49 protein-coding genes and 3 pseudogenes (1 of these 52 running past the window's edge) are annotated in these 57671 nt (G+C 60.3%); 31 read left to right on the plus strand and 21 right to left on the minus strand.

The genetic code is table 11. From position 1 onward, the window contains the following. A partial coding sequence (gene tnpC, locus BF12_RS0112060; protein WP_024952495.1) for an IS66 family transposase occupies positions 1–672 on the plus strand: 672 nt, incomplete at its 5' end. Positions 673–1086: 414 nt separating this feature from the next. Continuing rightward, entirely contained in the window at positions 1087–3558 is a 2472-nt protein-coding gene (locus tag BF12_RS0112065) for a bifunctional diguanylate cyclase/phosphodiesterase (RefSeq protein WP_024952496.1), read from the plus strand. Positions 3559–3974: 416 nt separating this feature from the next. Here the strand turns inward: BF12_RS0112065 and BF12_RS22445 are convergent, their stop codons facing one another. The 9 genes from BF12_RS22445 to BF12_RS0112110 form a co-directional block, all read right to left on the minus strand. After that, positions 3975–5078 (minus strand): GMC family oxidoreductase, encoded by a 1104-nt coding sequence (locus BF12_RS22445; RefSeq protein ID WP_211242446.1) that lies wholly within the window; start codon positions 5076–5078, stop codon positions 3975–3977. Positions 5079–5759: 681 nt separating this feature from the next. Then, on the minus strand, positions 5760–7220 hold the full coding sequence (locus BF12_RS0112075; RefSeq protein WP_024952497.1) for a cytochrome c: 1461 nt from the start codon (positions 7218–7220) through the stop codon (positions 5760–5762). Between the two features lie 61 nt (positions 7221–7281). Beyond that, positions 7282–8007 (minus strand): gluconate 2-dehydrogenase subunit 3 family protein, encoded by a 726-nt coding sequence (locus tag BF12_RS0112080; protein ID WP_024952498.1) that lies wholly within the window; start codon positions 8005–8007, stop codon positions 7282–7284. A gap of 722 nt (positions 8008–8729) precedes the next feature. Then, positions 8730–9194: an RES family NAD+ phosphorylase gene (locus BF12_RS0112085; protein ID WP_084488098.1), complete on the minus strand. Its 465-nt coding sequence runs from the start codon at positions 9192–9194 to the stop codon at positions 8730–8732. Next, entirely contained in the window at positions 9191–9643 is a 453-nt protein-coding gene (locus BF12_RS0112090) for an Xre family toxin-antitoxin system antitoxin (protein WP_024952500.1), read from the minus strand. Before BF12_RS0112090 ends, BF12_RS0112085 begins: the two co-directional genes overlap by 4 nt. 32 nt (positions 9644–9675) lie before the next feature. Further along, a complete protein-coding gene (locus BF12_RS0112095; protein WP_024952501.1) occupies positions 9676–9864 on the minus strand; it encodes a hypothetical protein in 189 nt (62 codons plus the stop codon). Beyond that, complete coding sequence (locus tag BF12_RS0112100) at positions 9864–10922, minus strand: methylenetetrahydrofolate reductase (RefSeq protein ID WP_024952502.1); 1059 nt, start codon at positions 10920–10922, stop codon at positions 9864–9866. Before BF12_RS0112100 ends, BF12_RS0112095 begins: the two co-directional genes overlap by 1 nt. After that, a complete protein-coding gene (locus BF12_RS0112105) occupies positions 10919–11383 on the minus strand; it encodes a methylenetetrahydrofolate reductase C-terminal domain-containing protein (protein ID WP_024952503.1) in 465 nt (154 codons plus the stop codon). Before BF12_RS0112105 ends, BF12_RS0112100 begins: the two co-directional genes overlap by 4 nt. A 152-nt stretch (positions 11384–11535) precedes the next feature. Then, positions 11536–12417, minus strand: a complete 882-nt coding sequence (locus tag BF12_RS0112110) for a LysR family transcriptional regulator (RefSeq protein ID WP_024952504.1) — start codon at positions 12415–12417, stop codon at positions 11536–11538. A gap of 114 nt (positions 12418–12531) precedes the next feature. On the opposite strand from BF12_RS0112110, the pseudogene BF12_RS19900 reads away from it, so the two are divergent. From BF12_RS19900 to BF12_RS0112140, 7 genes and pseudogenes are all read left to right on the plus strand, one after another. After that, positions 12532–14002, plus strand: a pseudogene (locus BF12_RS19900) (aldehyde dehydrogenase family protein). A gap of 9 nt (positions 14003–14011) precedes the next feature. After that, a complete protein-coding gene (locus BF12_RS0112120) occupies positions 14012–15022 on the plus strand; it encodes a dipeptidase (RefSeq protein WP_024952505.1) in 1011 nt (336 codons plus the stop codon). A gap of 110 nt (positions 15023–15132) precedes the next feature. Further along, positions 15133–16749 carry a BCCT family transporter gene (locus BF12_RS0112125; RefSeq protein ID WP_024952506.1) on the plus strand — a complete coding sequence of 539 codons (1617 nt, stop codon included), beginning with the start codon at positions 15133–15135 and terminating at the stop codon, positions 16747–16749. 75 nt (positions 16750–16824) lie between these two features. Continuing rightward, a complete protein-coding gene (locus BF12_RS22450) occupies positions 16825–17103 on the plus strand; it encodes a hypothetical protein (protein ID WP_211242447.1) in 279 nt (92 codons plus the stop codon). Further along, positions 17096–18550 carry a hypothetical protein gene (locus BF12_RS19905; RefSeq protein ID WP_211242448.1) on the plus strand — a complete coding sequence of 485 codons (1455 nt, stop codon included), beginning with the start codon at positions 17096–17098 and terminating at the stop codon, positions 18548–18550. Before BF12_RS22450 ends, BF12_RS19905 begins: the two co-directional genes overlap by 8 nt. Then, complete coding sequence (locus tag BF12_RS0112135) at positions 18547–19335, plus strand: DUF3726 domain-containing protein (RefSeq protein ID WP_024952507.1); 789 nt, start codon at positions 18547–18549, stop codon at positions 19333–19335. Before BF12_RS19905 ends, BF12_RS0112135 begins: the two co-directional genes overlap by 4 nt. Positions 19336–19433: 98 nt before the next feature. Then, a complete protein-coding gene (locus tag BF12_RS0112140; RefSeq protein WP_024952508.1) occupies positions 19434–19817 on the plus strand; it encodes a RidA family protein in 384 nt (127 codons plus the stop codon). Between the two features lie 167 nt (positions 19818–19984). On the opposite strand, the gene BF12_RS0112145 is transcribed toward BF12_RS0112140, so the two are convergent. The 4 genes from BF12_RS0112145 to BF12_RS0112160 all read right to left on the minus strand — a co-directional run bounded on the left by BF12_RS0112145 (position 19985) and on the right by BF12_RS0112160 (position 24618). After that, positions 19985–20197, minus strand: coding sequence for a DUF2474 domain-containing protein (locus tag BF12_RS0112145; protein ID WP_024952509.1), 213 nt, complete (start codon positions 20195–20197; stop codon positions 19985–19987). An 11-nt stretch (positions 20198–20208) separates the two neighbouring features. Then, on the minus strand, positions 20209–21216 hold the full coding sequence (gene cydB / locus BF12_RS0112150) for a cytochrome d ubiquinol oxidase subunit II (RefSeq protein WP_024952510.1): 1008 nt from the start codon (positions 21214–21216) through the stop codon (positions 20209–20211). 17 nt (positions 21217–21233) lie between these two features. Next, entirely contained in the window at positions 21234–22649 is a 1416-nt protein-coding gene (locus tag BF12_RS19910; RefSeq protein WP_035160064.1) for a cytochrome ubiquinol oxidase subunit I, read from the minus strand. A 547-nt stretch (positions 22650–23196) separates the two neighbouring features. Next, positions 23197–24618, minus strand: coding sequence for an aminotransferase-like domain-containing protein (locus BF12_RS0112160; protein ID WP_024952511.1), 1422 nt, complete (start codon positions 24616–24618; stop codon positions 23197–23199). Positions 24619–24888: 270 nt separating this feature from the next. Between BF12_RS0112160 and BF12_RS19915 the strand changes: the two genes are divergently transcribed. Together BF12_RS19915 and BF12_RS19920 are read left to right on the plus strand one after the other, a co-directional pair. Then, positions 24889–26256, plus strand: coding sequence for an SWIM zinc finger family protein (locus BF12_RS19915; RefSeq protein WP_035160065.1), 1368 nt, complete (start codon positions 24889–24891; stop codon positions 26254–26256). Further along, entirely contained in the window at positions 26253–28394 is a 2142-nt protein-coding gene (locus BF12_RS19920) for a DEAD/DEAH box helicase (RefSeq protein ID WP_051510961.1), read from the plus strand. The genes BF12_RS19915 and BF12_RS19920 overlap by 4 nt, the downstream gene beginning before the upstream one ends. A gap of 80 nt (positions 28395–28474) precedes the next feature. Here the strand turns inward: BF12_RS19920 and BF12_RS0112170 are convergent, their stop codons facing one another. The 4 genes from BF12_RS0112170 to BF12_RS0112185 all read right to left on the minus strand — a co-directional run bounded on the left by BF12_RS0112170 (position 28475) and on the right by BF12_RS0112185 (position 35534). Further along, on the minus strand, positions 28475–31063 hold the full coding sequence (locus tag BF12_RS0112170) for a site-specific integrase (RefSeq protein ID WP_024952512.1): 2589 nt from the start codon (positions 31061–31063) through the stop codon (positions 28475–28477). 107 nt (positions 31064–31170) lie between these two features. Further along, positions 31171–33621 carry a hypothetical protein gene (locus tag BF12_RS0112175; RefSeq protein WP_024952513.1) on the minus strand — a complete coding sequence of 817 codons (2451 nt, stop codon included), beginning with the start codon at positions 33619–33621 and terminating at the stop codon, positions 31171–31173. After that, positions 33611–34426 (minus strand): hypothetical protein, encoded by an 816-nt coding sequence (locus BF12_RS0112180; RefSeq protein WP_024952514.1) that lies wholly within the window; start codon positions 34424–34426, stop codon positions 33611–33613. Before BF12_RS0112180 ends, BF12_RS0112175 begins: the two co-directional genes overlap by 11 nt. Before the next feature lie 115 nt (positions 34427–34541). After that, positions 34542–35534, minus strand: coding sequence for a site-specific integrase (locus tag BF12_RS0112185; RefSeq protein ID WP_024952515.1), 993 nt, complete (start codon positions 35532–35534; stop codon positions 34542–34544). Positions 35535–36185: 651 nt separating this feature from the next. Here BF12_RS0112185 and urtA point away from each other — a divergent pair. The 14 genes and pseudogenes from urtA to zigA all read left to right on the plus strand — a co-directional run bounded on the left by urtA (position 36186) and on the right by zigA (position 49886). Further along, positions 36186–37460, plus strand: a complete 1275-nt coding sequence (gene urtA / locus BF12_RS0112190) for an urea ABC transporter substrate-binding protein (protein ID WP_035160076.1) — start codon at positions 36186–36188, stop codon at positions 37458–37460. A 134-nt stretch (positions 37461–37594) separates the two neighbouring features. Then, positions 37595–39247, plus strand: a complete 1653-nt coding sequence (urtB, locus tag BF12_RS0112195) for an urea ABC transporter permease subunit UrtB (RefSeq protein ID WP_248623695.1) — start codon at positions 37595–37597, stop codon at positions 39245–39247. A 3-nt stretch (positions 39248–39250) separates the two neighbouring features. Beyond that, the gene (gene urtC, locus BF12_RS0112200) at positions 39251–40420 is read left to right on the plus strand and encodes an urea ABC transporter permease subunit UrtC (RefSeq protein ID WP_024952518.1); all 1170 of its coding nucleotides are present in this window, start codon (positions 39251–39253) and stop codon (positions 40418–40420) included. Continuing rightward, positions 40417–41244, plus strand: coding sequence for an urea ABC transporter ATP-binding protein UrtD (gene urtD / locus BF12_RS0112205; protein WP_024952519.1), 828 nt, complete (start codon positions 40417–40419; stop codon positions 41242–41244). The genes urtC and urtD overlap by 4 nt, the downstream gene beginning before the upstream one ends. A gap of 47 nt (positions 41245–41291) precedes the next feature. Beyond that, complete coding sequence (gene urtE, locus BF12_RS0112210; protein ID WP_024952520.1) at positions 41292–42035, plus strand: urea ABC transporter ATP-binding subunit UrtE; 744 nt, start codon at positions 41292–41294, stop codon at positions 42033–42035. A 32-nt stretch (positions 42036–42067) separates the two neighbouring features. Next, positions 42068–42969 (plus strand): annotated as a pseudogene (locus tag BF12_RS19925) (urease accessory protein UreD). A 42-nt stretch (positions 42970–43011) separates the two neighbouring features. Beyond that, positions 43012–43314: an urease subunit gamma gene (gene ureA, locus BF12_RS0112220; RefSeq protein WP_024952521.1), complete on the plus strand. Its 303-nt coding sequence runs from the start codon at positions 43012–43014 to the stop codon at positions 43312–43314. A gap of 11 nt (positions 43315–43325) precedes the next feature. After that, positions 43326–43654 (plus strand): annotated as a pseudogene (locus BF12_RS19930) (urease subunit beta). 158 nt (positions 43655–43812) lie between these two features. Then, entirely contained in the window at positions 43813–45516 is a 1704-nt protein-coding gene (ureC, locus tag BF12_RS0112230) for an urease subunit alpha (RefSeq protein WP_024952522.1), read from the plus strand. A 48-nt stretch (positions 45517–45564) separates the two neighbouring features. After that, positions 45565–46212 (plus strand): urease accessory protein UreE, encoded by a 648-nt coding sequence (locus tag BF12_RS0112235; RefSeq protein WP_024952523.1) that lies wholly within the window; start codon positions 45565–45567, stop codon positions 46210–46212. Beyond that, the gene (locus tag BF12_RS0112240; RefSeq protein WP_024952524.1) at positions 46202–46903 is read left to right on the plus strand and encodes an urease accessory protein UreF; all 702 of its coding nucleotides are present in this window, start codon (positions 46202–46204) and stop codon (positions 46901–46903) included. The genes BF12_RS0112235 and BF12_RS0112240 overlap by 11 nt, the downstream gene beginning before the upstream one ends. Positions 46904–46984: 81 nt before the next feature. Further along, the gene (gene ureG, locus BF12_RS0112245) at positions 46985–47623 is read left to right on the plus strand and encodes an urease accessory protein UreG (protein WP_024952525.1); all 639 of its coding nucleotides are present in this window, start codon (positions 46985–46987) and stop codon (positions 47621–47623) included. Between the two features lie 102 nt (positions 47624–47725). After that, positions 47726–48310 (plus strand): HupE/UreJ family protein, encoded by a 585-nt coding sequence (locus BF12_RS0112250; protein ID WP_024952526.1) that lies wholly within the window; start codon positions 47726–47728, stop codon positions 48308–48310. A 319-nt stretch (positions 48311–48629) separates the two neighbouring features. Next, complete coding sequence (gene zigA / locus BF12_RS0112255; RefSeq protein ID WP_051510963.1) at positions 48630–49886, plus strand: zinc metallochaperone GTPase ZigA; 1257 nt, start codon at positions 48630–48632, stop codon at positions 49884–49886. A 151-nt stretch (positions 49887–50037) separates the two neighbouring features. Here the strand turns inward: zigA and BF12_RS0112260 are convergent, their stop codons facing one another. Beyond that, positions 50038–50937, minus strand: coding sequence for an EamA family transporter (locus tag BF12_RS0112260; protein WP_024952528.1), 900 nt, complete (start codon positions 50935–50937; stop codon positions 50038–50040). A gap of 103 nt (positions 50938–51040) precedes the next feature. Between BF12_RS0112260 and BF12_RS0112265 the strand changes: the two genes are divergently transcribed. After that, positions 51041–51526 carry a MarR family winged helix-turn-helix transcriptional regulator gene (locus BF12_RS0112265; protein ID WP_024952529.1) on the plus strand — a complete coding sequence of 162 codons (486 nt, stop codon included), beginning with the start codon at positions 51041–51043 and terminating at the stop codon, positions 51524–51526. A 45-nt stretch (positions 51527–51571) separates the two neighbouring features. Here BF12_RS0112265 and BF12_RS0112270 read toward each other — a convergent pair whose 3' ends face one another. Then, on the minus strand, positions 51572–51844 hold the full coding sequence (locus tag BF12_RS0112270; protein WP_345917410.1) for a metal ABC transporter permease: 273 nt from the start codon (positions 51842–51844) through the stop codon (positions 51572–51574). A 552-nt stretch (positions 51845–52396) separates the two neighbouring features. Between BF12_RS0112270 and BF12_RS0112275 the strand changes: the two genes are divergently transcribed. Genes BF12_RS0112275 through BF12_RS0112285 form a run of 4 tightly spaced genes read left to right on the plus strand, consistent with a single transcriptional unit; the run spans position 52397 to position 55283 of the window. Next, a complete protein-coding gene (locus BF12_RS0112275) occupies positions 52397–53371 on the plus strand; it encodes a TRAP transporter substrate-binding protein (RefSeq protein WP_024952531.1) in 975 nt (324 codons plus the stop codon). A 3-nt stretch (positions 53372–53374) separates the two neighbouring features. After that, entirely contained in the window at positions 53375–53650 is a 276-nt protein-coding gene (locus BF12_RS22910) for a hypothetical protein (RefSeq protein WP_051510964.1), read from the plus strand. After that, the gene (locus tag BF12_RS21735) at positions 53608–54003 is read left to right on the plus strand and encodes a TRAP transporter small permease (RefSeq protein ID WP_248623696.1); all 396 of its coding nucleotides are present in this window, start codon (positions 53608–53610) and stop codon (positions 54001–54003) included. Before BF12_RS22910 ends, BF12_RS21735 begins: the two co-directional genes overlap by 43 nt. Then, positions 54000–55283: a TRAP transporter large permease gene (locus tag BF12_RS0112285; protein WP_024952532.1), complete on the plus strand. Its 1284-nt coding sequence runs from the start codon at positions 54000–54002 to the stop codon at positions 55281–55283. The genes BF12_RS21735 and BF12_RS0112285 overlap by 4 nt, the downstream gene beginning before the upstream one ends. 160 nt (positions 55284–55443) lie before the next feature. Here BF12_RS0112285 and BF12_RS0112290 read toward each other — a convergent pair whose 3' ends face one another. After that, on the minus strand, positions 55444–56412 hold the full coding sequence (locus BF12_RS0112290; protein WP_024952533.1) for a DMT family transporter: 969 nt from the start codon (positions 56410–56412) through the stop codon (positions 55444–55446). 137 nt (positions 56413–56549) lie between these two features. Here BF12_RS0112290 and BF12_RS0112295 point away from each other — a divergent pair, with 137 nt between their 5' ends. Then, on the plus strand, positions 56550–57509 hold the full coding sequence (locus tag BF12_RS0112295) for a LysR substrate-binding domain-containing protein (protein ID WP_051510967.1): 960 nt from the start codon (positions 56550–56552) through the stop codon (positions 57507–57509). A 128-nt stretch (positions 57510–57637) separates the two neighbouring features. Here the strand turns inward: BF12_RS0112295 and BF12_RS0112300 are convergent, their stop codons facing one another. After that, positions 57638–57671, minus strand: partial view of an aldehyde dehydrogenase (NADP(+)) gene (locus BF12_RS0112300; RefSeq protein WP_024952535.1) — the end only. The gene runs 1547 nt beyond the window's last position; 34 of the gene's 1581 nt are visible here — the last part of the coding sequence; its start codon lies off the right edge, out of view; the stop codon is at positions 57638–57640.

Genomic DNA, 57671 nt, shown 5'->3' on the forward strand with positions numbered 1-57671 from the left:
TTCAGCGAGGGACGTGGCGGTCAACATGCCCGCGACTTCCTCGGGAAGTGGCGGGGCAAGCTGGTCTGTGACGACTACAGCGGCTACAAGCAGAGCTTCGCCAACGGTGTTACCGGGATCGGTTGCATGGCCCATGCCCGCCGTAAATTTGTCGATCTGCACGTCGCTGGCAAGAGCCAGATCGCCGGGCAGGCTATCGAACTGATCGGTCAGCTATACCAGGTGGAGCGTGAGGTACAGTCACTCAGTACGGAAGAGCGTCAACGGCTGCGGGAGACGAAAGCAAAGCCCATCGCCGATGCGCTACATCGCTGGATGCTGGCGCATCGCGAGAAGGTCCCGAATGGTTCGGCGACGGCGAAAGCATTGGATTACAGCCTGAAGCGCTGGGCGGCGTTGACGCGCTACCTGGATGACGGCGCGTTGCCGATCGATAACAACCGGGTGGAGAATCTGATTCGCCCCTGGGCGCTGGGGCGTTCAAACTGGCTGTTCGCCGGATCTCTGCGCAGTGGCCAGCGTGCTGCCACCATCATGAGCCTCATTCAGTGTGCCAAGCTGAACGGCCATGAGCCCTATACCTACCTGAAGAATGTGTTGGAAAGGCTGCCGACCCAAAAGGCTAGCCAAGTGCACGAACTTCTGCCCCATCATTGGCAGCATACTGCGTGATCACTCGCAAGCGGTGATGCCCGAACGCTTACGTCTTAAACGGCAAGTTTCGTTATCATCGAGATCGCGTTCTGGTAGGTGGGTCGTCTTCCCCCCCTGGACCAGCATAACGTGAATGGATCTTGTTCCATGCCTTTACACCAGAGAGTCTCGAGTCAGCCTGTTCTTTGATTGCTCTCGGACACTGTATGACATAGGGATAGAGAGAGGCGGCTGTCACCATGCCGCGTTAAAGGATGCCCCACTTAACCACTGTATCAGTCTTCGTGTCAGTGTCTGCCGTGATCGAGCATCGTATGCGACTTTCAACAGCTTTTAACTCGCCGGATGACCATGACTCAATATCCTGAGCCTTCCCCAGTTGAGAAAAGTTCTCAGTACACTGACGTCACCCGCCTGGCGTCACGACTCCTCATGTACATTATCGTCGCCCTATTTCTTATGTCGGGTGGCGGCCTGATATACCTCAGTCTGGCGGTCGACGAAGACCAGCTGGCGCATAACAAGTCTGATGTTTCATTGGCGTTGAATAGCCGATTGGAACAGATTGCCATCGCCCTGGACGACTATGCCTTCTGGATCGATTCCTATGACTATACCTATGGTGAAGTCGATCATGAGTGGGCGTATGAACGAGATAATATTGGGGCTTCTCTATATCCCACCTATGGACTGAATGGCGTATTTATTGTGGGGCCAGCAGGCGCTACACGTTACGCTCTCATCAACGGTGAATTGACTGATGTCAAGGTAGAGGAGTGGATCCAGAGTGATCTGCCACGCTTACTGGAAAAAGCCAGAGAGGGGTCACTGGAGGATGAGGTCGCGACTGAATATACGGCAGTCAATGGCGTACCCGCTGTCGTCTCGGCTGCCGTTATTCGGCCGGATAGTTCTTACGTACAGTTCGAGACGCTTTCCTATCTTTTGTATGTTGACATCCTGGATGCGACAAAACTGGCCGCACTGGCCGAAAGCTATGACCTGAAAGGCTTGCGTGCTGGCATTGGAGCAGGGGAAGACCTCGAGGAACCCTACGTGATTCTCGCCAGCGAGGAGGTTGGGGATATTGTGTTGCAATGGCAGAAAACCGCTTATGGCCAAAACATCCTCATCAAGGTGCTGCCTACCTGGGTATTGGTAGGGGGGCTGGTACTGTTCCTGTTGATATGGCTTCGCAAGCGTATCAATCATGCCAGCAAGGTAGTGGATGAAGTGCAGGGCGCCTTGAAAGTCAGCGAGCAGCGTTTCAAGAATCTGTCAGAAATTTCGTCCGACTGGATCTGGCAATCCGATACAGACCAGGTCTTGGTCTATCTGTCTGAGCGCTTCGAGCCGCTGACAGGGTTGTCGACTTCGGAGTGGGTCGGAAGACCGTTGTCAGAGCTTTTGCATTACAACGCGTCGACTTTGGTGGCCATTGCCACACGTGGGGCGGCGGCCGGGCGTCAGCCTATCGAGTGTGAGCTGCGGGATGGCGAGGGGCGTGTGAGATATTGTCAGATTTTTGCCTGTGAATTTCGTGTCGGGGGAGAGCTAAAGGGCTATCAGGGAACCGTGTGTGACATTACGCGTGAAATGGAAGCCAAGGCGCAGATCGAGCACCTCAGTCAACATGACCCACTGACCGGGCTTGCCAATCGCCATCGCCTCGATCGGTTTCTTGGCGAGAAGTTGAGTACCGAGGTGAGTGGTGATCATCCATTATTCGTACTGGCGCTTGATCTTGATCGGTTCAAGCCAGTCAATGATACCTACGGGCACGCGATTGGGGATCAGGTGCTCCGTGAAATTGCGAAAGCGATCCAGGAGTGCACAGAGGGTCGCGATATGGTCGCAAGACTCGGGGGAGATGAATTCATTGTGGTCGCCACGCAGTGCAAGACGCCTCAGGACGCAACACGACTGGGCCAGTGTCTGATCGACAAGATCAATCAACCGATCCAGATCGAGAATCACGTGATTCACGTCGGGACCAGCATTGGTATCATCGCCGCGCCATATCATGCATTGACTCATGATGCGCTGTTGCGGGGTGCGGATATTGCGCTTTATGAAGCCAAGTCCCAGGGCAGAAATGTGGCATGCATTTACGACCCTTCCATGAGCGAGCGCATCTTGGAGCGACGTCAGCTGGAAATGGATTTGTGCCAGGCTGTCGCACGCAAGGAGTTGCGGCTTGAGTTTCAGCCGCGTTTCGATGCAATGACTCAGGACATCATCGGCGCAGAGGCGTTGGTACGCTGGCATCACCCTATTCGGGATGTGTTAGGTCCGGCTTGCTTCATTCCTGTGGCAGAAGAAAATGGCGTGATTTTCGAGATCAGCGATTGGGTCTTGCGAGAAGCCTGCTGGAACGCCATGAGTTGGGATAACAATCTTTGGGTGTCAGTCAATCTATCTCCCGTCGAGTTTCAGCGTCATGATCTGGTGCAGCGCATCCAACGGGTACTCGAGGAGACTGGCTTGTCTGCTGAACGTCTGGAGCTGGAAATCACCGAGAACATCATGCGGGAGGATTCCGAGGCGATCCTGACGACGATGAGTGATCTCAAAGCGCTAGGAGTTCGCTTGTCGATGGATAATTTCGGGACGGATTACTCCTCGCTGGGGTACCTGCAGAGCTATCCATTCGATGGCATCAAGATTGATCGCAGCTTTCTCATGTACCTCGACCATTCTGAGCGTCATGAGGCAGTGGTGGATGCGATCATCAGAATGGGGCACGCCCTGTCTCTCAATGTGACTGTCGGCGGTGTGGAAACGACTGAGCAGCTCGAGAGGGTCTCCAGTCTCTCCTGTGATCAGGTGCAAGGGTTTTATCTTGGCCCCCCAGTCTCACCGGCCTCTTTCAAGGAGTTGTTGTGTGACGACGTGTCCCGATAACCCGCGCGATGCTAGGCCGTCAGGAGATTAGGACGAGGTGTTCTCGATCTTCAGCGGGCACGGATCGGGCGTGTCGAGCCTGTCAGGTCGAACCTCACGGCACACTGTCTGCTGTTCATTGTCTGCTCAGAGGGAATGCTGGCTCACGGGAAGCCTCGGGTATCCCAAGGCAGGGTGCCCTGTCAGACGCTCCGATATCGTCTCACCATAGTGTCGTCTGCTTAGTGAAAAGGAAGAGGGCCGTCCCACACGACTGTCAGCTAGCAGGAGAAGGGAGCGTGGTGGTTGACCGCGCCCGGACTTCCCGTGTCAGAAAGGCTCCGGGCGCGCTGGCAGGAAAGATCATGTTGCGAGGATGGAATGGATTCGCCTCAGCAGTGACAGACTGGGTCCCATTGAGGCGAGTCGAGAGGAGCTTAGCTGCGCGACATCAAAGGCCCGGGATTGTCCAGGTAGCGTTCACGAATATGTTGTGCTGACCAGTAGGTCAGCGCCGCGACGGTCCCTGTCGGATTGTGTTGCATGTTCTGTGGGAACGCACTGGCTCCCATGACGAAGAGGTTATGTGCATCCCAGTGCTGCAGATATCGATTGAGGACAGACGTTTTGGGGTCCGTTCCCATGATAGCGCCACCGGTCAGATGCGTTGATTGATAGCTTGAGGGATCAAAGTGGTCGCCGCGCTGTTTGACGCTCTCGGTATGATAGTCCGGTTGCAACTGGGCGACGATTTCACGCATCCGCGCCGCCATGAATTCCGTCATTCGCAGGTCGTTGTCTTTCCAGTCATAGGTCATGCGCAATAATGGATCACCATGGGGGTCCTTGTACGTGGGGTCCAGATCCAGGTAGACGTCTCGGTAGGACATGTTCGTACCTGTCGTACCCAGCATCATATGGTGGCCGTAGTGCTCGCGGACCTGCTTTTTCCATTCACTACCCCACTGCGGCGTTCCCGGAGGCGTGCGTAGTGCACCGATCGCGCCTCCCGGGCCTTGGGTGGTATAGATGTAGGAGCCCCCAATGAAACCGTGTTGCTCGGTATCGAAGGTATCGGGGCTGAAGTCATCAATGACCTGTCCACTGCCACCAGCCGAGATGAAGGGGTTGAATTGATGATCCTTGAAGTAAAGATCCATGGAGCCCGTGATCTGGTAGGAGAAGTTGCGTCCCACCACCCCGGTGTTGCTTTCCGGGTCATAGGGTTCTCCAATCTCGGACAACAGCAACAAGCGGACATTGGATAAGGGAAATGAGGCAAGAATGACCATGCCCGCAGGCTGAAAGACCTCATTGCCATCAGCATCGCGATAGATGACCCCTTTGACCGTCTCATCTTCCTCGTGCTTCACGATCCGTGTGACTTCACAGCCCGTCCGATACGCGAAGTTCTCGCGTTGCTTGAGTGCATCAAGCGTGCAGGTCTGTGGGGATGCCTTAGAATAGTTGAGGCATCCGTAGTTGCTGCAAAAGCCGCAGAAGTTGCAGGGACCAATTGCATGCCATAGGGGTTGGTCCAAGCGCCCGATACATTGGCAGAGGGGTAGGGATATGGATGCCAGCCCAGTGCCTGGGTCGCCTTGGTGAACAAGGTGTCCGTCAGGGTTCTCGGCAAGGGAGGGAGTGGGAATGGATTCTTGCGCGGACCTTCGAAGGGATTTCCTCCTTCGATCATTTCCCCCTGGATATTGCCAGCCTGACCGGATAAGCCTGCGACCTTTTCGAAGAAGTCATAGTGAGGTTCCAGCTCTTCATAGCTGACGCCATAGTCCTGGATGGTCATGTCCTCAGGCAAAAAGCCTGGAGAAAAGGTGCGATCGGCAAAGCTCTTGAGTGCCAGTTCGTTTGGTGTGGCGCGATACAGCACACCTGTCCAATGCGAACCGGCACCGCCCACGCCATCACCGGGATGGAAGGTAGTCCAATGACGTTGGGGAATGGCCTGTTCCTGGCGATTGCGTCGTATTGTGACGGTGCTTTGACGTGGGCGTTGCATCATCTTGAGGCGTACCCCGTACTTGAGCTCATCCGCAGGCTTGGGATACAGGAAGTCTTCTTTGCTCCGATCTGCTCCGCGCTCAAGCGCAAGCACGTTCAATCCGGCGCTCGTCATTTCCAGGCCCATGATCGAGCCGGTCCAGCCAAGACCGATGATGACGACATCGACGTCTGGTTGTGTGATGGACATGTCGTGATTCCTTTCAGTTCGACGGGGGTGTGGAGGCAGCGTCTTCGCGAGCATGATCCAGGGAGTCTGGACGCCCTTGTTGCGCCGGCTTGCCAGGCCCGTGCGCCTGTCTCACCTCAGCCACCTGCTCAGGAGTCACCCGGGAGGCGTCATTGCTCCAGCTCTGGCGGACGAAACTTGCCAGGCTGGCGGCTTCCTCGTTGCTCAAGCGCCAGTCAAAGCCTGGCATTTGCAAGCGTTCCGGGCGTTTTGGCGTCGACGGCAACTGTGCGCCATACAGGATGGTGCTGATCAGGGCTGTCGGGTTGTCAGCGTTGACCTGGGTGTTGCCGGAAAGCGGGGGGAAGACGCTATCTGCGCCTCTACCATTGGCGAAATGACAAGCATTGCAGTTATCCAGATACAGACGTGCCCCCTCGTCGAGGGAAGTCGCGCTCGTCAGTTGCCGTGTCGTGGCATCCGGTGCTGTGTGGGAAGGTGGCGTCGAGACGGGGGCGGGCGAGACGCGTTGCTTGTCCGTGGCACCCAGCGTCGTCAGGTAGGCAGCGATGGAAGACAAGTCCGCATCAGTGAGGTGGGACGTACTGTGCTGAATGACAGAGGTCATTTCGCCGCCAGTCGCGGCGTGGCGATTGCGTCCAGTGGCCAGATAATCGATGACATCGTCTTCCGACCAATCGCGTAATCCCGTCGAGTCGCCGCCACGCAGTGAAGGAACCTGCCACTCGTTCAGCTCAGTTCCAGCCAGGTAGTTGTCGCCGTCCTGGTCATTGAGCGCTTTTTCCTGCATGAACAGGCCGCGAGGGGTATGACAACTGCCGCAATGCCCCGCGCCTTGTACCAGGTAGCGTCCACGCGCCAGCTGTTGCTGTCGATCACCAGAGAGATCACTGGAATGATTGGCGGAAGAGGTATTCGATACATCATCGACGAACAGCCAGTTCCAGAACCGAATCGCCCAGCGCTGATTGAATGGGAAGCTGAGAGAGGTCTCCGGTGCGGGCTCGGTGACAGGGGGTACTCCCTCCATGAAATAGGCATACAGTGCCTTGATATCGTCGTCACTCAGGCTGGCATAAGACGGGTACGGCATTGCCGGGTACAGATAACTGCCATCTGCACGTATCCCTTGTCGCAGAGCAGCGGCGAAATCCTGCTCACGATATTCCCCGATCCCTGCCTTGGGCGCTGGCGTGATATTGGTGGCGTAGATGGTACCGAAGGGACTCTCGATGGGGCGTCCCCCTGCGTACTCTTTACTCGCGCCCTCACGGGTGTGGCACGCCATGCAATCTGCTGCTCGGGCCAGGTAGGCGCCGCGCTTGATCAGTTGGGGATTGGCCGCACTATCCGTACTGATAGAGGACTGACTATGTGTAGGGCTGTCACCGAGAACGGCCATTGCCGCACCTGCGGCACTCACGGCAGCCGCCAGGAGTACGAGGCGTACTGGCCAATTTCTGTATTGGGGCATCCGTTGCTCCTGTTACCCGTCGTCCAGTGGGAGATTGGCTGAATAATTTGAGCGGTGCTGATCAGCCGCGCTTTCCGGCAAGGCTGACTGGACCGAGCGGATAGGGCACATCATGTTGTGTGACCCACTCGCGGAAGCTGGCGCGAGCGCCAGTGAAGCCAAGCATCTTCCAGCCCACCATGTTCCGGTTTCCGCCATACATGGGATCGGAGAGATACCCTTCGCGTGTGTTCTGCAAGAGAAAAGCAAAGAAGGTGGCGGAAGGGAGATCGGGTATCCCTGCGGCTTTGAAATCAGCTCGTCCATTTTCCAGGTCGGTTAGCAGCGCATCTTTCTGCTCTGATGAAAGGTCAGTGAATTCCTGTCCCGTTTGTTGCTTGGCATGGTGACGGGCGCCTTGAATCCCCAAGCGATAGAGTGCTGCAGGTGTGTGGGGGAGCTGATACCCAAAGACGGGATCGGCGTTCGGGTGAAAGGGGCCTTGCATGTACCAGTCGCTCGCCTGCCCGTAGTCTCCACTCAACTCCTTGTCGATGAAAACTGGGACGTTGGCCGTCAAGGCCCCGGCACCATGTTCATCTTCAGGTATCAGGCGATCGGTGGCGGAGAGAATGAATTCCCATTCTTCCTCGTTGAAAAACGCAGGAACGTACTGATGAAGAGGTGGGGTCGCCGCATCCGACGACTGGCTGAACAGCAGGCTTGGAGCCAAGGTGACGGCAGGGATGACGGTCAGTGAGTTCCGCATGAACTCACGGCGTTTCTGACCTTCGGAATCGAGCGACATATTGCCTCCTTGAGCGCGGTGTGTCGGTGACTCGCTCAACTTTCCAGCGAGTGTTCAACGCGATATCTGGCTGACTCCTTCGGGAGAGGGGCACACCATATGACGACTCTTGCCGCCTCTCTTCGACGTCACTCCTGTCATGGGGTGGTGATGCCTAGAGAATGCAGAGGGGGTGTCAGAAGACTGTGCTGAAATATTAGAATAACATCATGATTGGTTGCATTTGAGAGGAGAGGGCAAAGAGTTGGTGTGACGCAGCGTTGCGTTTACCAGTCTGCTAGGCGTGAGAGGCTCCTCGGCAGGTAATGGTCTGTGAAGTGTGAAGTGGACCCCCGACAGCAACGCCGCTGGCCATGCCATTGGCCCAACATGTTGTCGCCCTTGGCTCGACAGAAGTCGCTGGCGCTGGGGTGAGGGATCAGGTGTTCGGTGGGGCCCAAGACGTGATCAAGCGCCGCATCCGCGTGGATGGAAACCCAGCCCGACCTCCCCAGCCATCAACGGCAGGGTATAGCAAGAATCGCTAGCCGACTGCCCCAGCATTTCGACTCCGCAAGGGGTGGCGTCATCATGTTGGAAGGGCAACGTCTCCCTCTCGACTTCTGTGCAGGCATACAGTGTCAGAGGGGCAAAGGAGCGAGGCAATAGCGCTCCTGACAGAAAGAAAGAGCAACACACGGCTCTTCCGGTCAAAGGGGAGCGCTGATACTGAGGGGCGGGCGCTACAGTCGACGATCTGGAGTGAAATCGACCTCTTCGGCGCCCTGGGCCAGCGCCAGAAAAGCGGGGTGCTCTGGATTAACGAGGTAGTTCGTTTCTCGGGGCGCGACCACACTCGGAACCGCCAGAGCTAGGCTCGACTGTCCCTCAAGCCAGTCGTCACCGATCTCGGCTGTGGAGGGTGGCGCCGGCTCAGCTCGCCAATCTGCTGGCAGAACGTCCTCCGGGAGCTGCATTAGCACCTCCTCCCGGAATGTCACCTCCAGGAGCGCATACTCCTTCAGCAGTTGATTGTCTTCCAGGTGAACCATCACCTCGAGCATGGCCAATGACTCTGTGCTCGCGAGGTACACACAGGCCTTGCCTTTGCTGTTCCAGCGCCCGCCGTACAGCCGAGCCCCTTCCCCATCAAAGGCTGTCTTTAGCCACTTCCGCTTAACGAGCCGATAACCGCGCACCACCGTCATGCAAAGACGCCATGCTCAAGTCGGCCGATCAGATCTAGAACGGCTTCGGCGCCAGCAGTGGTAGCCACCATCTCGACCGGTCGACGGCCCCCCAGCCCACGCACGGGGCTGAGCAACCATTCTTTCGCCTTCGCCTTGTCGCCTTCGAACAGGTCCACCGCGCTCTTGTACACCTCAGCGAAGCGGTAAAGCCGATCGCCCTCGGCAGGTTTGAAGTAGCCAGTATCGGCACGACGCTTCAGGGTTGCCGGAGGAATGACCACATACCGTGCCAACTCCTTGCTCTCAAGCCCGGAGGCCTCGGTGAGCTTGGTATAGACTTTGTACGAGATGCCGGCACTCAGCGCTTCATGCAGCTTGGCTCCACGCGAGGGAAGACCCAGAGCCCTCCAGAAGTCGTCCTTCCGAGCGGCTGGTTTTGGGCGATACTCTTTGATAGCGGCTTGCATAGCTCTCTCCCGTCACTTCATCTGATACCTCTTCAGGGTATCAGATGATTCATTTGACAGCATCTCGTATCGTTTGTCGGCTTCCTGAGGTAGTACTGGCCGGAGGCCAAAACCTGAACCGGCATCAGACAGAAGAACACGAACGCCGCCACCAGCCTCGCCAACGCCCACGCGATATCGACAAGGGTGCCCGAGCCGATATCAATCTCGTTGTTGGTCATCACTCTGTCGTTGCTTCCTGAAATGTGACGCTATCACTCACAGGCTGGCGGTTTACGGAGAAGGGGGGGGGGCGAGGTTCGGGTGTCCATGGCATACGCGCCCCCAGAATGCCCGCGCGCTGGATGATCTCGGGCACGAAGGCCTCCTGGCGATGCGCCATGATATGTACGCCGCTGACGCCCTCGATCTCACGTAATTGCTGGATCATCTCGATGCAGATATCCCGGCCCTCCGCCTTCTGATCCCTGGCCCCTTTCAAGCGCTTGAGTACGTCATCCGGGATATGCACGCCAGGAACATGGCGGCGGATCCACTCGGCGGTGCGTGCCGAGGCCAGCGGGCCGACGCCGGGCAGGATGAAGCATTTCTCCAACAGACCCAGATCACGGGCACGATGCATGAAGTCCTGAAAGCGCGGCAGATCGAAGCAGTACTGTGTCTGGATGAACTGGGCGCCGGCAGCAATCTTCTTGGCCAGACGATGAGGGCGAAACGCGAAGGGCGGGGCGAAGGGGTTGGCGGCGGCGCCGAGAAATACCTGGGGCGCTGAGGTCAGTGTCCGGCCGCTTGCGAAGGCGTGCTTGTCACGCAGCCCGGCGACGATGTCCAGCAGCGACAGGGAGTCGAGATCGAACACCGGCTTGGCCTCGGGGTGATCCCCGACCTGCACGCCATCCCCGGTCAGACACAGCAGGTTACGGATGCCTAGCGCCGCGGCCCCCAGCACATCGCCCTGGATGGCGATGCGGTTTCTGTCACGACACGAGATCTGCATCACCGTCTCATGGCCTTCGCGGGCCAGCAGGGCACACATCGCCACGCTCGACATATGGCAGTTGGCGCCCGAGCCATCGGTGGCGTTCATGGCATCCACATGGCCGGCAAACAGTTGCGCGCGTGCATGCACCTCCTGCGGGTCGGCCGAGTCAGGCGGCGCCAGTTCGGCAGTGACGGCAAACTGACCGCTGCGAAGTACTCGCTCGAGGCGACCGACGTTGCCAGCGTCCTCGGCAGGTGGCAGTTGGGAGCTGTTCGGGATAGTGAGTCTGGAGGTCATTTCAGGCTCTCTCGGCGTTCAGCGGCTTGCCGGGCCACGCGTAGCCAGGATGAGGTGCCCTGCAGGCGATGGTCCACCGGCAACTGCACGATCTGGATCGCATCGCTGTCCTTCATCCGCTGGCTGCCTTCCCAGGCTTCCACCCAGACGCAGCGCGTGTCCGGCTCGACTTCACAGTTGCCATTCTGCATGACACCGCCGCAGGGGCCGTTGCGCAGGTGCTTGGGGCAGTTCATTGAGCAGGACATGCCGGTCGAACTCAGAATGCACTGGCCACACATCTGACAGTCAAACAGCAAGCCCTTGCAGGCTTGCTCCAATCTGGCGACGGGCTTCTCGGCGCGTGCGTAACCGACGGACTTCCACAGCGGCTGCAGTTTGATGATCACCGGCTCGACGGCCTGATAGGTGAGCTCCAGCAGTCGCGCGTGACGTGCGGCCCACAGACGAATCGAATACACGCATGCCTCCTGTCAAAACCTGGCGGGGGTAACGCCCTGGGCGTTTCGGAGCGCTATCTTCGCATGGCCGCCACCCGGGCCGACATCCCGTGGGCGACAGCGTCACTATCGAAAGGCGCAGGCCAAGGCGCAGGCGACGGGCCATGAAGGACTCATTGTTCGGCGGCGAGGCTTTCAATGATGAAGCTCTCCATGGCCTGCGCCGCCGGCGACAAGCTGGCGCCCTTGCGGCGAATCAGGCCCACTTCGCGACTGACCCGCGGTTCAGCGAGCTCAATGAACCGCAGGCGCTCATATTCCTGCGGAAACGCCAGGCGGGGCAGCGTGGTGACCCCCATCCCGGCGACCAGCGTGGCTGTCAACGAAATCATGTTGGAGATATACAAGGCATGCATCTCGAGCAGTGATTCGGCCGCCGTGCCCTGCAATAGCCGCGAGGTGCCATTGCCGATCAGAGATTCTGTCTCCAGTGCTTGCCATGTCAGAGTCTGGCGCTCGGCAAAGGGGTGATCATCACGGCAGACCACGCCGACTTCGTCATGAAACAACGGATGAAAGAGCAATTCTTCCTCCAATCCCCACAGGCTGGTGATGCCGATGTCGACCTGACCGCTGATGACCTGCTCGCGGACAAAATCGGCGTTGCCATCGTGGAGGCCGACCTTTATCCCCGGATAGCGACTGACGAACTCGGAGAGCAGTTTCGGCATCAGTCGGCTAGCCACTGACGGCACCACTGCCATGTCCAGTTGGCCTGCCTCCTTGGCGGCGCGCGCCTGTAGTTCCCGGCTCAGACGATCATGCTGATTGATCAGCTCCCGAAAGCGCGGCACGCAGTAGCTGCCATAGGGTGTCAGAGTCGCCTTGGCACCCTTCTCGAACAGTGCCTCCCCCAGGCGGTTTTCCAGCTCGCGGATGGCCATCGACAGGGCAGGCTGCGTGCGATGCAGATAACGAGAGGCAGCGTGAAAACCACCGTGATCCACCACTGCCAGGACATAGCGCAGCGGCGTGATCTTCAGCTCTGCGACCATCGCGTCGATCCTCTTCAAAGTGGTAAGGGAAATTTATCATAGGGTATTTATTATTGATTATCTTTATCCCTCTGGGCCTCCTAGTCTGTTGTCACCGCGTTCAAGGAGGTTCACATGTCACACCACACCACTACCGCCACTCACGCCGCTGTTCACGATCTCTACATCGATGGTCAGTGGGTCGCAGGTCAGGGCAGCATCGCCAATCTCAATCCGTCCGATACCCGTGATGTCATCGGCCATTATGCGCAGGCCAGTGTCGATCAGGTCGCCGATGCCATCCAGGCGGCCAAGCGTGGCCAGGCACAATGGGCACAGTCAGGCCTCGAGCAGCGTTATTCCGTGTTGATGGCCATCGGCGATGAGCTGATCGCCCGCAAGACGGAGCTGGGTGAGTTGCTGGCGCGTGAAGAGGGCAAGACTCTGGCGGAGGGAGTGGGTGAGTGAGGTACATCGCTCCGGGCAGTTCTTCCATTACTACGGCGCTGAAGTGCTGCGCCAGATTGATGAGCGCGCCGACTCGGTGCGTCCTGGCGTTGAGGTCGAGGTCCGTCGGGAGCCTGTCGGTGTCGTCGGTGTGATCAGCCCCTGGAATTTCCCGATGGCGACAGCGGTCTGGAAGATTGCGCCTGCGCTGGCCTTCGGCAACTCGGTCGTCTTCAAACCGGCCAATCTGGTCCCTGCGAGCGCATGGGCGCTGACCGAAATCATTCATCGCCAGTCACTCCCGGCAGGCACTTTCAATCTGGTGATGGGCCCGGGCAGCAGCATCGGGGATGAACTGATCTCCAGCCCTGACATTCATGCCCTGTCCTTTACCGGCTCTCTGGAAGTGGGGCGCCGAGTGGCGGCGGCCACTGCTGCCAATCTGGTCAAGTGCCAGCTGGAAATGGGCTCCAAGAACGCCCTGATCATCGCCGATGATGCCGACATGGAGCTGGCCGTCGAGGCAGCCTTCAATGGTGCCTACTCGGGCACTGGCCAGAAATGCACAGCATCTTCGCGGCTGATCGTGATGGAATCAGTCCATGACGAATTCGTGGAAAAGCTGACTCAGCGACTGTCTCAGGTACGCGTCGGCCACGCATTGGAAGAGGGCGTGCACATGGGGCCTGCAGTCGATGCCAGACAGCTCGAGTCCAACCTGTCCTGGGTGCAGCGCGCCCAGCAAGAGGGGGCAACGTTGGTCTGCGGCGGCGAGCGTGTGGAGTGCGCCACCGACGGCTACTTCATGAGCCCAGCGCTGCTGGTAAATACCAGCAACGACATGGCCATCAATCGCGAGGAGATCTTCGGTCCCACCGCCTGTGTCATCAAGGTGAGCGACGCAGAAGAAGCCATCAATGTGCTCAATGACACGCACTTCGGGCTCACGGCGGGCATCATCACCAACTCCCTGAAACTGGCCAGCAGCTTCAAGGCGCGTGCCGAAACCGGCTGCGTGATGGTCAATCTGCCGACTGCGGGGACCGATTACCACGTGCCCTTCGGCGGACGTAAGGCTTCAAGCTTCGGGCCTCGTGAGCAGGGGCGATACGCGCGCGAGTTCTACACCATCGTGAAGACCTGCTACATCAAGGCGTGAGGAGGCCCCATGTCAAAGACAATGCTGACGATCGATGGCCTGCAGTATTCCAACTGGTCACGCGAGATATTTGAACAGATGCGTGAAGGCGGGCTGGACGCCGTACATGCCACCCTCGTGTACCACGAGACGACGCGAGAGACCTTGTCGCGTCTTGGCGAGTGGAATCGCCGTTTCGAGGCCTGGCCTGATCTGATCATGCCCGTGCATGTGCCGCAGGACATAGCGGTTGCGCAGGCCAGCGGGCGTGTCGGCATCATCCTGGGGGCGCAGAACTGCTCCCCCATCGAGGATGATATCGACATGGTCGAGGTGATGCGTGACCTCGGGTTGATGATCATGCAGCTGACCTACAACAACCAGAGTCTGCTGGCCTGCGGGTGTTATGAGGCGGAAGACAGCGGGATCACACGCTTCGGACGCCAGGTGATTCGTGAGATGAATCGCGTCGGCATGGTCATCGACATGTCGCACAGCGCAGAGCGCTCCACGCTCGAGGCGATCGAGATATCCGAGCGCCCCGTGATCATTTCCCACGCCAACCCGGAAAGCTTCCATCCGGCAAAGCGCAACAAGTCCGACAAGGTGCTCAAGGCCATCGCGGAGAGTGATGGGCTGTTGGGGTTCTCGGCGTATCCCTTCCATCTGCGCAATGGCTCCGACTGTACCCTGACCGAATACTGCGAAATGATCGCCAGAACCGCAGACCTGATGGGCATCGAGCACCTGGGGATCGGCACCGACCTGTGCCAGAACCAGCCGGTGTCCATTCTGGAGTGGATGCGCAATGGTCGCTGGTCCAAGGACATGGATTACGGTGAAGGCAGTGCCAGCAACGCTGACTGGCCGCGTCCGCTGTCCTGGCTGCGAGACAGTCGTGACTTCCCCAACCTGATTGTCGGTTTGCGCAAGGTCGGCATGTCCGAGGACGAAGTGGCCGGCATCATGGGCAAGAACTGGGTCGCGCTCCTCGAGCGCGCCGCGACCCGTCAGGAGACCGCTCCTGCCAGATCGCCGTAACGCTATGCCATGGCACCTGTGCCGAGCCAGGAATCCTCAGGGTATCGCTCGGCAACCAACAACCATAATAAATGCCTGCCAATGACGAGAGCTCGTCAGAGGAATGCCACATGACTTCATCTCGCAAGACCACGACGTCCGCCACGTCGGATGCGTTACCGGAAGGTCAGTACCGCTTTGGTGACCCTGTCGTTCTGACCTGCAGCATCGGCTTCATACTGCTGTTCGTCGGCCTGTCCCTGTTTGATCTTGAAGGGGTCGCGCAAGCCATCAGTGCCGGCTTTGCCTGGACCGCCAGAACACTGGGCAGCTACTTCCAGATTCTGTTGCTGCTCACCTTCTTCATTGCCCTGGGGCTGACCGCAACGCCTGCGGCCAGTGCCCGTATCGGTGGCACGCGAACGCCTGAGCTATCCACCTTCAAGTGGGTGTCGATCATCATGTGCACCTTGCTGGCGGGAGGCGGGGTCTTCTTCGCTGCCGGTGAACCGGTGTACCACTTCCTGGTGACGCCGCCTGCCTTTGATACCGAGCCGGGCACTGCGAACGCCATCGCGCCTGCACTGGCGCAATCTTTCATGCACTGGGGCTTTCTTGCCTGGGCCATTCTGGGCAGCCTGACCGCCATCGTGCTGGCGCATGCCCATTACGACAAGGGCCAGCCCCTGCAGCCGAGAACGCTACTGTATCCCGTGTTCGGCGAGAAGATCATGAAGGGCAAGCTGGGCGGGGTGGTGGATGCCATGTGCGTCATCGCCGTGGTGGCAGGAACGGTGGGCCCCATCGGTTTTCTGGCCACCCAGGTCAGTTTCGGCCTGCATGAGCTCTTTGGCGTGACCAATGACTATTCGACGCAGCTGAGCGTGCTGGTAGTGCTCGGGGTGATCTATGTGACCTCGGCCGTGACCGGCATCGACAAGGGCATCCAGATCATGTCGCGCTTCAACGTCTTCCTGGCGCTGGGTGTGGCGGCGGTGATCTTCGTCTTCGGGCCGACCCTGTTCATGGTCAATGCCTTCACCCAGGGCTTTGGCGAGTATCTGAGCTCGTTCTTCACCATGTCGACCATGACGGCACAGAGCGCTCCTGACTGGTGGATGCAGTGGTGGACCGTCTTCTTCTTTGCCTGGTTCCTCGGCTATGGCCCGCTGATGGCGATCTTCGTGGCGCGTATCTCCAAGGGCAGAACCATCCGTCAGATGATCCTGACCGTTGCCGTGCTGGCGCCACTGGCCACCGCTGTCTGGTTCACCCTGCTGGGCGGGGCGGGCATCTTCTATCAGTTCACCGGCGTGATCGACCTCACCGAAGCGCTCAACAACTTCCAGTTCGATGTCGCGACCCTCACCGTGGCGCAGGCATTGCCCGGCGGAACCGCAATGGCAGCTGCCATCCTGACGCTGACCACCATCTTCGTCGCCACCACCGGTGACTCGATGAGCTACGCGATCGCTGTCGTCAGTGCCGGACACGATGATCCCAGCCCGCTGGTACGTACCTTCTGGGGCATCAGCATGGCGTTGATGGCTGCGATACTCCTCTATATGGGAGCCGGCCAGATCAGTGCGCTTCAGCAGTTCATCGTCATCACGGCCATCCCTGTCTCGTTGGTGCTGCTGCCCTCATTGTGGACAGGACCTCAATCAGCCTTCGCGATGGCACGTGCGCAGGGAATCACCAGCCAGCGGTCCGCCATGCCGGCCCCGGAAGACGCAGGAGAGCGTTGATATGTCTCGCAATCACCAGGCGCGCGCCTCTCATCCACCGAGCAACGTCTGCGACTGCGGGCACCGGACGATGTGATGCAGCTGGAGCGTCTCGGCAGCCTGCATGCCAGTCGCCTGAGTTTCGTGAGAAGTCTGGTGCGCCAGATGGCACATGAAAAATGGAATATCACGACGACCCGCTTCGAACTGGATGCCCTCGGTCACGGTGTGGCGATCTACTGCCTGCAGACGCCCAACAAGCGCTATCACGGCGTCATATTTTCTCAGGCGCTTGAGGATTCCGCACGCTCTGACCGCGTCATCGCCGAAGCCTGGGATGTCACCTTCGGCGTAGTGGAGGGGGGATGTGGATGATGCGCTTCTCGAGCAGATGGCGGCCAATGTGCCGTTGCAGGAAGCCGGGCGCCAGCATCCCAGATTGCTGGTCCTTTCGCGTGCCAATCGCAGCTTGCGTAACTTCGCAAGCTTCCTGGAGGCGCTGAGTTCAGGCCAGCAACCTGATCCTGAGTGGCTGACCCGGGTCGGCTATCTGTATCGAACCACAGCCGTCTATGGCAATGGCAAGTTCGGCATCGCGGATTATGACCGTCTCAAGGACAACGCGGATTTCCACCGGCCATTTTCTGCCCAGATGCTGGGCGTCTATCTGCTGCGTCACTTCTCGATCCAGCAGATAGAGCACATGGCCCGTGCCCGGGCTCCCGAGACCGCCGCACCTCTGGCAACCTCATTGAAGCGCTATCTGGGCATCGGCAACTCCACCGGCCTCGGGATGGCACCGTTCCTGATCAATCATCCGCAGTTGGTACAGCGCTGGGTGGAAAGCCGAGAACTGGCGCTTGCCGAGGTGACGGCACAGGTACCGGGAGAGCAGGAGCGTTCACGTCTGCTGGCACTCCTCAAGCGCGCCGAGACTCATCTGCGCCAGACGGTCACGGACGATCACGAGCAGACCCTGCGCAACCAGGCCACGGTGGCGTCCTTGCCTGAGCTGATGACATGGCTCGAACTCGTGCCGCTGTCGCCGGAGCTCTGGCAGGAGCTGATCGACTGGAGTCACCAGCAGCATGGGCTCGAGGCTCAGGAGCTGGTGAACACTCTGCTGCTGGAGCTGTATCCGAGCATCGTCGACCGCTATGAGGACCTGATGGCGGTGGAGGAAAGCCTGGAACTGACCCCTGACATGCCGCTGGTTCACCTCAAGCAGGTGATCGAAACGCACTACGACTGGGCGTTGCGCGTCGATTTTTCACTCGCCGAGAATCGCCACTGGTTCTGGTATCGCTCGGTCGAGAAGGAGGAGCCCCGTCTGGGAGTCCGCGACACGGAGGCAGGTGCCGACAAGGAAATGAAGCTGGCGATTGCCCCGCGTGACGCCGATACCCATGCGGCGATCAGTCAGTACCTGGAAGATCACCCTCGTGCCTTGGTGGTGGAATTCCTCATCCAGTGCCCGCGTCACAAGGATATCGTTCGCCGCATTCAGAGCATGGCCAGCACGAGTTTCGGCGAGATACGCGCCAACCTGTGGGCGCGTGACATGAAACCCATGCACCTGTTGCGGACCAAGCTGTCGTTCTTCGGTGCCAGTCGTTTCGATCCCAAGTCTGACCGCTGGGTGCGTATCACGCTCTTCCAGGGGGCTCCGCTGGTGGAGGAACTCAACGCCGAGCCGCAGGACCCTGTCGCGTTTGATGATTGGAGCTTCCCGCTGGCTCCGCAGATTGCGCGCACGGTGCTGCCAGAGATGACCGCCGACCCTCGGCAGGGCAATACTACGACAGTGGGAGGAATGTCATGAAGGTCTCCTACAACGAGCTTCACGGACTGTGTCGCAAGGCCTTTCAGGCGATGGGCTTTGAAGACGGTGACGCCGGGGATGCCGCCGACATGGTGGCCTGGATGCAGCTCTATGAGCTGGAAGGGCTGGCGGCGCTCAATCGCGGACTGCGTTTCTTGCTGGAAGATACCGATGAGCGTCCGCCGGAGATCGTCTATGCCGATGGCGACCTCGCGGTACTCGACAGCCACGGACACAGCGTATTGAAGAGCTCATCGCTGGCGCTGGAACTCGGCTTCGCCAAGGCACGTGCGCGTGGCCTCGCCGTCATCAAGATCCAGCATTGCCATAATCGGCAGCGGATCATGGGTTATCTGGCGCGCCTTGCCGGGCGCGGCATGAATGTCACCGCCTTCTGGCGCAACGCCCAGGATGTGGACGAGGCGGTCGGCTGCCCCATGATCGAGCAGGTCGTGGGCTTCAGGGCCAACAGCTCGGTCCCCGAGATACGGGTCTATGCCGTGCGTGAAGTGCCAGAAGAGAATGAGCCCAATGATGGCATCACGCTGGTGATGGCCAACCATGTCGATCTGCTGCCATCCCTTCGCTCCGACTATGACGTTGACCTGCTGGCCTGTCATGAAGAGTCGAAGCTGCTCGCCTGTCGCCAACGTGCCATGCAGGAAGGCATCGAGGTGGATGACGAACTCTGGTCACGCCTGAAAGCACTCTCGACACGGCTGTTGGTCGAGGCAACAGAGGATTCCCGCAGTGGTGCCGGCGCCGGTTCCACCGACAACGACTGACCTCTTTCTTCTCAATACGCCCCATCACTCCATGATTCGCCGCTCTTGCATCGGCGGGGCATGGAGTGCGCCCATCGAAAGATTCTCGAGGAATACCCATGGTTCATCCCGTCAAGACTGATCTGTTTGCCTCTCGTGCGCCTCTGTCATGGGCGAGTGTCGGCAATGGCATCCTGTTCACTGCGCAGATCCCGATCGATGCCGCCGGCAATGTCGTGGAGGGCGGAATTGCTGCCCAGACCCGTAAGACGCTGGATAATCTGATTCATACCCTGGAATGCGCCGGTGGTGACGCCTCCTCGCTGACTCAGGTACTGATCTATGTGACTGATCGCGAGCACCTGGCGACAGTGAATAGCCTCTATGCAGAATATGTGCGTGAGCCCTATCCCAACCGGGCTGCCATCATCGTCTCCGGGTTTGCACTCGAAGAGATGCTGGTCGAGATGGTCGCCTATGCCGCATTGGAGGCTGATGTCTAAAGTCGCCGTGATGGGGGGAGGGAGTGACCCGTCACGTTTGCGCCCTGCATTGACTCGTCATTCAGGCCAATCGGTTCACCAAGCCCCCAGACCAACAAGAAAGACGCCGGAGCATTTGCTGCTCCGGCGTCTTTCTTGTGTCTACTTGATGTCTTCTTTCGCTGCTTTCAGGGCGTAAGGCCCGCGGCCTGCATGAAGCGACGCAGTGCCAGAGAGACGAGGCCCAGCGCGCTTACGCTGCCTCCCCAGATCAGCACTAGCCAGCCGATCTTACTGAGCCAGCTGGCCGGGCGCGCGGGCGTCCCGGATGGCTCACCGCCGGGTCTGGCTGTGGGGGTATGCAGTGGTGCTGAGGGTGACTCGTGTGTCGGGGATGTCATGTCAGCACCTCTCAATGGTAGCCATCGGTATGACGGACCTTGCCCTTGAACACGAAGTAGCTCCACGCCGTATACACCAGGATGATCGGCAGGATGAAGAGCGTGCCGACGAGGGCAAAGCCCTGACTTTGTGGCGGAGAGGCCGCTTCCCAGATCGTCACATGACCGGGAATGATGTCAGGCCACATGCTGATGCCGAAACCGCTGTAGCCCAGGAAGATCAAGGCCAGCACCAGCAGGAAAGGCTGGGCATGATATTCAAAGGCGACGGCGCGGATCAGCGCATAACCGGCCAGCACTACCAGCACTGGCACCGGCAGGAACCAGAACAGCTGCGGCAGCGTGAACCAGCGTTCGGCGATGGCGGGGTGCGCCAGCGGAGTCCACAGACTGACGGCCGCGATCATGATCAATACCCACAGCGTCAGCGGGCGCGTCAGGGCAAACATGCGCGCCTGGAGAATGCCTTCGGTCTTCATGATCAGCCAGGTGCTGCCGAGAAGCGCATAGGTGAACAGCAGCGCCACACCGCAGAACAGCGGGAAGGGTGATAGCCAGTCCAGCGAACCGCCGCTGAAGTGAACCCCATCGAAGGCGATGCCCTGGATGTAGCCTCCCAGTGCGACGCCTTGACTGAAGGTAGCCAGCACCGAGCCGCCCACGAAGGCCTTGTCCCACCAGTGGCGACTCGCGTCCGAGGCCTTGAAGCGAAATTCGAAGGCGACACCGCGGAAGATGAGGCCGATCAACATGGCGACAAGAGGAATGCTCAGGGCTTCCAGCAAGACGGCGTAGGCCAGCGGGAAGGCCGCGAACAGCCCCGCGCCGCCCAGCACCAGCCATGTCTCGTTGCCATCCCACACGGGCGCCACGGTATTCATCATCACATCGCGGTCCACCTTTTCCTCCACCCACGGGAAGAGAATGCCGATGCCCAGATCAAAGCCGTCCATGATCACGTACATCATCAGGCCGAACAGGATGATGCCCGCCCAGATGACAGAAAGGTCGATACCCATAGCGTTCATCGCTCCGGTCAGTGAGTGGTGCCGTCGAGAGATTCCTCGATGGCCGACAGTGGGCGGGATGGCGTGCGTGGCTTGCCGGGGCCGCCGCTGGGGGCGTGACTGTCATCACCCTCAGGCCCTTTCTTGATCAGCTTGAAGATGTAGTTGATCCCCGTGCCGAAGACGATGAAGTAGACCGTGACAAAGGCTGTCAGGCTGATGCTGAGGTGAACGGCACTGTGGGCAGAGACGGCATCTTCCGTTCTCATCAAGCCGTAGATCACCCACGGCTGGCGGCCGACCTCGGTGGTGAACCAGCCCGCGAGTATCGCGATCAGACCGGCCGGCCCCATGGCGACGGCCAGTCTCAGCCAGCGCCGCGAGGTGAAGAGCCTGCCCTTGCGGGCCAGATAGACACCCGAGAGGCCGAGCAGAATCATCGCAAGGCCCAGGCCGACCATCAGGCGGAAGCTCCAGAACACGACGGTCGAATTGGGGCGGTCGGCGGCGGGGAAGTCCTTGAGCGCCGGCACCTGCTTGTCGATGTCATGCATCAACAGCAGGCTGCCGAGGGCCGGAATCTCGAGCGCAAATCGCGTCTCTTCGCGCTGCATGTCGGGCACACCGAAAAGGATCAACGGTGTCGGTTCCCCATGGCTGTTGTCCCAATGGCCTTCGATGGCCGCGATCTTGGCCGGTTGGTGCTTGAGCGTATTAAGGCCATGCATGTCGCCGACGAAGGCCTGCAGCGGGGCGGTCACCATCAACATCAGCACCGCCATGACGAGCATCTTGCGCACTTCCGGGGTGTCGCGTTTCTTGAGCAGCAACCAGGCGGCGGAGGCAGCGACGAACAGCGAGGTGCTCAGGAAGGAGGCCAGTGCCATGTGGGCCAGGCGATAGGGGAAGGAGGGATTGAAGACGATCGCGAGCCAGTCGACCGGCACGACGATGCCATCGATGACCTCATGCCCCTGAGGGGTCTGCATCCAGCTGTTGGACGACAGGATCCAGAACATCGAGACCAGGGTGCCGAGCGCCACCATGCAGGTCGAGAAGAAGTGCAGGCCGCGGCCGACGCGATTCCAGCCAAATAGCATCACGCCGAGGAAGCCGGCTTCGAGGAAGAAGGCGGTCAGCACTTCATAGGTCAGCAGTGGCCCGGTCACGCTGCCGGCAAAGGCCGAGAAACCGCTCCAATGCGTGCCGAACTGGTAGGCCATGACCAGCCCTGACACCACGCCCATCGCGAAGTTGACCGCGAAAATCTTCGACCAGAAATGATAGAGGTTGCGGTAGACCTGTGTGCCCGTCTTCAACCACATGCCTTCCAGCACCGCCAGATAGCTGGCGAGACCAATGGTGATGGCCGGGAAGATGATGTGAAACGAGATGGTGAAGGCGAACTGTATCCTGGCCAGGTCGATGGCCTCGGTGCCGAACATGGCAATGTCTCCTGAGTAGGCGGCAAGGGGGACGGCCCTGCCTGAATCTTCGCCGCTACTCTAGGGAGCCACCGGAAGCCATAACAGGCTCAGTTGTGCGAGAAAAAACCATATCAGTTGCGAGCTGAATCTTGGTCAGTCGTTAAATGCCCGTGAGCCAGCCAGGTGGTCTGGCGAGAATCCAGCAAGGCGAGTCGGGCAGGAGGGCGCACTCTGATTCACGTCAGCACTATGACGGGGTCAGGCGCGTGCCACATCGCCCTTGGCGGCAGGCCCCGCCATGGCGGGCTCTTGCGCACCCTGCTAGGGCACGCGTGCGGCATCAAGGCATGCAGCCAGGGTGCGCAACAAGGTGCGACATCCAGGTGTGGCAAGCAGCTGGCGCGCGAGTGACATGTGCCGCAAAAGGCTGTTTTCGCCCCCGCGGATGACGAGTGAAGACTGTGTGGCAAGGCGGCCACAAGGGCTGCGGCATTTGCGCGCACTCATGCGCGCATATACTCGAGGCACTCCTCGCACCTCGCATGCAGCCTGAGCGGTCCGCGTTTCAGGCTGCCTTGAGCAATTCACCCAATGTCTGCATGGCGCGCTCTGACGCCGCATCCCATGGGTGGCCGTAGCTCAAGCGAATGCAATGCTTGAAGCCCTGGGTGGCCGAGAAGATAGGCCCCGGCGCTAGGCTGATGCCGTGGGCCAACGCCTGCTGGAACAGGGCCAGCGAGTCGATGTGCTCGGGAAGCTCGCACCACAGGAAATAACCCCCGTGGGGGTGGGTCACGCGAGTGTCTTCGGGGAAGTAGCGATCAATGGCTGCCAGCATGGCTGTCTGCTGGGTCTCGAGCGCCAGACGTAGCTTGCGCAGGTGGCGGTCGTAGCCGCCATGCTGAAGGTAGTCGGCTAGGGCCACTTGGGCGGGCAGCGATGGCGAGATGGTCGTCATCAGCTTGAGGCGCGAAATCTCCCGGGTATGCCGCCCCGCGGATATCCAGCCCACCCGATAGCCCGGTGCCAGGCACTTGGAGAACGACCCGCAATGCATCACCAGACCTTCGACATCCAGCGCCTTGACGGGTTGCGGGGGCGACACCTCGGCACGTTGATCGAAATACAGTTCCGCGTAGACATCATCCTCCAGCATCGGTAGCTGATGACGGCAGAGCAGCGCATACAGTTCGGCCTTGCGTGCATCGCTCAGGCTGGCCCCCAGCGGATTATGCAGATGACTCATGAACCAGCAGGCCTTGATGGGCAGCGTCTCCAGACGATTCTCGAGTACCTCGAGATCAATCCCTTCGCGCGGGTGTACCGGAATTTCCACCGCGCGCAGCTTGAGCCGCTCAAGCACCTGAAGCGTGGCATAGAAGGCCGGCGCCTCGATGGCGACAAGGTCCCCGGGCTGGGTGACACATTGCAGGCCAAGATTGAGCGCCTCCATGGCACCATTGGTGATCACCAACTCCTCTGTCGGCAGCTGCATGCCATTGACCATGTAGCGCTGAGCGATCTGTCGGCACAGGTCAGGATGGCCTGTGGTCATGTCGGAGATCACGGCATGCGATGACAGCTGGCGCAGCCCGCGCGTCATGCTGGTCGCAAGCCGCGCGAGGGGAAAGAGCTCCGGGCTCGGGAAGGCAGAGCCGAAGGGGACGGTATCGTTGTCGCGCAGTGAGCCCAGCACCGAGAACACCAGTTCACTGACGGCGACATCGGAAGGAGCTTGCTGCTGCAGGGCGACATGCGGCTCATCGAGTATCCGCGAGGCATTGTCACGCACGAAATATCCCGAGCGCGGCCGCGCACTGATCAATCCCTGATTCTCCAGCAGGTAATACGCTTGGAAGACGGTAGAGGGACTGATGCCATGCGCCTTGCTGGCCTGACGCACTGACGGCACGCGCTCACCTGGGGCGAGAATGCCGGTACGAATCAGGTTTGAGATCTCGGCAGCAAAGCGTTCATAACGCTTCATGGGAGCTATCCTGGTGGGCTGTGGAAGGGCAAGGATACCGAAGTGGGGGACGGCGCTATACCAGAGAGTCTCAGGTGGCATCGCGACTGATACCTTAATTCTCATGGTGTTCGCTCACTTCTCTGGCTATCGGAGCAAGCCCCTTTGCATAGAGGTTTGCTTCGGTCCATGAGGCTTGTTAGGCCTGCCCTATGGCGGCGAATCCGTCTGGTTTACTAGCAGTCCCGTAATTTGCTCCAATATCGTCATATTTCTATGGAGAGTGCCGCTGTGGCAGCCACTGGTTTGAGTAATGCATCGTTCGCCTTGAATATCGCACTCCTTCAGCATGGATGGCGTGATGAGTTTGATGCAGGCACCTTGGAGCGTGGTCTGCGTTACGCGCGCCAGCAGCGAGTGGATGAGCAGTGGCAGGTAGAGTTGGATGAGAAGGGTGGTTTGACGCTTTCTGGCGATGTCGCGGGCAGTCTGGGCACCCCTTATCGCACGATGATCATGTTGGCTCCTGTGGGTACTCGGCACCAGATGCGAACAGCTTGTAGTTGTCCGGTGGGCAGTACCTGCAAGCACGCAGTCGCATTGATCGATACCTTCCTGAGTAGCGGCCCTTTGGGGAAAGCCCTGGAGGTTCCTGACACGCTTGAGCCCGACGAAGTGGAGCAAGCGCCGTCACTTCAGGCGGCGAAACGTGAGTGGACAATCTGGCTGCAACATCACAGTCAAGCCCCGGCGGTGCCGTCAGCCGTCCAAGTAGGTGCCAACCACCGTCTCGGGTTGTTCCTTGATGTGCAGTCCGGCCACAGGGGGCTTCCCGCGCTGACGGTGCAGCCGGTGTGGTTGAGGCCCTCCAAGAGCAAGACGCAGCTTGATCGATGGGTCTCGCCAGTGAAAGTTGAAGTCTCTCACGTGGGGGAGTTGTCACCTGTTCCTGCAATGGGATGGCAGCCGGCGCAGGAGGAGGCCATCGAGCAGTTATTGCATGGCAGCAAAGATTCGCAATGGTACTTTCCTGGGCAATCCAAAGGTTTGACGTTGAACAAGGCATTCCAGGCGAAAGCGCTCTGGTCCCTGCTGGCAAGCGATGCCTCCCCCTTGCTTTTCCATCAGAAGCAGACGGGCCCACAGCTTGGTATTGGGCCGACCTGCCGTATCGCCCCGACCTGGCAGATGGATGAGCAGGGTGTGCAGCGGCTGCAGATGTCCACGATACCTGAAGATATCTTGTCTCCCGCGGCTATCGTAGCCAGTGTCGGCAAGTCGCTTTGTTATCTTGACCCTCAGAATAAGCAGTTTGGCCCTCTGGAGGGGGATGTTGAGCTTTGGCGCCAACTCCAGCACGTTCCCGCGTTACCGCCGGAAATGAGCGAGTGGTTGACCTCTCGCCTCCAGAATGTCTCGGGGCTGGCAGCCCAAGTCCCCTCTCCGAGAACCCTCGTGGAAACAACGCTCGAGGATGTGAAACCCAAGCTGAAGATCACCATGTGTGTCGCACAGGCACGTCTGCCAACGCGCCGCCATGTCTGGAACGAAACTCCTATTCGGTTGGGCGCTGGTGTCGTGAGCCTGAGCTATGCCGGTATCGAGATACCCCCAGAGGAGGGAGAGGTGGCCCAGGGCTGCGCGATGGGCAGCGTTTGACGATACCACGTGATCAACAGGCGGAAATCGCGCTGATTCGCGCCATTCCGCCAGGCATGGTCACGTTGGAAGAACTCGCCGCGCACCACGATGTACCGGATGGGTTGGAGTTGCCCTCGTGGAGCTTGCTGCTGCCGATAGATAGGCAGGTGCCAGAAAATGCGGCGGAATGGAGGACCTGTCTTTCTGCTCCTGAGGAATGGTGGGACATGATCCTGCAATTACGTCAGGCGGGATGTGTGGTCGAGTTCAGTGACGACTTCCCGCAAGAGCCCGAATATCTATCGCCAGACAACTGGTATGGAGCGCTCGAGTCCGCCGAGAACGGCTGGTTCGATCTTGCGTTGGGCGTTGAGGTGGAGAATGAATCCTTCAATCTGCTCCCCATTCTGCGTCAACTCATTCAGCGCGAAGACTTTCCGTTGACGCCGGAGGAGGATGAGGAAGCGGGGGCAAGCTGGGTAGTACACCTGCCGGATAACCGTCGGCTGGTGCTTCCACTTGCCAAGCTACGTGCCTGGTTGGCTCCCTTGATGGACTGGCTTCACGATAGCGAGGCACCCACAAGCGCACTTCGTGTGCCATTGACCTCCATCGATCAGCTGGCCCCCTTGGCAGATCATGAGCGCTGGGTGGGGCGAGAGGATGCCGTGGCCCTTGCCCAACGATTGCGTGAGCTTCCTGATAAATTGCCAGCCCCTGACGGTTTCCAGGGTGAATTGCGCGATTATCAGGCGCGAGGACTAGCCTGGTTGCGATTCCTCTCGGAGTTGAGTACTGGCGGTATTCTGGCCGATGACATGGGGCTTGGAAAAACCATCCAGATCCTTGCACACGTGCTCGATGAGCGTTCGCGAGGGGAGCTGCGCGGGCCTGTCATGGTGGTGGCCCCGACAAGTCTCGTCGGTAACTGGTGCGCCGAAGCGGCTCGATTTGCGCCGACACTGAGCGTGCTGGCGCTTCAGGGAGCCAAGGCCAGCCGTCGTGAGCAGATCGATACTGTTGTCGCCAATGTGGATCTCGTCATCACGACATACCCCCTCCTGGTGCGAGATATTGAGCATCTGTGCGAGCAGCACTTCGGTATCGTGGTACTGGATGAGGCCCAAGCCATCAAGAATGCTGCCAGTCAGACCGCGCGTACCGTACGCAGGCTCAATGCAGATCGCATGATCGCGATGACCGGAACGCCATTGGAAAACCACCTGGGTGAGTTATGGGCGCAATTGGATGTTGCTGCACCAGGCGCCTTGGGAAGCCAGCAGTGGTTTGGTCGGCATTTTCGTACCCCTATCGAGAAACATGCTGACGACGCTGTGAGTCAGCGACTTTCTCGTCGTATCTCGCCACTCATCCTCCGGCGTACCAAACAGCAAGTCCTCAATGAATTGCCGGACAAGACGGAGACTCAGCGAGACGTCACGCTGACCGGTGCACAGCGAGAGCTTTATGAGAGTCTTCGACTGACACAGCATCAACGGGTCAAGGAGGCGATCGAGACACGCGGGCTGGCAGCCTCCGGCATCGTGATGCTAGATGCGCTGTTGAAATTACGCCAGGTGTGCTGTGACCCACGGCTTGTCAAACATCAAAGTGCGGCGACGGTTCAGTGCTCAGCCAAACTGGAGGCGCTACGTGAACTGTTGCCATCGTTGGTCGAGGACGGTCGGCGTATCCTCATCTTCTCGCAATTTACGGAAATGCTTGAATTGATCGGGGGAGCACTGGAGCGGGAGGGGATTTCTCACTTGACTCTCACAGGGCAGACGCCCGGGGCAGTGCGAACCGAGCGTGTGGCGCAATTTCAGCGTGGCGAGGTACCCGTATTCCTGATCAGCCTCAAGGCAGGGGGGACTGGGCTCAATCTCACGACGGCAGATACGGTCATCCACTACGACCCCTGGTGGAATCCTGCCGTAGAGGCCCAAGCCACCGGGCGTGCTCATCGAATGGGCCAGACGAATCCGGTGTTTGTCTACAAGCTGGTTTGTGCAGGAACTGTTGAGGAACGCATCCTGGAGCTGCAGTCTCGCAAGGCGGATCTTGCCGCATCAGTACTGGAAGGGGGAAGCGGGCGTCAGGAGGAGGGGCCCCTGTTTGATGAGGAGGATCTGGCCTTGTTGTTTGCTCCGGTGTGATCCCGATATGGCCCCCCCGTTGGGGCATGGCAAGGCGGTTGCCTATTGGGGGGAGAGGCGTTGAGTCAGGCCATGGCACCTCATGTTACTGGGGCTACCCAGGGTGTGATCGCCCGGGTGTACTCACTGGCGCGCCGCATGGCCTGCCGGTGCAGGTATTCCAGACTATGGGCATAGTGCGTCAATGTCTGTTCCGGGGTGCGGTGGCCGATCCAGACGGCAAGTTGATACAACAACATGCCGCGATCCTGACTGTCCTGTCCGGCATAGCCTCGAACCCCCTTCAGAAAGCGTTTCAGGGGCGCTTTTTGCAGTCCCCAGGAGCCGTGCTCCTGCAAGTCGTCGAGTATGTCACGGTTCTGCGCCGCCTCAAGACGAATCAGCCACCAACTGACCGCTGCATGGCGCAACGAGTGAAAATCGATGGCACTCCCCAGCACACTTCGCATGGTGTCGATTGCCGGAGCGATCAGGCCGGCATGATTGAATGCCTGACAACTCTCGCTCGGGCCGAACAGCGCGATATCAGAGAGGGCTGTCGAGGGGAAGCATCGCCGTCGATATACCCACCATGCTGCCAACATTTCAATATCGCCGAAGAATGTCAGAAGGTGCAGGGGAAGTACGCGCCGCGCTGAAGGCGTCTTTCCGGCGTGAATATAAACGCGGCACTCAATCTCCGGCAATGACTTCAGCAGTTCACGCAACTTCACGTGCAGGGTCTCTCTCTCATGCGGTGCGGGAGGTGAGAATCCCGTATCAGGTAGCGCCTTTGCGAGCTCGGCTGGGCAGTGGTCCTCCAACCACTGCTCGAGCGAAAAGGTGCCCTGAGGACATTCGATGCGAATGTCCCGTAGCGTCAGGGCGCAGACCTCGCTGGCGCGCATCCCCCCGTGGAAGCCCAGCGCGATGCTGAGCCACTGCATGGTGGCATCAGGTGTTGCATCGGGTACTGCGAGAAGATGAGTACGTACCTTTTCCATCTGTCTCAGGGTGGCGAAATGAATTCGTTTGGCGCTGGGGGTCTTGTGATTGCCTGATATCGGCGGCTCCACGTCCAGCAATACTCCCATGCTGTGCATGAAGCGGATGAGCTGCCCCATATTGCCAAGAAAGCTGTGTGTCGTGCTGGCTGACCACCCCATATCGCGTGGCACGCACCAGCACATTTCCTGGGCACTGTCGTTGTCCCACTCCTGAATGTCGATCGACAAGGTGTAGTCCGCCATCGCCATCGGCAAGCTGCGAGAAAGATAGGTGTGCAGCGAACTGACGCGCAGCATGCGAGTCACGCGCAGATCATGCAGCCAATAGAGCACCATGACCGGGTAGCTATGGCGGATGCCCATGAGTCTTGTGAGGCGTCTGCTTGTCTCGAGCAGCAGCGCCTCCAGACGCTTCTTGACCCTTTCGTCACTTGTCTTGCGAAGATGATCAGAGGAAATGACCCCGATCCATTGCTTGAGGATGCGTCTCGCCGACGGAAGCCAGTCTATCTGCCAGGAATCCTGGGTCATCAAGCGCTGCCCCGGAGGTTGTGTCAATACGGTTGAGTGGGGGGTAGCGTTCGTTTCTGATGCCTTGGTCGCGAAAAGATCCATGGCGCTCACCGAGTCGTCATCCGCCATGGGTTCCTGCTGATGGTAGCCGGAATCAGTCGCCATGACCGTGCTGACCGGTGGAGCCTCGAGCCGAGCGAAGTAGGAGTGGGGCTCATAAAGCCCATGCGCGCTGCTGTAGGGAATCGGATAGCGACTGAACTGGCTGACCCAGTAGCCGGGCAATCCCCCCAGGACTGCCGCATGAGGCAATGCGCTCAGCAAGGTGGTCAGCTTAAGCCTTCGGCGTTCCTCGGTTGTCATGGGCAGTGTGGTGATCAGGGAGGCCAGCTCCTGTCTCATGCGACCCTTGACGATGCGAATCCGTTCGGGAATCGAGAGGGACTGGTCTTCTGGCCTCTCGGCCAATAACCACTCGTCCTTGGCTGTGGTGGGTTTTCTGGCTCTCAATGTCTTGAGCGCAGTCGTCAGTGTCGACTCCAATGGCAGACGGTAGGCCGTCATGTGAGGCGACATGACCGTCGACGGTGCCGCGTGAGCGGGGATCCAGACCCACTCATTGGGGGCGTTGCGATCGCTCTCGAAGTGACGACGCGTCAGGCAGGCCAATGTGACCAGAATCACCTGTTGGCCTAACCCTGCACGCACACCGAGCTCTACGGCAGCGCGCAACAGCGGAAAGCCAGTCCCGGGTTGACGTAGCGCGCGGATGATCGGCAAGACCCTGGTCGCGCGGTCCAGAGCTTTGGCCTCCATTGGTAGCACGCTTTTGCGCCGGGCCTGTGTGGGCCACTGTGGCAGCATCGCCACGACTCCCGGGCTTTGGTTGACTTCCTCCAGAAAGCGGCCGATGACGCGGTAAGCTTCACGGGGCCTTATCGGCCGGCGATGATGCACCTTTCTCCATCGAATCAGTTCCGTGACCATTGCCTTGGCTTGCGTATGGTTGAGGTACAGCATCATGCTTCCGGCCTCTGCCGGCATATCGTTGGCCGGTTGGCGCTTGGCGTGACGCTCGATCCAGTACAGCAGGTGCAGGCTTTGCTGGCGTTGCGTGCCTTTGACTCGATCAAGTCGGCGTTCCTCCCAGCGCGACCATAGCTCTTGCATGTGGTGGGTGCTCATGAGCTTTAGGTGCAAGTCAGGGTCGAGCTTGGTCAGTGATCGGATTCCTGACGTCTCCCTTGCAGGTGCAAGGTAAAACTTCCCATCTCTACTCATGGCAAATCCTTGAGAGGTATCACCTTGATTCGCAACTCATCGGACAACTCCCCCAAGAGGCGTTGCATCTCCGGCGGTAGGCAGATGTTGCTGGCATAGGGGGCATGGCGCTGCTGGCCGCGTTTGACATGGCCCAGCAGCATATCCAGCGTGTTCGCTTGCATTCGCCCATCGAGTGTCTGGGCGACGAAATGACGTGGCGCGTTATCGGGAAGTGCCAGCAGGGTTGCGAGTGCACTGCGTGACGCGGCTGTCAGTGACGGCGCTTGATGATGTGTGCTGATCCAGCCTCGGATGTGGGTCTGCTGGCAAGGCTTTGCGGTCAGATTGAGGCTGGCTTGGCGTCTTGACCACCATATGGCCAGTGCCTGCTCGTCTTCAGGCCATGACAGCCAGGTCCCGCCATTTCGTGGCCAGTGCTGCCGCCAGGAGGCCTGCCATGCCTGCAGGGTATCGAGATTCTGGCAAACCGGGAGAGGCAACGGGATGACCCGGCTTTCTCTGTAGAGGCCTGAATCCTTGTCAGCGATCCACAGCAGGCGTCCACGCCGAGACATTTGCGTAGTGGCACCTGGTGGACGAAGTCCTACCGTCAGCTGGACTCCCATGAGTACGTAGCAGCAAAGCGCACTGTTGAGCTCGATCAAGGCCGAGCAGTCCTCAGGTGAAGGGGTTCGGCCACGGGCAGCAATGGGAAAGTCGGAAAGACCCTTTTGGGCCAGATCATGCAAGCCCTTCAGTGCCACCCTGGCAGTGTGGAGCGAAAGTGTCATGCTCGAGCCCAAGGTCGTGATGGCGTGTGCATTCCTGGGAGGCAGGGTCGCGTTCATCGGTGTCGTGATCTCCCACCACCCCAGCGACGTGTTCATGAGACGCTGCAGTTCACGTAGGGACGTCTTGCGGTAAGCGGCAGGCGCTGCTGTTTTCAGGCTGAGCTCCCCGTGAAGCCACTCCGCTTCGATATCGGTCTTCGCCATGCCGAGAAGATGAAGCCGTGCGGCTCTGGCCACGCGCTGGGCCGTGGGAGTCGTGCCTGTGTGCGTTGCCATATGTTGCCTCAGCTGGCGGTTGAGCACCGCCAGACTCTTGGTCAGAGGCTGAGTTGTCGCTTCGCTCAATTGATTGAGGGGTATCGCGAGGGCGTCCGGTAGGCGAAGAGGCAGGGGGGGGCTTTGTGACGGTGCATGAATGACAGGAACGTAGAGTGTGTTGCTATCGGGGACCCACTGCAGTGATTGATTCCGCGACACCGTCGCAGTGCAGAGCAGTGCCTCCTGCTCGACACCCGTCACACGGAGCTGACTGAGACGTTCGGGGGCAATACCTGTTGCGAGCACAAGCTGCACCAGCAGTCTGGCATCAGGCGGGAAAGGTAATGTCAGTATTCTTCGGATCTGCCCTTGAGTGGTGGCGAAATTCGACAGACTTCCCAGGCTCTGTGCGATAGAGGTTTGCTGACGTTTGCGCGCGATCACCCTGCAATCTTGCGGTGTCAACAGGGTATCTCCCTTGTGATGAAAGGGCGCTTCCACTTCTTCTTGTGGCTGAGAGATCTTGTCTGGTTCGAGACTGGTGTCAACGTCCTCGTTGTCGTCCGAAGGTCGTGCGGTAACGAGTGTCTCAGATAGTTCAGGACTGGAGGCAACCGATGAAAAGTCGCGCTTGAATGAGTCGTGAAAAAAGACGGAGCGTTGTGGGAGCCGCTTCGCGTAGGGCGCGCGACGAGTTCCGATGGGCAGGTAACCGGAGAGCAATTCCTGGGCCTGCTGCAATTGGTCATACAGTCTTGGGTTGCCGTTTTTCAGCCACGGGATATGTTTACAGGCGCTGAGTAACGAGAGATTGGCAGAACGATGCCACGCGATCGGGTGCTGCCAAAGTGGCAGCATGTACTTCAATGCGACATGTAGGGTCGATAAATGCTGGTAATAGAGATTGCAATCGACAGAAGGCCCCGAGTGATAGCCGGCCATGTCGCGCAAGGCAAGACGAATCAATCGGCGATTGTGCTCGATGGGGGATGGCTCGCCATTGCTTGGCAAGAGTTCGAAAGCGTGTGTTGAGGTCGTGCCATGGCGCGCGAGCTGTATTGCCTGGTTTGCGATATTGGCTCGCACCATGGAGGGAGCGAATTTATCGGGAAAGGTCAGCTGGCTATGCAGTGGGTGGCTCTGACGAATCGCCTGTAATGGTCCCGGCGCAAGAGGGAGTCTCCTCAGGAGTTTGTTGATGAGGTCGAGCAACTCAGGATCATTGTCATCCGCTGCCTGAATATGAGCGGATATCCAGAGATCCGCCTGACTACATGGGGGAAGATTACAGTGAAGAAACGGCCATAAGCGCGTTTCCTCCGAAGCCGACAATACCACGTCATCTAGTTGTTCTTCCCACTGATGAAGGATGGTTTCGGGGAGCCATGTCTTGCTTTCGGGAGTATCATCCATCATGAGGAGGACTCCCTTCCTCGTCCAATAGATCGCCAAACAGGTCGTCAACCCTTTGTGCTACATGGGACCTGCGAGTGGGTGAGGTGGCTGGCCTCGTGGTGTCTGGGGCGGAGCCCGATGCTGATTGGTACCGAGCGGATGGAATCGGCTTGGGCGCTGGGGGAGTGAGGGGCACTGATGTTGGCGCCGCTTTTTGTGCCTCGTTGTCCTTGCTTGTCTCGGGGGAGAGTGGCTCTGAGGCTCCGCGATCATCGTCGAGACTCCGCTGGCCTTTGGGGCTGTGGGCACGTTGCAGTGTGCTCTTCGCCCAGCGGCCCTGGGTCAGGATCATGAGACTCTTGATATCCAGGGTGGGTTTCGATAACCCGAACACGATACGGGCCAACTTCTCTTCCAGCCCAGGCTTCTCATTGAGCTGCTTGATGAATGCACGGGCTTCCATCACGTGTGAGGTGTTGAAAAGCTCCTGAGGTAGCACCTCTGACAGATAGCGCAACACCTCCAGCTCCTCGTAGGTGAGACCTTCACGGTCCACCTCAAACACCTTGAGGGAACGGAAGTTCTCGAGAGATGACTCTCTGAGTTGTCGCAGGAGCATGCCATGGGTGAGCAGCTCGGTGTGGCCCTGGGCACCGACAAGCACGATGGGGAGGTGGCTGAGCAGCAGGCCCTTGTATGAAGGGGCCTTGCCTTTGCGTGGAGGCGGAAGGGAGATGAGATCGCCAAGAGAGCGTCGTGAAAGATTCCGTATCTTGCCTGAGATGGAAAACTCAGCCTCAGGCAGGGGCGTGTAGGTATCGGTCATGAGCTCTCCCTTGCGTCTTATTAATTATCTCATCCTTATAGTAGGATAAATATCATCTCATCGACCCCGCTGGAAGTGCTGCCGTCCTTGGCAGCGCCTTTCAGGGTGCGAGCTATCAAAAGATGTCATTGCCCGGGTCATGCATGTCATCCGCCAGTCGAATGTAGCGTTCGAAAGTCTTCTGATCACGATGCCCGCTGATGCGCTTTATCTGTTGATCGCTTTTCCCACGAAGATGCGCTTCGGTAATGAAGCCGGCACGAAAGCTGTGGGTGGTGAACTTTTCTGCACTGAGGTTGGCGCGCTGTAACGCCTTCTTGAGTAGATTGCCGAACGTGACGGGGTGCATTCTGCCGGCCCCCACTCGATCTGCCTGATCGATGGAACGATACAGCGCACCTCGACGAATGCCACTCCAGGCAAGCCAAGCCTCCAGTAACGTCACTGGGCAGCAACGCCCGCCGGCTGGATTGCGGGGGAGCGTCTTCTGTTCGATCCGTCCGCTTTGATTGGTTTTGCTGTGGCGCAACGTGATCACGATACCGGCATCACGCCATTCGATATCCTCTCGGTAGAGCGCGACGACCTCACTTGCGCGAAACGCCCCGTAGAAGCACAGGCAGAACATGCTGGCATCACGTAGATCTCGGGGAGCATCGAGGTCCAGAGCTTGCAACAGCTGTTGCAAATGATGGAGCCGCAAAGCGGGGGCCTGGCGCTGTCGTCCATCACTCTTGCGATGAATCCCCTTCAATACCCCTTTCACTTCCAGGCTCAGCGTGGGCGAGGGCAACTGCATATAGACATGCCAGGTACCCAGCGAGCTGGCGTGACGAGAAATCGTGGCAGGCTTGCGTCCTTTGGCATGCATCTCCGCCAGATAGTTGGCGACCTGATGGGAAGTGGCGGGGAGTGAGTAGCCGGCTTTCAAGAAGCCCCGGATATCTGATCGAAATGCCAGGATGGTGTTCTTTGCCATGCTGTCAGCCAGTAGCCGTCTCGCGGCGCGTGACAATTGCATGTTGCCTGTCAGCTCATGGCTCTGCTCTTTCCCGAGCCATGGCGTGACTTCGCTCGGTAAGCGTCCCGGTTCCTTTTCAAGCGACATGCTCACCTCCTGATGGTGTCAATCCATCGAAGTCAGAGGGTGTTATCCAGCACGGGGCGTTTTCACGCCTGGATGAATACCGGTATGGCAATGGGATGGTCATGAAGCACCTCGGTTGATCAGTAGTGTGGGGCGTCGACGCTGTGACGCCTGTGACTTGCGCTGTTGTTCGCAAGTCCCACCTACGCTATCGGGCTTCGTGCTTCAGGGAAGGCGATCTGCAACGGCCTGACGGCCGCACTCCTGCAGTCTGTATGTCAGAAGTCGCTGTCCTCATAGAGAGGGGAAGGGCTGTTAAAAAGGGGTTGATTTCGCAGAGACATCATGTGGACGGAAAGTCTGTCGAATTCGATATGCACCAGTACGCAACAATAAAACCAGTCTAAGAAGCACTGTGAAACAGAGGCTTATATGAGGTGTTTGTAGAAAGCTCACCATGTTGGTGCGCTTTCTACATGAAGGAGATTTTGTTGCTCTGTTTCGGTGCACTTAAGGTATGTGTGCATCTCTCCAGACAACGCGTTACGAGGGTGATTCCCCTATACGGGTGCGCTTGATCACGGGCTGGCACATCGATTGCACTACTTCAATCGGGACAACAAGTACAACAAGACACGAGGGAATGTCGTGAACAAGAAAATCGCTGCCGCAATGCTATCCGCCTGTGTCGGTTTCTCGCTGGCCAATGTCGCCCAGGCAGAAGAGGGGCCGATCAAGGTCGGCATCCTGCACTCACTGTCCGGCACCATGGCGATCAGTGAATCGACACTGAAAGACACCATGTTGATGCTGATCGAGAAGCAGAACGAGCAGGGCGGGCTGCTGGGACGCAAGCTAGAGCCTGTCGTGGTCGACCCGGCCTCCAACTGGCCGCTGTTCGCCGAGAAGGCGCGTGAGCTGCTGGCGCAGGACAAGGTCGACGTGATCTTCGGCAACTGGACGTCCGTCTCGCGCAAGTCGGTGCTGCCGGTGGTCGAGGAGCTCAACGGCCTGCTGTTCTATCCGGTGCAGTATGAGGGCGAGGAGTCCTCGGAGAACGTCTTCTACACCGGAGCGGCGCCCAATCAGCAGGCGATTCCGGCAGTGGATTACTTGATGAACGATGTGGGCGTGGAGCGCTGGGTGCTGGCGGGCACGGACTATGTCTATCCGCGTACCACCAACAAGATCCTGGCCGCCTACCTCAAGTCGAAGGGCGTGGCGGACGCGGATGTGATGGTCAATTACACCCCCTTCGGCCATTCCAACTGGCAGTCCATCGTCTCGGATATCAAGTCCTTCGGCAGTGCCGGCAAGAAGACGGCCGTGGTGTCCACCATCAATGGCGATGCCAATGTGCCGTTCTATCGTGAGCTGGCCAACCAGGGCATCAATGCCGAGGACATCCCGGTGGTGGCCTTCTCGGTGGGCGAGCAGGAGCTCTCGGGCATCGATACCGCGCCGCTGGTCGGCCACCTGGCCGCCTGGAACTACTTCATGAGCGTGGACAGCGACACCAACTACGACTTCATCGATGAGTGGATCGATTACACCGGCAAGGAAGATGCGGTCACCAACGACCCGATGGAAGCCCACTACATCGGCTTCAACATGTGGATGGAAGCCGCGCGCAAGGCCGGCAGCGTCGAGGTCGATGCGGTCAAGGACGCCATCATCGGTGTCTCGGTGCCCAACCTGACCGGCGGCTACGCCACCATGATGCCCAACCATCACATCACCAAGCCGGTGCTGATCGGCGAGATCCAGGACAACGGCCAGTTCTCCGTCGTCTGGCAGACCCCGTCCACCGTGGCAGGCGATGCCTGGTCTGACTATCTGGAAGGTTCCAAGGACCTGATCAGTGACTGGCGCAAGCCGATGGAATGCGGCAACTACAATGTCGTGACTCATTCCTGTGGGGCTCAACAGAGCGTTGCGACGCAATGATGCCTGGCACGTTCTGAGAGCGAGGCGGCGTGCAGGGGAGCCTGCATGTCGCCTCGTTGAGTGTCAGCTCCGAGGCCACGATGCCCTCGGAGACTGATGACGCCTTTGTGCGTTCACCATGGATGGCCTTCTTGATGTCTATATCCGTTGCAACGATGTACCGCGGGTGCTGGCAGTGGATGCTGCTGGTCTGTCTTTTGTCATTCCCCCTGTTTGCCGCTGCCCAGTCCGAGTCTGCGACTGGCCAGTCTGCGCGCCTGTCTGACGGCGCTGCTCAATCCCTGTTGACCCGGCTCGCCGAGGCACGCAACCCGGCCAAGCCAGCCGTGATCGATGAGATCGCGATGAGCGGCGATGCACGTGCACGTGGCTGGCTGGAAGCCTTTTCTGCCAGCAAGCTGGCTCGTCTCAAGGACGCCGAGCGCTTCTTGATCATCGACAACAATCGCGGCCGCGAATGGGCCGTCTCCGACGCCCTGTCGGGAGAATCGGCGGGCAAGGTCTCGCGCCGCGACTTAAAGACGCTGCGCAGCAACAACTCGCTGCGCGGGCATATCGATGGCGTGCTCTCGATGATCGACCTGTCTTCTCCGGATGCCGAAGTTAGACTCGCGGCGGCACGCGGCCTGCGCGGCAGTGTCGATGAGGCCATGGCCGAGCGATTGCCGAGCCTGATCGAGCAGGAAGGCGATGACGCTATCCGCGCCACTCTGAAGGAAGCGCTCGCCATCCAGCAGCTGGAAGCCAACGGCGACCCCGCAGCACTGGACACACTGTCCGGCAGCCTGAATGCCGCCGCGATCGCCGCCATCAATGGCGCCGCGGTGAGTGATGATCCGCAGCTGGCCCAGGCCGCCAAGGTGGCGCTGGCCGGTATCGAGCAGAAGCTTCAGCTCAACAGCGGGCTCGAGACGCTCTACTTCGGCCTCTCGCTGGGCTCGGTACTGGTGCTGGCCGCCATCGGGCTTGCCATCACCTTCGGTGTCATGGGTGTAATCAACATGGCGCATGGCGAACTGATCATGCTGGGCGCCTACACCACCTGGGGCATGCAGCAATTGCTGCCCGGGCAGCCGGGGTTGGCGCTGCTGCTGTCGATTCCGGCAGGCTTTCTGGTCGCGGCGGCGGTGGGTGTGATCATCGAGCGCAGCGTCATCCAGCACCTCAAGGGGCGTCCTCTTGAGACCTTGCTGGCCACCTTCGGCATCAGCCTGATCCTGCAGCAGCTGGTGCGTACCACCATCTCGCCCCTGAATCGCATCGTGGTCACGCCGGAGTGGATGAGTGGCTCGCTGATGATCAACGAGGCGCTGTCACTGACGCTCAATCGCCTCTACATCATCGGCTTCGCGCTGTTCGTGTTCGCCGGTCTGATGCTGATCATGCGCCGTACCCGTCTCGGCCTCGAGGTGCGGGCGGTGACCCAGAACCGGGCCATGGCGCGCTCGATGGGTATCAAGGCGACCCGCGTCGACATCATGACCTTCGCGCTGGGCTCCGGTGTGGCCGGCCTTGCCGGTGTCGCGCTCTCCCAGATCACCAACGTCGGGCCGAACCTGGGCCAGAACTACATCATCGACTCCTTCATGGTCGTGGTATTCGGCGGGGTCGGCAATCTGTGGGGCACGCTGGTGGCCGGCATGTCGCTGGGGCTGCTCAATCAGTTCCTCGAGCCCTGGGCGGGTGCGGTTCTCGCCAAGATCGTGGTGCTGGTCTTCATCATCCTGTTCATTCAAAAGCGCCCGCGGGGACTCTTCCCGCAAAAGGGCCGCGCCGCGGAGGGTTGATCCATGCCTGATTCACGTTCCTGGCTGGCGCGCCCCTTCACGGAGCGCTCCACCCAGATATTCCTCGCGGTGCTGACGCTGTCGGTGCTCGCCATCACGCTGCTGCATGTGCTGCTGCCCGAGGGGCATCCGCTGCATGTCAGCACCTTCACCGTCACCCTGCTGGGCAAGTACCTGTGCTATGCGCTGCTGGCGGTCGCGGTGGATCTCGTCTGGGGCTACCTCGGCATTCTCAGCCTGGGCCATGGCGCCTTCTTCGCGCTGGGCGGTTACGCCATGGGCATGTACCTGATGCGCGAGATCGGTGACCGCGGCGTCTATGGCAATCCGGAGCTGCCGGACTTCATGGTCTTCCTCAACTGGCAGGAGCTGCCGTGGTTCTGGCAGGGCTTCGACATGCCGGCCTTCGCCTTCCTGATGGTGCTGTTGGCGCCAGGGCTGCTGGCGCTGGTGTTCGGCTTCCTGGCCTTCCGCTCCCGCGTCACCGGCGTCTATCTCTCGATCATCACCCAGGCGCTGACCTTCGCCTTGATGCTGGCGTTCTTCCGCAACGAGATGGGCTTTGGTGGCAACAACGGCCTGACCGACTTCAAAGACATTCTCGGCTTCGATCTGCGCACGGATGCGGTGCGCATCGCGCTGTTCATCGCCAGTGGTGTGGCGCTGGGGCTCGGCTATCTGCTGTGTCGTGGCATCGTCGGCTCCAAGCTGGGGCGGCTAAGCATCGCCTGTCGCGACGCCGAGGCGCGCACGCGCTTTCTGGGTTACCGCGTCGAACGTGTCCAGCTGTTTATCTTCGTGGTCTCGGCGATGCTGGCCGGGGTCGCGGGTGCGCTGTACGTGCCGCAGGTCGGCATCATCAATCCCGGCGAGTTCTCGCCGCTGTTCTCCATCGAGGTGGTGGTGTGGGTGGCGCTCGGTGGCCGCGCGACGCTCTACGGCGCCGTGCTGGGCGCGCTGATCGTCAACTACGCCAAGACGGTATTCACCGGCATCATGCCGGATGCCTGGCTGTTCGCCCTCGGCGGCCTGTTCGTGCTGGTCACCGTGCTGTTGCCCAAGGGCATCGCCGGCCTGTTCGCTCAGCGTGGCTGGGGCAGGCGTTCGCAGTCGTCCGCGGCTAAGACCGAATCGGCATCCGGTTCCCGTCCCATCGAGGAGGCCACCGCATGAGCCTGTTGAAAGAGATGGCCACGCGTGACCGCGTGTTCGACTTCCTGACCCCGCGCACCTCGCCGGTGGACGTGACCCACGGGCCGATCCTCTATCTGGAAGATGTCAGTGTCAGCTTCGATGGCTTCAAGGCGATCAATGACCTCAACCTGACCATCGATGATGGCGAACTGCGTTGCATCATCGGCCCCAACGGCGCGGGCAAGACCACGATGATGGACATCATCACCGGCAAGACGCGCCCCGACAGTGGCTCGGTGTGGTTCGGCAGCCGGCACGATCTGCTGCGCATGAGTGAGCCCGAGATCGCCACCCTGGGCATCGGGCGCAAGTTCCAGAAGCCCACCGTCTTCGAGGCGCTCAGCGTGTTCGAGAATCTCGAACTGGCCATGGCCACCGACAAGCGCATCTTCCCGACGCTGGCGGCCCGCATGAGCGGCGAGACCCGCGCCAGGATCGAGGAGGTGCTCGAGACGATTCACCTCAAGGAGTGGCATGCGCGCGAGGCGGGCATCCTGTCCCACGGCCAGAAGCAGTGGCTGGAGATCGGCATGCTGTTGATGCAGAAGCCGCGGCTGCTGCTGGTCGATGAACCGGTGGCCGGCATGACCGAGCAGGAGATGGAGCGCACCGCGGAGCTGCTGACCAGCCTGGCGGGGCGCCAGTCGGTGGTGGTGGTCGAGCACGACATGGGCTTCGTGCGCTCCATCGCGCGCAAGGTCACGGTGTTGCATCAGGGCGCGGTATTGGCGGAAGGCAGCATGGATGCGGTATCGAGCGACCCGAAAGTCGTCGAGGTCTACCTGGGAGAGAGTGACGGATGACGCAAGCGCTGAACACCAAGGCACCGATGCCGAGCGGCGAGTCGCCGCTGCTGACCATCGACACGCTCAACCAGTTCTACGGGGAAAGCCACACGCTGTGGGACCTGACGCTGGAGATTCCCGTTGGGCAATGTACCTGCGTGATGGGCCGCAACGGCGTCGGCAAGACCACGCTGATGAAATGCATCATGGGCGAGGAGAGCGTCCGTGACGGCAAGCTCCTGTACCGCGCCGATGCCAGTGGCAGCGATTCCGGTCGCGTTGCCAGTAGCAATGAGCCGCTTGATCTGACGCGGCGCAAGCTCGAGGAGCGCGCGCGGCTGGGTGTCGGCTACGTCCCCCAGGGGCGACAGATCTTCCCGATGATGACGGTTGAAGAGAATCTGCGCACCGGTCTTGCCGTGCGCCGGGATGGCCTGCGCCAGATTCCCGAGCGCATCTATGAGTTGTTTCCCGTGCTCAAGGAGATGCGTCACCGGCGTGGGGGGGATCTCTCTGGCGGCCAGCAGCAACAGCTCGCCATCGGCCGCGCGCTGGTGATCGAACCGCGCCTGCTGATTCTCGATGAGCCCGGCGAGGGCATCCAGCCCAATATCGTCGCCCAGATTGGTGAGGTCATCCGCCGTCTGATCAAGGAAGACGGCCTGACGGTGCTGCTGGTCGAGCAGAAGTTGCCCTTCGCGCGCAAGTACGCTGATCGCTTCGTGATCATGGATCGCGGCCGCCGGGTAGCCGAAGGCGAGATCGCGGCGCTGTCCGATGAACTGATCAAGCAGCACCTGACCGTATGACGATCCGGTGCGTGATTCCCGCTGACGGCGCGATGGATGCCGTGCGCAGTGAGGCCAATGCCTCTGGCCACCGCTTCGATGACCAGCGCCAGTGGCAGGCCGCGCTGGCGCTGCGTTTCGAGGCGGATGCGCGCGACACCAGTGATAGCGGGCGCGCCATCACCCGCCTGACGCGCAGACGTCATCATGGCCCGCTGCGTGTGCAGCGCCCGTTCTATCCCGAAGGCCGCCACGGCTGCTGCCACGTCTATCTGCTGCACCTCCGGGTGGGCTGGTCAGCGGCGATGCGCTGCAGATCGAGGCCGAGGTGGAGGAGGGCGCGCATGTGCTGTTGACCACACCGGCGGCGGCCAAGCTCTACAAGGCCGATCGCAACGGCGTGGCCTGGGGCCAGCATACGCATCTCAAGGTCGCCGAGGGGGCCACCCTGGAATGGCTGCCTCAGGAAACGCTGGCCTTCAATGGCTCGCGCGGCGAGCAGACCACCACCCTCGAGCTTGCCAGCTCTGCGCGCTGTCTGGGCTGGGAAGTGCTGGCACTGGGGCGACCGGTCGGCGAGCTGCCCTTCGTCAGCGGCCATCTCGAACAACGCTTTCGCCTGACCCGCGACGGCAAGCCAGTGTGGATCGAGCGCCAGTCGCTGGACCCGATGCATCCGCGCTTCACCGGGCGCTGGGGGCAGGGCGGTTGCAGTGTGCAGGCGACGCTGTGGGCGGTCGGACTCGAGGATGAGGCGGCGGCCATCGAGGCCCTGCGTGAGGCGTTGCCGGCTTCCCCGCGCTGGGCGGTGACATGCCGCGAAGGCGTATTGCTGCTGCGCTATCTGGGCCATGAACGCAACGAGGCCTGGACGCTGTGCCAGCAGGCATGGCAGCTCCTGCGCCCCCTGATGACGGGGCTTGAGGCACAGGTGCCACGTATCTGGCTGACCTGATCTCGAGAGACCCCACTGAATGACAACCACAAGAGCCACGACATGGAACTGACGCCAAGAGACAAGGACAAGCTGCTGCTGTTCACCGCAGCGCTGCTGGCGGAACGCCGCAAGGCCAAGGGCCTCAAGCTCAACTACCCGGAATCCATCGCCTTGATCAGCGCCGAGATTCTGGAAGGCGCCCGCGAAGGCTTGAGCGTGGCCGAGCTGATGGGGCGCGGCGCGGAGGTGCTGACCCGTGACGACGTGATGGAAGGCATCGCCGAGATGATTCCCGAAGTGCAGGTCGAGGCGACCTTCCCGGACGGCACCAAGCTGGTGACCGTTCACAACCCCATCGTGTGAGGCGAGCAATCATGATTCCCGGTGAATATCTGGTGGCGGACGGCGAGATCTCTCTCTGCGAGGACCGCCTGCGCACCACGCTCTCGGTCGGCAATACCGGCGACCGACCGATCCAGATCGGCTCGCACTATCACTTTGCCGAGGCCAATCCGGCGCTGGTGTTTGATCGCGAGGCCGCCTCGGGCAGCGCCTGGATATTGCCGCCGGCACGGCGATTCGCTTCGAGCCGGGGCAGACGCGTGACGTCACGCTGATCCCCTTCGCCGGCAGCCGTCATATCTATGGCTTCCGTGGCGAGGTGATGGGGCAACTCAAGGATGACGGCAGTGTCCAGCGCTGAGCGAGCGATGCTCCTTCCGGCAAGACGTCAGGCAATGGCGCTGACAGGCATTCAGTTCGGAGCTCACATGGCGACTGCAGTTCAGAAATTGCGGCTTAGCAACTGCAGCTCAGAAGCGTTGGCTTAGAAGCTGCAGCTCAGGGATCAAGAGGCAACCCATGAAGATAACGCGACAGGCCTATGCCGACATGTACGGACCGACCACCGGGGACCGCGTGCGTCTGGGCGATACGGCGCTGTGGATCGAGGTGGAGAAGGATTTCACCCACTACGGGGAAGAAGTGAAGTTCGGCGGTGGCAAGGTGATCCGCGATGGCATGGGCCAGAGCCAGCGCGCCGATGACAGCGTGATGGATACCGTGATCACCAATGCGCTGATTCTGGACTGGTGGGGCATCGTCAAGGCGGATGTCGGCCTCAAGGCTGGGCGCATCGCGGCCATCGGCAAAGCGGGCAACCCCGATACCCAGCCTGACGTGGATATCGTGATCGGCCCGGGCACCGAGATCATCGCCGGTGAGGGCAAGATTCTCACCGCTGGTGGTGTCGACCCGCACATCCACTTCATCTGCCCTCAGCAGGTGGAAGAGGCGCTGATGAGCGGCATCACCACCATGCTCGGCGGCGGTACCGGGCCAGCCACCGGCACCAATGCTACCACCTGTACGCCAGGGCCGTGGCATATCGGCAAGATGCTGCAGGCGGTGGATAGCCTGCCGATGAACATCGGCTTTCTCGGCAAGGGCAATGCCTCGCTGCCACAGGGACTGGAGCAGCAGATCGAGGCCGGCGTGATCGGCCTCAAGCTGCATGAGGACTGGGGCACGTCGCCGGCCTCCATCGACAACTGTCTGACCGTCGCCGATGCCTATGACGTGCAGGTGGCGATCCATACCGACACCCTGAACGAGTCGGGCTTCGTCGAGGACACCCTGGCGGCCTTCAAGGACCGCTGCATCCACACCTTCCACACTGAAGGCGCCGGTGGCGGCCATGCCCCGGACATCATCACCGCGTGCTCGCGGCCCAACGTGCTGCCGTCATCCACCAACCCGACGCGTCCCTACACCGTCAACACGGTGGATGAGCATCTCGACATGCTGATGGTTTGCCACCATCTGGACCCGAGCATTCCCGAGGACGTCGCCTTCGCCGATTCGCGCATTCGCCGTGAGACCATCGCCGCCGAGGACATCCTGCATGACCTGGGTGTCATCTCGATGATGTCCTCGGATTCCCAGGCGATGGGCCGCGTGGGCGAGGTGATCTGCCGTACCTGGCAGACGGCGCACAAGATGCGCGAACAGCGCGGCCTGCTGGCAGAGGACAGCGAGCGCGGCACCGACAACTTCCGTGCGCGCCGCTATATCGCCAAGTACACCATCAACTCGGCCATCACCCACGGCATCGCCCACGAGGTCGGCTCAATTGAAGTCGGCAAGCTGGCGGACCTGGTGCTGTGGTCACCGGCGTTCTTTGGCGTCAAACCGGCCTGCATCCTCAAGGGCGGCATGATCGCCGCTGCGCCGATGGGCGACCCGAATGCCTCGATTCCCACGCCGCAGCCGGTGCATTACCGCCCGATGTTCGGTGCCTTCGGCAAGGCGGCCAGCGCCACGCGCCTGACATTCGTCTCCCAGGCGGCGCTCAAGGCTGGTGTCGGGGAGGCGCTCGGGCTCGACAGCCCGCTGTCCGCCTGCCGCGACGTGCGTCAGGTGCGCAAGTGCGACATGAAACTCAATGACGCCTGCCCGGAGCTCAAGGTCGACCCCGAGACCTACGAAGTCTTCGCAGACGGTGAGCTGCTGACCTGTGAGCCTGCCAGCGAGCTGCCGCTGGCCCAGCGCTATCACCTGTTCTGAAGGCCTGTTTCAAGTGCCTGTTCTGATTCCCTATTCGAGATTGACGCCATGATGGAACTGATACATCGCCTGCCAGACGCCAGTGGTTCAGGCGACCCAGCGAGCGCTCACACCGATGCCGAGCCCCTCGACACCCTGACCCTGCCGCTGGAGCTGCGCATCCGCGGTCGTCTGCGTGCCACCACGGATGGCGGACGCGAGGTTGGCCTGTTTCTGGATCGCGGTCCGGTACTGCGTGATGGCGATCGGCTGGCCTCGCGCGAGGGTGAGGTGATCCGCATCCGCGCCGCGGATGAGCCGGTAGTGACTGCCCACATCGCCGCCGGGCGTCCGATGGCCGCGCTCTGCTATCACCTGGGCAATCGCCATGTGCAGCTCGCCATCGGCATGCAGACGCCTGACGCTGGCAGTAGTGAAGGAAAGGCCGAAGCAAAGGGCGAAGCAGCGAGCGCAACCGGCTGGGTGCGCTTCCCGCCGGATCACGTGCTGGAAGAACTGGCCGAGCGACTGGGCGCGACCCTCATCCATCACGAGGCGCCCTTTGACCCTGAGCCGGGCGCCTATGCCCAGGCGGGGCAGGGGCATGCTCACTCACACGGTCATGGCCACGGCCACTCACATGCTCACGACCATGCCCATGAGCACAGCCACGGCCATTCTCACAGCCACGCCCATGAGCACACGCATGAGCACTGATGCTATGGCGGGCCTGCCGGCGCAGGAGGATCTGGCGCTGCTGGGGCTGTTGCAGCTGGTGAGTCCGGCCTTGCCCATCGGCGCCTTTGCCTGGTCTCAGGGGCTGGAGAGTGCCTTCGAGCTTGGCTGGGTCACTCAGGAGCAGGAGCTTGGCGAGTGGATCGACGGCGTGCTGGAAGACGGGCTTGGCCGTTGCGAGCTGCCACTGTTGGTGCGTCTGCAGCAGGCGTGGGCCGAGGGGGATGCACCGGCGCTCGACGAGTGGGATGGCTGGCTCAAGGCGACCCGTGAGACCGCCGAACTCAGCGATGAGGACGCGCGTCTCGGGGCGGCGCTGCTGCGCCTGCTCAGAAGTCTCGAGCTCGAACCGCCAGTGGCGCTGATGCCCCAGGCACCCGGCTACGTCACGGTGTTCGCCTGGGTGGCGCATCAGCGTGGGGTGCCGCCGCGCCAGACCTTGATCGGCTTCGCCTGGGCCTGGCTCGAGAATCAGCTGGCGGTGGCCTGCAAGGCCATGCCACTGGGGCACACCGCCGCCCAACGCCTGACCGAGCAGCTGCGCCCCCGCGTGGTGGAAATCGTCGCGCAGGCGCTTGAGCGTTTGGATGGTGAGCTTGGCCCGATATTGCCGGGGCTGGCACTCGCCTCCGCCCAGCACGAAACCCAATATTCTCGTCTGTTCAGGAGTTGAGCCAAGACCGCCTGTCTTGAGGCGGCGGCGCCTGAACCGACCGACATGAACGTCTGATATCTCACGAGAAAGGAAGCTGCCATGAAGCATTGTCTACGCGTAGGAGTGGGTGGGCCGGTGGGCTCCGGCAAGACGGCGCTGCTGCGCCAACTGTGTCTGGCCCTGCGCGATCATTACGACATCGGGGTGGTCACCAATGACATCTACACCCGCGAAGATGCCGATTTCCTGTTGCGCCATGAAGCGCTGGACGCGGACCGTATCCTCGGGGTCGAGACCGGCGGCTGCCCGCATACCGCGATTCGCGAGGATGCCTCGATGAACCTGGCGGCCATCGATGATCTGCAGGCGCGTCACCCGAACATGGAGCTGGTACTGGTGGAATCCGGTGGCGACAACCTGTCTGCGACCTTCAGCCCCGAGCTTTCCGATCTCACCCTCTATGTGATCGATGTCTCGGCAGGCGACAAGATTCCGCGCAAGGGTGGGCCGGGCATCACCAAGTCGGATCTTCTGATCATCAACAAGATCGACATCGCCGAGCAGGTGCATGCCTCGCTCGAGGTGATGGATCGCGATTCGCGCAAGATGCGTGGCGAGCGGCCCTTCGTGTTCGCCAATCTGTATGACGGTGTCGGGCTGGAGGAGATCATCGCCTTCATTCTGGATCGCGGCATGTTGCCGGAGCGTCGCCCGCAAAAGCTGGCGGCACAGGCCTGACGGCGCAGCGTTTTCTGCCACTTGTTTACGATTTATTGTCTCCCGACATTCGTCTCACCACGGGTGTCGGGGATTCATCATCATCTTGTTCAGGAATGACACATGAAGCGTTTTCACTCCGCACTGCTTGCCACCTCGCTGCTGCTGGTGGCGACCTCGGCCTCTGCCCACCCCGGCCATGATGCCCAGGGGCTGATGGCGGGCCTGTCGCATCCCTTTACCGGGCTGGACCACCTGCTGGCCATGCTGGCCATCGGCATCTGGAGTGTGCGTCAGTCGCGGGCCTTGACGCTTGCCACGCCGCTGTTGATGGTCGTCGGCATGCTCGCTGGGGCGGGCATCGCGCTGCTCAGCGGTGGTCAGGCGCTGCATGCACTGATCGCCGAGCAGGGCATTCTGCTCTCGGTGCTGGTCTCCGGTGCGCTGGTGGCGCTGCTGATGCGTCTGCCGACCATGGCTGGCGCCGTGATGGTCGCCGGCTTCATGGCCTGCCACGGTTTCGCGCATGCGCTGGAAATGCCGGCGGTTGGCAGCGCTGCGGGCTACATGGCGGGCTTCGTGATCGCGACGTTGGCCCTGGCGTTGCTGGGCCGTGCAATCGGCCAGCGCCTGATGGGGGTACCTGCCATCGCTTCACGTCTGGTGGGCGGAGCGGTGATGGCCTCTGCCGTGATGATGGCAGTCTAGGACGATTTCAGGTTGAGGGAATTCATGACGATGACATGAACTCTCGCATTGGATTCATTGCGCTATCGACGCCCCGCTGACTTGTCAGCGGGGCGTTTTTTGTCAGGGGGTAAGGGATTGCCTTGTAGAAATGTTATAACGTATCATTTTGGGGTCGAGTGGATGATGGCGCATTCCTCGACCTGCCGCGCAATCGTGCTTGCTGATGCAAGCCCTCTGTCAAGGGCTCTGACAAGGGCTCTGTGAGACAAGCCCTCATGGGCGTCATGCAGCACCTGATTCGGCGTGATGCCCCCTCATGAATCCAAGGCAATGACTGATGACAACTCTGCAATCGACTTCCTCTCCTGACAGGCCCGCTTCACTGCCTCCGGCGCTGCCAGTGACTGTGCTGTCCGGCTTTCTGGGCGCAGGCAAGACGACGCTGCTCAATCACATCCTTGCCAACCGTGAAGGGCGTCGGGTGGCGGTGATCGTCAATGACATGAGCGAGGTCAACATCGATGCCGCCATGGTGCGTGGCGCACCCGGTGCGGACAACGAGGTGACGCTCAATCGTGCCGAGGAACAGCTGGTCGAGATGAGCAATGGCTGCATCTGCTGCACGCTGCGTGAGGACCTGCTCATCGAGGTACGGCGACTGGCCGAGGAAGGGCGCTTCGATTGCCTGGTGATCGAATCCACCGGCATTTCCGAGCCACTGCCGGTGGCGGAAACCTTCACCTTCGAGGACGAGGACGGCCAGTGCCTCTCCAGTGTCGCGCGTCTCGACACCATGGTTACCGTCGTGGATGGCGCCAACTTCCTCACCCAGTATCGCGAGGCGCAGTCACTGGCGGAAGCGGGGGAAAGCCTCGGCGAAGACGATGAGCGCAATGTCGCCGACCTGCTGGTCGATCAGATCGAATTCTGTGATGTGCTGTTGATCAGCAAGACGGATCTGCTCGATGCCTCGCAGCTTGCTGAGCTGAGCGCGGTGCTGCGCTCGCTCAACCCGGAGGCCGAGATTCTGCCCATGACGAAGGGCGCCGTGCCGCTTTCCAAGGTGCTGGACGCTGGCCGCTTCAGTTTCGATCGCGCGCAACAGGCACCGGGCTGGCTGAAGGAGATGCGCGGCGAGCACGTGCCGGAGACCGAGGAATATGGCATCTCGAGTTTCTCCTACCATGCGCGCGTGCCGTTCCATCCCGAGAAATTCCACCAGCTGCTCCACGGAGACTGGTTCGGAGGCAAGCTGCTGCGCTCCAAGGGCTTCTTCTGGCTGGCCACGCGGCCGCAGTTTGCCGGACAGTGGAACCAGGCCGGTGGCATCGCGCACTACGGGTTCGGGGGCATGTTCTGGAAGGCAGTCCCGGAGGTCGAATGGCCAGAAGACCCCGAGTATCTGGAGTCGATCCGGGAAAAGTGGCAGGAGCCGTTCGGTGACATGCGCCAGGAGCTGGTATTCATCGGTCAGAACCTGGATGAAGCCCGTATCCGCCATGCGCTGGATGAGTGTCTGCTCGATGACGCCACGCTGCTGGCGGGCAAGGAAGCCTGGCGTGACCTGCCGGACCCGTTCCCCGCCTGGGAATGAGCGACGGCACCTGAGTTTTTGATCTGCTGATACTCGCCTAGACACCCCGCTGATCCGCGATCAGTGGGGTGTTCTGTTTCTACGTTCCTTACAGAGATGGCCTTCCCGTTAACGGCCGGCTGCCCATGCACGTCGGTTTCCCCCCGGTGGGTCATGGAGTCAACTCATGACGGTTTGGCTGAGCGCTACGTCGCTTGAGCGATACCCAGAGGGGGAATGTCAGGGCAGAAGCGATGCAGAAAGTGCCAAGCCATTGAAGGGGGCCGAATGACTCGCCCATCCACACAAAACCCAGCACCGTTGCCGTCAGCGGGCTGAAGATACCCAGCAGTGATGCGGAGAAGGCGGGCAATCGCTGGATGCCGGCAAACCAGAGGCCATAGCCGAGCACTCCACCCGGCAGGATCAGGTAGCCATAGCCCAGCAGATGTTGCAGCTCGAGATTGGTCGGTATGCCTTCCGACCAGGCGGCCAGGGGCAGCAACAACAGTCCACCGAAGATCAATTGCCAGCCCGTCAGACTCAATTGACTGACGTCGGGCGGACGTTGCCAGCGCTTGCTGAGTACGATGCCGGCGGCCATCGAGACAGCACCGATCAGCGCGATCCCGACCCCTGTCATGTCCAGCCCACCTTGGCCGGGATTGAGCAGCAGCACCACTCCGACCATGCCCAGTCCACACTGCATTGCGGCTGTCATGCTGAAGCCTGTCCCCAGCCACCAGTGGCTCAGCAGTAGAACCCACACCGACTGACTTGCCAGCAGCAAGGCGGCCATGCTGCCGGGGATGCGGTAGGCAGCGGCAAACAGGCAGGTAAAGAAGAGTCCGATATTGAGAGTACCCAGCACCATGGCCTTCACCCACCACCCTCCCGACAAGGTCTGTCGAGTCCAGAGCAGAATCAGCATTCCCGCGGGCAGGGCGCGAATGGTGGCTGCGGTGAGTGGGGTGTCGGCAGGGAGAAGGGTCTGTGTCACCAGGTAAGTACTTCCCCATATGATCGGGGCCGTGGCGGTCATGGCGACAACCTTCAGGTGTGAAGATGGCATATTTGTCTCTCCTTGAAGTATCTTTCTAGAAAGATAGATGTGAGAGTACTCGCAAACTCGCCGTCATCAAAGTATCTTTTTGGAAAGATAACTGGGAGGTTTCATGATGACGGATGCCGTGGATCGCATTCTTGCGCAGTGGGAGGAGGCTCGCCCCGATCTGGATTGTCGGCCGATGGGTATATTCGGGCGTATCAGTCGGGCAGGTCGCGTGTTTGGCTCGAGGATGGAGCAGGTATTCGAGAAGGAGGGCCTGTCGACTGTCGAGTTCGACATCCTGGCGACGCTGCGACGTTCACAGGCGCCATTGACCCCGACCCAGCTGTATCAGACGTTGATGCTCTCTTCCGGTGCCATGAGCACGCGGATAGATCAGCTGGTGAAGCGAGGGTTGTTGCAGCGCCAGGCCAGTGATGAGGATCGGCGCAGCAATCGCGTCGCGCTGACGGAAGCAGGGCGTCATCTGATCGACACCACTCTGGAAGCGCATGTCGAGAATCAGCACCGGATGGCGAGTGCGCTGGACAGTGATGAGCAACATCAGCTTGCCTGTCTGCTGCGCAAGCTGATGACTGATGAACAACGCTAGCTATCATGCAGCACTCATCGGGCCTCTGTATGGGCATGCACCAGCTCACCCTTGAGGAGACGCTTCGCTGCCGGTCTGTGAGACAAGGCGTGAGATGCGTGCCGCTGCACTGCTCAGGGCAAACAGCAGGGTGGCCAGGCACACGATGGTGGGGCCGGTGGGGGCACCCAGCCAGTAAGATGCCTGCAGTCCGCCGGTGGTGGAGACTTCGCCGATGATGGCGGCGGCTATAGTCATCAGCTCCGGGGTGTGACAGAAGCGGCGCTCAATGGTCAGAATCTGATGTTCGTCGAAGGCGCCGCACGCAGGTTGATCAATGGCTGGCGATCACCGAGGGCGAGGCATATGTCCACGTGCGGCATGTCGAAAGTATGCACCCTCACGACGCCGTGGCTTGGGGTCGCCGTGACTGAGTGACGTCTAGCATGGTCCTTCAGCTTCGTTCTTCAGTTACGCCCTATTTCGAGACGTTGACGTCTCTGGTCCGCATGCACGCCCCGCCGAGGAAATCGGCGGGGCTTTTGGTTTTGCAGGGCTGAAAAACCTCCAAACACCGCGGCTGACGACAGCAGGCGGTTGATGTCGGTGTGTGGTTTGCCATCCAGTCCAGATGAAGCTGTGGAAGGAGGATTGTTGCGTGTTTTGCTAGACAAAGGTCTATTTCTGCGGCGCTATGATTGACCGATGCGGCGGTGGGCGACTAAGTTTTGCTTCATCTGGTATGGTTTGCAGTCCACTTGAAGGGGGGAATTTGAACGTGACGCACGTGAGTCAGTCTCGCCAACACAGACTCAGGTCCGGAGCGATCAAGCAGCAAGCCAGACCCGATACGTCCATACCCCACAACAGAACAATCAAAGGGATTCGACAATGAAGCGAGCCATGCTTGCCGCCACGCTGTTAGCCGCCGCCTTGGGTACCACCCTTGCGCATGCCGAGAAGATCGTGTTTGCCATCGGTGGTAGCCCCAACAGTCTGCAGGGCCAGACTGCACAACATTTCGCCGATAGCCTGCAGGCTCGACTCGGGGATGAGCATCAGGTCGAGTACTACCACAGTGGCCAGCTGGGCGATGAGCGCCAGCTGATCCAGAAGCTGCGCCTCGGCACGGTCGATCTGGCCGCGATTTCCTCGGTGATGTCGTCTGTCTCGCCAAGCTTTGCGCTGTTTGACATGCCGTTCATGGTCAAGGATCGAGAGCATCTCAAGCGCATCGATGACGAGATCGTGATGACGGACCTGGCCGAGGATGCCAAGGCCAAGGGCCTCAAGCTGGTCTCCACCTGGGAGAACGGCTTCCGCCAGATCACCAACAATGAACATCCCGTGGTGGAGCCGGAAGATCTGGACGGGCTGAAGCTGCGTACCCCGCAGAGCGAATGGCGTACCGGCATGTTCACGGCGTGGGGTGCCAATCCGACACCGATGGCCTTCTCGGAAGTCTTCGTGGCGCTCCAGACCGGGGTGGTCGACGGCCAGGAGAACCCGCTGTCCAACATCGATGGCGCCAAGTTCCAGGAGGTTCAGAAGTACCTGTCACTCTCCAATCATGTCTATTCGCCCATCTGGCTGACCAGCAGTCAGGCCGGCTGGGGCAAGATGCCCGAGGACGTGAAGGCCGCGATTGCCGAGGTGTCCGCCGAGACCCAGAGCTGGGCCTTTGCCAAGGGTGCAGAACTGGATGACAAGCTGCTGGCGAGCCTCAAGGCGGGCGGCATGGCCGTCAATGAGGTGGATCGGGATGCCTTCGTCACCGCGAGTGCGCCGGTCTATCAGGCGTTCTCCGATAAGGTCGACGGTGGCCAGGCACTGGTTGACCGAGCCATGGCACTGGCCAAGGAGTAAGTCATGAGCTCGCATTCCCATGCGGCCAAGGCAACCTTCCCCACCGAGAGTGGGGAAGGACTGACGGCCACGGCTGACGTGACGCTGCTGGACAGAGTCAATTGGGTGGTGGAACGCTGCCTGGAAGTATTCACCGTCGGGTTGCTGCTCTCCCTGACGATGATCGTGCTGGCGGCGGTGGCCTTGCGCACCTTCGGTGGCTCCTTGCCTGGTATGACGAGGTCGCCTCGATCAATCTGGCCTGGCTCAGCTTCTATGGCGCTGGTCTGGCGGCTCTGAAGCGTTCCCACATGGGCTTCCCTGGTCTGATCACCAAGGCGCCCATCGCGCTGCGCAGTTCGCTGTTCATTACCTCTGAGCTAATCGTGATCGGATTCTTTGCCGTGGTGGGCTGGTTCGGTTACCAGGTGCTGGACGTGCTGGCCTGGGACTCCCTCATCGCCTTGCCGACCATCGGTCTGGATGTCACCCAGTCGGTGATTCCGATCAGTGCGGCGCTCTTCATTCTGTGTGAACTGCTGAGTCTGCCTCATGCTTGGCGCAAGATGTGTGCAGGCGTCAACAGCGAAGAGGAAGAGATCGCGGAAGCCATCCGTCTCGCCGAGCAAGACCTCAAGGAGCACCGTTCATGACGCTACTGATCATTATCGCGGCGCTGTTCGCACTGGTGTTGATCAACGTGCCCATTGCGGTCGCCATCGGCACCGTCGGGGTCGTCGGAGTGGTGATCTTCATGGGCGTGGATGCGCTGGTGAACGTGCCACTGACGCTCTTTAATGGCGCCACCAAGTTCCCGCTGATCGCGATTCCGCTGTTTATTCTGGCCGGCGCGCTGATGAATACCTCGGGCATCTCCATGCGACTGATCAATCTTGTCACGGCCATGGTTGGATTTGTGCGGGGTGGTCTGGCGATGGTCAATGTCGGGGTATCGCTGTTCTTCGCCGAGATTTCCGGCTCTGCGGTGGCCGATGTGGCCGCGACGGGTTCGGTGCTGATTCCCGAGATGAAGAAGCGCAAGTACACGCCGCAGTTCTCGGCGGCGATCACGTCGTCTTCGGCGTCGCTTGCTATCATCATTCCGCCGTCGCTGTCAATGATTCTCTACGGGGCCATCGCGGACACCTCCATCGTTAAGCTGTTCGTCGCCGGCATCATCCCGGGGATTCTGGGTGGTCTGGGGCTGGCGATGCTCTGCTATTACTACGCCCGCAAGTACGACATGCCGCGTGAGGCTGCCTTCTCGCTGTCGACACTCGGCAAGGCGTTTCGCGAGGCCTTCTGGGCCCTGACGCTGCCGGTCATCATTCTGGGCGGCATCTTCGGCGGCTTCGTGACCGCCACCGAAGGCGCGGGCATCGCCGTGCTGGCGGCGCTGGTCATCGGGGGGCTGGTCTATCGTGAGCTGAACCTGCAGGTGCTGTATCGCGCGGTGATCGATGGCGTGATCCAGACCTCCGTCGTGATGCTGCTGGTCGCCACATCCGCGGTGCTGGGGCTCTTCCTCACCGAGATGCAGCTACCGCAACAGCTGGCCCAGGAAATCACCGCGATCACCACAGACCCGGTGGCGGTGTTGGCGTTGCTCAACATCCTGCTGCTCCTGCTCGGCATGTTCCTGCATGGTGCCGCTGCCATCATCCTGGTGGTACCGATCGTGATGCCGTTGATCCAGCAGATCGGCATCGACCCCATCCACTTTGGCCTGATCCTGACCCTCAATCTGGCCATCGGTCAGCAGACGCCGCCTGTTGCCTCGGTACTGGCCACCTCATGCTCCATCGCCAAGACGGACATGTGGGAAACCACCAAGGTCAATCTGCCGATGATTTTCGTGCTCTTCCTGGTGCTGATGTTGGTCACCTACGTGCCAGCGATTCCCATGAGTCTTGTCGAGCACTTCTATGGTTAAGCACTATGGCTGAGAGGGCAGTGGTGGAGACTGCCCGCCAGACACGCAAGGCCGCCTCAAAGGGCGGCCTTGGCGTGTCTGAAATAGGCGAGTGAAATAGGCGAGTGAAATGTGCGGGGAATGATCATCGGCCAGGCCAGGCTTCATCAGGTGGGGTATTTCACTGCTCTGACCCAGTGACAGGTACGCCTTTCGCAACCTCTCGAGGGCCGGGCACACGCTGCTCGGCGCGTAGCGTCCACATCACACCGCCGAGAATCAACAGCATGCCCAGCACTTCATTGGTCTGCGGCCATTGCCATGCCAGCAGATATCCGTAGAGCAACGCACAGCAGGTCTCGAAGACGATCATCTGTCCGCCTACCGACACCGGCAGGCGCTGGGCCGAGGAATTCCAAAGGGCATTGGCGATCCAGGAGCCACCGACCGACATGAACAGGGCTGCGGCAGCGAAGGCCAGCCAGCGTTCAGACGAGAGCTCCAGTGGCAATATCCGCGGCTGCAAGACGGCGACCAGCACAAGAATCATCACTGCCACGACCCCGGTCGCGATGCCTTGCAGGGTGGACCATTCACGCGCGGAAAAACGATCGGCCTTGAGCTGCTGGGCATTGCGCAGCGCGAACCATGCCCAGGACATCACGCCGAGCGAGCCACACAGCACGCCGATCAGGTCTCGCCACTCTCCTGCCCCCTGCAGGAAGCGAAGCAGAACAGGCACGTTCATGCAGACGATTCCCACCGCGATCAGCGTCAGCGACAGGCTCACGGACAGGCGGCTCGCCTGAATATGGCGTCTCCCGATCAACATCACCGCCACCGGCACCAGCCCGTTGATCAATGCCGCGATGGCCACGCCGGCATATTGAACGGCCGCCGTCAGCAGGATGAAATACGCCACATTGCCTGTCAGCGCCAACTCCAGCAGCAGGCGGGTATCGCGCACAGTGAGGCGAGCAGACAGACGGCGAGCATGGGGTAACGCGATCGCCGCGGCAAACAGTCCGTAGAGCACGAAACGCGCGCAGCTGATGACCACTGGATGGATGTCGCCAAGCAGTGAGGGCAACACGATGACGCCTCCCCAGAGGGCGCCTGCCATGCCAGAATGGACTATTGCTTTCTTCATGATGAGTCGCCCTTGTCTTGATCAAGTGGCCACTCTAATGCGTTACTTCGCGATGAAGCAGCGACTTTGCCGCATCCAGACATTCCATCAAGGAATGTGAGGCGAAAGAGCTACATGGAACCATCTGCGCGAGCTCAATGACGAACACAGACACAATTTCAAATACAGGGAGCCCCCAGGCAGGACGTTTTCGCCATCTTCCCTCACTGGAGGGACTCGCGGCCTTCGAGTCCGTGAGTCGCTTGGGAAGCTTTACCCGAGCCGCTGATGAGCTGTGTCTGACCCAGAGCGCCATCAGCAAGCAGATTCGTGCGCTGGAAGCGTCTCTTGGCACGCCGCTGTTCGTGCGCAAGGCGCGCGGTGTCACGCTTTCCAAGGCGGGAATGCTCTACCAGCAGCACATTCTCCCGGCGCTGCAAGGGCTCGAGATGGCCGGGCAGCGCCTGCGGGCACTCCAGCACCCTGACACCGTCAGCGTGCTGGCAACGCATGCCGTCTCCCAGTACTGGCTGTTCCCCTGCCTGTTGAGCTTCAGCGCCGAGCACCCCGAGATCACCGTGCACATCCACGCTAGCAACGAGATGGATGCCAGCATGGTGCCGGACCATGATCTCGCGGTCCTCTATGGCGACGGCGAATGGCCAGCGCTGGGTGCCACGCCGCTGATTCACGAAGATATCTATCCGGTGGCGCGCCCGGATGTGATCAAGGAGCAGGAGCTTTCGCTGGAAGAGCTGGCCCAGCGGCCGCTGATTCAGCTGGACTCCTCTTGGAACTGCATGGACTGGTCTCATTGGTTCGCCCATTTCGGTATTCGCTACCGCCCGCCCAAGTCCGACATCACCTTCAATCAGCTGACGCTGACCTACGCCGCCATCCAGCGAGGCGCCGGCATCGGACTGGCATGGGACTTCATGGCGGCGGAGGCCATCGCCAAGGGCGAGCTGGTACGTGTCACGGATCATCGCGCGATCACCGACCTCGCGGAGCATCTCGTGTTTGATCTCGATCGACCGCTCTCGGCCTCCGCGCGATTGTTCCGGGATTGGCTGATCGCCAAGGCTGGAGAGGGCGGTGTGACAGGGCAGAAGGACTGAGCAGAATGTCTGAACATGAGCCCTGAGCACAGTGTCTAGATATGAGCCCTGAACGTGAAAGAGCCACCCCGCGGGGTGGCTCTTCTGGCAGTTGTGGACTGCACTTCACCTTGTTCAATGGCGGGGTATCACCCCTCCCGCTCCCCATCCACCAGTCGACTG

It is taken from the genome of Cobetia crustatorum, from assembly GCF_000591415.1.
Taxonomy (GTDB): domain Bacteria; phylum Pseudomonadota; class Gammaproteobacteria; order Pseudomonadales; family Halomonadaceae; genus Cobetia; species Cobetia crustatorum.

What these genes read in the sequence shown, in the direction of transcription:
- BF12_RS0112065 (WP_024952496.1), top strand. Translation starts at nt 1,087, where the DNA reads ATGTACATTATCGTCGCCCTATTTCTTATGTCGGGTGGCGGCCTGATA.
- BF12_RS0112075 (WP_024952497.1), bottom strand. Translation starts at nt 7,220, where the DNA reads ATGCCCCAATACAGAAATTGGCCAGTACGCCTCGTACTCCTGGCGGCT.
- BF12_RS0112080 (WP_024952498.1), bottom strand. Translation starts at nt 8,007, where the DNA reads ATGTCGCTCGATTCCGAAGGTCAGAAACGCCGTGAGTTCATGCGGAAC.
- BF12_RS0112085 (WP_084488098.1), bottom strand. Translation starts at nt 9,194, where the DNA reads ATGACGGTGGTGCGCGGTTATCGGCTCGTTAAGCGGAAGTGGCTAAAG.
- BF12_RS0112090 (WP_024952500.1), bottom strand. Translation starts at nt 9,643, where the DNA reads ATGCAAGCCGCTATCAAAGAGTATCGCCCAAAACCAGCCGCTCGGAAG.
- BF12_RS0112095 (WP_024952501.1), bottom strand. Translation starts at nt 9,864, where the DNA reads ATGACCAACAACGAGATTGATATCGGCTCGGGCACCCTTGTCGATATC.
- BF12_RS0112100 (WP_024952502.1), bottom strand. Translation starts at nt 10,922, where the DNA reads ATGACCTCCAGACTCACTATCCCGAACAGCTCCCAACTGCCACCTGCC.
- BF12_RS0112110 (WP_024952504.1), bottom strand. Translation starts at nt 12,417, where the DNA reads ATGGTCGCAGAGCTGAAGATCACGCCGCTGCGCTATGTCCTGGCAGTG.
- BF12_RS0112120 (WP_024952505.1), top strand. Translation starts at nt 14,012, where the DNA reads ATGTCAAAGACAATGCTGACGATCGATGGCCTGCAGTATTCCAACTGG.
- BF12_RS0112125 (WP_024952506.1), top strand. Translation starts at nt 15,133, where the DNA reads ATGACTTCATCTCGCAAGACCACGACGTCCGCCACGTCGGATGCGTTA.
- BF12_RS22450 (WP_211242447.1), top strand. Translation starts at nt 16,825, where the DNA reads ATGCAGCTGGAGCGTCTCGGCAGCCTGCATGCCAGTCGCCTGAGTTTC.
- BF12_RS0112135 (WP_024952507.1), top strand. Translation starts at nt 18,547, where the DNA reads ATGAAGGTCTCCTACAACGAGCTTCACGGACTGTGTCGCAAGGCCTTT.
- BF12_RS0112140 (WP_024952508.1), top strand. Translation starts at nt 19,434, where the DNA reads ATGGTTCATCCCGTCAAGACTGATCTGTTTGCCTCTCGTGCGCCTCTG.
- BF12_RS0112145 (WP_024952509.1), bottom strand. Translation starts at nt 20,197, where the DNA reads ATGACATCCCCGACACACGAGTCACCCTCAGCACCACTGCATACCCCC.
- cydB (WP_024952510.1), bottom strand. Translation starts at nt 21,216, where the DNA reads ATGGGTATCGACCTTTCTGTCATCTGGGCGGGCATCATCCTGTTCGGC.
- BF12_RS19910 (WP_035160064.1), bottom strand. Translation starts at nt 22,649, where the DNA reads ATGTTCGGCACCGAGGCCATCGACCTGGCCAGGATACAGTTCGCCTTC.
- BF12_RS0112160 (WP_024952511.1), bottom strand. Translation starts at nt 24,618, where the DNA reads ATGAAGCGTTATGAACGCTTTGCTGCCGAGATCTCAAACCTGATTCGT.
- BF12_RS0112170 (WP_024952512.1), bottom strand. Translation starts at nt 31,063, where the DNA reads ATGCAAGAGCTATGGTCGCGCTGGGAGGAACGCCGACTTGATCGAGTC.
- BF12_RS0112175 (WP_024952513.1), bottom strand. Translation starts at nt 33,621, where the DNA reads ATGATGGATGATACTCCCGAAAGCAAGACATGGCTCCCCGAAACCATC.
- BF12_RS0112180 (WP_024952514.1), bottom strand. Translation starts at nt 34,426, where the DNA reads ATGACCGATACCTACACGCCCCTGCCTGAGGCTGAGTTTTCCATCTCA.
- BF12_RS0112185 (WP_024952515.1), bottom strand. Translation starts at nt 35,534, where the DNA reads ATGTCGCTTGAAAAGGAACCGGGACGCTTACCGAGCGAAGTCACGCCA.
- urtA (WP_035160076.1), top strand. Translation starts at nt 36,186, where the DNA reads ATGCTATCCGCCTGTGTCGGTTTCTCGCTGGCCAATGTCGCCCAGGCA.
- urtB (WP_248623695.1), top strand. Translation starts at nt 37,595, where the DNA reads ATGTCTATATCCGTTGCAACGATGTACCGCGGGTGCTGGCAGTGGATG.
- urtC (WP_024952518.1), top strand. Translation starts at nt 39,251, where the DNA reads ATGCCTGATTCACGTTCCTGGCTGGCGCGCCCCTTCACGGAGCGCTCC.
- urtD (WP_024952519.1), top strand. Translation starts at nt 40,417, where the DNA reads ATGAGCCTGTTGAAAGAGATGGCCACGCGTGACCGCGTGTTCGACTTC.
- ureA (WP_024952521.1), top strand. Translation starts at nt 43,012, where the DNA reads ATGGAACTGACGCCAAGAGACAAGGACAAGCTGCTGCTGTTCACCGCA.
- ureC (WP_024952522.1), top strand. Translation starts at nt 43,813, where the DNA reads ATGAAGATAACGCGACAGGCCTATGCCGACATGTACGGACCGACCACC.
- BF12_RS0112235 (WP_024952523.1), top strand. Translation starts at nt 45,565, where the DNA reads ATGATGGAACTGATACATCGCCTGCCAGACGCCAGTGGTTCAGGCGAC.
- BF12_RS0112240 (WP_024952524.1), top strand. Translation starts at nt 46,202, where the DNA reads ATGAGCACTGATGCTATGGCGGGCCTGCCGGCGCAGGAGGATCTGGCG.
- ureG (WP_024952525.1), top strand. Translation starts at nt 46,985, where the DNA reads ATGAAGCATTGTCTACGCGTAGGAGTGGGTGGGCCGGTGGGCTCCGGC.
- BF12_RS0112250 (WP_024952526.1), top strand. Translation starts at nt 47,726, where the DNA reads ATGAAGCGTTTTCACTCCGCACTGCTTGCCACCTCGCTGCTGCTGGTG.
- zigA (WP_051510963.1), top strand. Translation starts at nt 48,630, where the DNA reads ATGACAACTCTGCAATCGACTTCCTCTCCTGACAGGCCCGCTTCACTG.
- BF12_RS0112260 (WP_024952528.1), bottom strand. Translation starts at nt 50,937, where the DNA reads ATGCCATCTTCACACCTGAAGGTTGTCGCCATGACCGCCACGGCCCCG.
- BF12_RS0112265 (WP_024952529.1), top strand. Translation starts at nt 51,041, where the DNA reads ATGATGACGGATGCCGTGGATCGCATTCTTGCGCAGTGGGAGGAGGCT.
- BF12_RS0112275 (WP_024952531.1), top strand. Translation starts at nt 52,397, where the DNA reads ATGAAGCGAGCCATGCTTGCCGCCACGCTGTTAGCCGCCGCCTTGGGT.
- BF12_RS22910 (WP_051510964.1), top strand. Translation starts at nt 53,375, where the DNA reads ATGAGCTCGCATTCCCATGCGGCCAAGGCAACCTTCCCCACCGAGAGT.
- BF12_RS0112285 (WP_024952532.1), top strand. Translation starts at nt 54,000, where the DNA reads ATGACGCTACTGATCATTATCGCGGCGCTGTTCGCACTGGTGTTGATC.
- BF12_RS0112290 (WP_024952533.1), bottom strand. Translation starts at nt 56,412, where the DNA reads ATGAAGAAAGCAATAGTCCATTCTGGCATGGCAGGCGCCCTCTGGGGA.
- BF12_RS0112295 (WP_051510967.1), top strand. Translation starts at nt 56,550, where the DNA reads ATGACGAACACAGACACAATTTCAAATACAGGGAGCCCCCAGGCAGGA.